Source organism: Mordavella massiliensis (assembly GCF_016902415.1).
Lineage (GTDB): Bacteria > Bacillota > Clostridia > Lachnospirales > Lachnospiraceae > Merdimonas > Merdimonas faecigallinarum.
In genome coordinates, this window is the sequence record NZ_JACJLV010000009.1 from 1 (window position 1) to 57,671 (window position 57,671).

At 49.0% G+C, this 57,671-nt stretch carries 58 protein-coding genes, 1 tRNA gene and 1 other annotated feature (1 of these 60 running past the window's edge); of the genes, 51 read left to right on the forward strand and 8 right to left on the reverse strand.

The window, feature by feature from the left end:
- The first annotated feature begins 112 nt into the window (after nt 1-112).
- The 15 genes from H6A13_RS03990 (at nt 113) to H6A13_RS04060 (ending at nt 19,156) form a co-directional block, all read left to right on the forward strand.
- A complete protein-coding gene (locus H6A13_RS03990) occupies nt 113-679 on the forward strand; it encodes a zinc-ribbon domain-containing protein (protein WP_204908333.1) in 567 nt (188 codons plus the stop codon).
- 46 nt (nt 680-725) lie between these two features.
- Nucleotides 726-862, forward strand: a sequence feature (ribosomal protein L10 leader region).
- 38 nt (nt 863-900) lie between these two features.
- A complete protein-coding gene (gene rplJ / locus H6A13_RS03995) occupies nt 901-1,485 on the forward strand; it encodes a 50S ribosomal protein L10 (protein WP_204908334.1) in 585 nt (194 codons plus the stop codon).
- Between the two features lie 91 nt (nt 1,486-1,576).
- On the forward strand, nt 1,577-1,945 hold the full coding sequence (rplL, locus tag H6A13_RS04000; RefSeq protein WP_204908402.1) for a 50S ribosomal protein L7/L12: 369 nt from the start codon (nt 1,577-1,579) through the stop codon (nt 1,943-1,945).
- Nucleotides 1,946-2,084: 139 nt separating this feature from the next.
- A complete protein-coding gene (locus H6A13_RS04005) occupies nt 2,085-3,866 on the forward strand; it encodes an ABC transporter ATP-binding protein (protein ID WP_204908335.1) in 1,782 nt (593 codons plus the stop codon).
- Complete coding sequence (locus H6A13_RS04010; protein ID WP_204908336.1) at nt 3,859-5,625, forward strand: ABC transporter ATP-binding protein; 1,767 nt, start codon at nt 3,859-3,861, stop codon at nt 5,623-5,625. The genes H6A13_RS04005 and H6A13_RS04010 overlap by 8 nt, the downstream gene beginning before the upstream one ends.
- Nucleotides 5,626-5,816: 191 nt before the next feature.
- The gene (gene rpoB / locus H6A13_RS04015) at nt 5,817-9,686 is read left to right on the forward strand and encodes a DNA-directed RNA polymerase subunit beta (RefSeq protein ID WP_204908337.1); all 3,870 of its coding nucleotides are present in this window, start codon (nt 5,817-5,819) and stop codon (nt 9,684-9,686) included.
- A gap of 14 nt (nt 9,687-9,700) precedes the next feature.
- Nucleotides 9,701-13,417 carry a DNA-directed RNA polymerase subunit beta' gene (gene rpoC / locus H6A13_RS04020; RefSeq protein ID WP_204908338.1) on the forward strand — a complete coding sequence of 1,239 codons (3,717 nt, stop codon included), beginning with the start codon at nt 9,701-9,703 and terminating at the stop codon, nt 13,415-13,417.
- Between the two features lie 82 nt (nt 13,418-13,499).
- A complete protein-coding gene (locus H6A13_RS04025; RefSeq protein ID WP_204908339.1) occupies nt 13,500-13,697 on the forward strand; it encodes a FeoB-associated Cys-rich membrane protein in 198 nt (65 codons plus the stop codon).
- A gap of 93 nt (nt 13,698-13,790) precedes the next feature.
- Nucleotides 13,791-14,876: a M24 family metallopeptidase gene (locus tag H6A13_RS04030; protein WP_204908340.1), complete on the forward strand. Its 1,086-nt coding sequence runs from the start codon at nt 13,791-13,793 to the stop codon at nt 14,874-14,876.
- Nucleotides 14,877-14,993: 117 nt separating this feature from the next.
- The gene (locus H6A13_RS04035) at nt 14,994-15,557 is read left to right on the forward strand and encodes an HD domain-containing protein (RefSeq protein WP_204908341.1); all 564 of its coding nucleotides are present in this window, start codon (nt 14,994-14,996) and stop codon (nt 15,555-15,557) included.
- 58 nt (nt 15,558-15,615) lie between these two features.
- Complete coding sequence (locus H6A13_RS04040; RefSeq protein ID WP_204908342.1) at nt 15,616-16,533, forward strand: nucleotidyltransferase family protein; 918 nt, start codon at nt 15,616-15,618, stop codon at nt 16,531-16,533.
- 263 nt (nt 16,534-16,796) lie between these two features.
- The gene (locus tag H6A13_RS04045) at nt 16,797-17,369 is read left to right on the forward strand and encodes a TlpA family protein disulfide reductase (protein WP_243424723.1); all 573 of its coding nucleotides are present in this window, start codon (nt 16,797-16,799) and stop codon (nt 17,367-17,369) included.
- Nucleotides 17,366-17,539 (forward strand): CD1871A family CXXC motif-containing protein, encoded by a 174-nt coding sequence (locus H6A13_RS04050; protein WP_204908406.1) that lies wholly within the window; start codon nt 17,366-17,368, stop codon nt 17,537-17,539. Before H6A13_RS04045 ends, H6A13_RS04050 begins: the two co-directional genes overlap by 4 nt.
- Nucleotides 17,532-18,383: a 4Fe-4S binding protein gene (locus H6A13_RS04055; protein ID WP_204908344.1), complete on the forward strand. Its 852-nt coding sequence runs from the start codon at nt 17,532-17,534 to the stop codon at nt 18,381-18,383. The genes H6A13_RS04050 and H6A13_RS04055 overlap by 8 nt, the downstream gene beginning before the upstream one ends.
- A 2-nt stretch (nt 18,384-18,385) precedes the next feature.
- Nucleotides 18,386-19,156: an HD domain-containing protein gene (locus tag H6A13_RS04060; protein WP_204908345.1), complete on the forward strand. Its 771-nt coding sequence runs from the start codon at nt 18,386-18,388 to the stop codon at nt 19,154-19,156.
- A 4-nt stretch (nt 19,157-19,160) separates the two neighbouring features.
- Here H6A13_RS04060 and yfcE read toward each other — a convergent pair whose 3' ends face one another.
- The gene (gene yfcE, locus H6A13_RS04065) at nt 19,161-19,691 is read right to left on the reverse strand and encodes a phosphodiesterase (protein ID WP_204908346.1); all 531 of its coding nucleotides are present in this window, start codon (nt 19,689-19,691) and stop codon (nt 19,161-19,163) included.
- Between the two features lie 127 nt (nt 19,692-19,818).
- Between yfcE and H6A13_RS04070 the strand changes: the two genes are divergently transcribed.
- On the forward strand, nt 19,819-19,980 hold the full coding sequence (locus tag H6A13_RS04070; RefSeq protein WP_204908347.1) for a hypothetical protein: 162 nt from the start codon (nt 19,819-19,821) through the stop codon (nt 19,978-19,980).
- Nucleotides 19,981-20,023: 43 nt separating this feature from the next.
- Here the strand turns inward: H6A13_RS04070 and H6A13_RS04075 are convergent, their stop codons facing one another.
- Together H6A13_RS04075 and H6A13_RS04080 are read right to left on the reverse strand one after the other, a co-directional pair.
- A complete protein-coding gene (locus tag H6A13_RS04075; protein ID WP_204908348.1) occupies nt 20,024-20,338 on the reverse strand; it encodes a hypothetical protein in 315 nt (104 codons plus the stop codon).
- Nucleotides 20,339-20,508: 170 nt separating this feature from the next.
- A complete protein-coding gene (locus H6A13_RS04080) occupies nt 20,509-21,366 on the reverse strand; it encodes a class I SAM-dependent methyltransferase (RefSeq protein WP_204908349.1) in 858 nt (285 codons plus the stop codon).
- A 226-nt stretch (nt 21,367-21,592) separates the two neighbouring features.
- Between H6A13_RS04080 and H6A13_RS04085 the strand changes: the two genes are divergently transcribed.
- The 14 genes from H6A13_RS04085 to H6A13_RS04150 all read left to right on the forward strand — a co-directional run bounded on the left by H6A13_RS04085 (nt 21,593) and on the right by H6A13_RS04150 (nt 38,437).
- A complete protein-coding gene (locus H6A13_RS04085) occupies nt 21,593-22,252 on the forward strand; it encodes a PHP domain-containing protein (protein WP_204908403.1) in 660 nt (219 codons plus the stop codon).
- Nucleotides 22,253-22,362: 110 nt separating this feature from the next.
- The gene (gene yedF / locus H6A13_RS04090) at nt 22,363-22,968 is read left to right on the forward strand and encodes a sulfurtransferase-like selenium metabolism protein YedF (protein ID WP_204908350.1); all 606 of its coding nucleotides are present in this window, start codon (nt 22,363-22,365) and stop codon (nt 22,966-22,968) included.
- A 133-nt stretch (nt 22,969-23,101) separates the two neighbouring features.
- Entirely contained in the window at nt 23,102-24,142 is a 1,041-nt protein-coding gene (gene selD / locus H6A13_RS04095; RefSeq protein WP_204908351.1) for a selenide, water dikinase SelD, read from the forward strand.
- Between the two features lie 15 nt (nt 24,143-24,157).
- Nucleotides 24,158-25,549, forward strand: a complete 1,392-nt coding sequence (gene selA, locus H6A13_RS04100) for an L-seryl-tRNA(Sec) selenium transferase (RefSeq protein ID WP_204908352.1) — start codon at nt 24,158-24,160, stop codon at nt 25,547-25,549.
- 1 nt (nt 25,550) lies between these two features.
- Complete coding sequence (gene selB, locus H6A13_RS04105; RefSeq protein WP_204908353.1) at nt 25,551-27,464, forward strand: selenocysteine-specific translation elongation factor; 1,914 nt, start codon at nt 25,551-25,553, stop codon at nt 27,462-27,464.
- Entirely contained in the window at nt 27,464-28,375 is a 912-nt protein-coding gene (locus tag H6A13_RS04110) for a selenium metabolism-associated LysR family transcriptional regulator (protein ID WP_204908354.1), read from the forward strand. The genes selB and H6A13_RS04110 overlap by 1 nt, the downstream gene beginning before the upstream one ends.
- Nucleotides 28,376-28,514: 139 nt before the next feature.
- A complete protein-coding gene (locus H6A13_RS04115) occupies nt 28,515-29,654 on the forward strand; it encodes an aminotransferase class V-fold PLP-dependent enzyme (protein WP_204908355.1) in 1,140 nt (379 codons plus the stop codon).
- Between the two features lie 4 nt (nt 29,655-29,658).
- Nucleotides 29,659-30,753, forward strand: a complete 1,095-nt coding sequence (gene yedE / locus H6A13_RS04120; protein ID WP_204908356.1) for a YedE family putative selenium transporter — start codon at nt 29,659-29,661, stop codon at nt 30,751-30,753.
- Between the two features lie 72 nt (nt 30,754-30,825).
- On the forward strand, nt 30,826-31,029 hold the full coding sequence (locus H6A13_RS04125) for a sulfurtransferase TusA family protein (protein WP_204908357.1): 204 nt from the start codon (nt 30,826-30,828) through the stop codon (nt 31,027-31,029).
- A complete protein-coding gene (locus tag H6A13_RS04130) occupies nt 31,030-31,266 on the forward strand; it encodes a putative Se/S carrier protein (protein WP_204908358.1) in 237 nt (78 codons plus the stop codon).
- Between the two features lie 193 nt (nt 31,267-31,459).
- Nucleotides 31,460-34,285 (forward strand): M64 family metallopeptidase, encoded by a 2,826-nt coding sequence (locus H6A13_RS04135; protein ID WP_243424724.1) that lies wholly within the window; start codon nt 31,460-31,462, stop codon nt 34,283-34,285.
- Between the two features lie 218 nt (nt 34,286-34,503).
- Nucleotides 34,504-35,754: a dicarboxylate/amino acid:cation symporter gene (locus H6A13_RS04140; RefSeq protein ID WP_204908359.1), complete on the forward strand. Its 1,251-nt coding sequence runs from the start codon at nt 34,504-34,506 to the stop codon at nt 35,752-35,754.
- 165 nt (nt 35,755-35,919) lie between these two features.
- Nucleotides 35,920-37,728: a LytS/YhcK type 5TM receptor domain-containing protein gene (locus H6A13_RS04145; RefSeq protein WP_204908360.1), complete on the forward strand. Its 1,809-nt coding sequence runs from the start codon at nt 35,920-35,922 to the stop codon at nt 37,726-37,728.
- Nucleotides 37,709-38,437, forward strand: coding sequence for a response regulator (locus tag H6A13_RS04150; RefSeq protein WP_204908361.1), 729 nt, complete (start codon nt 37,709-37,711; stop codon nt 38,435-38,437). Before H6A13_RS04145 ends, H6A13_RS04150 begins: the two co-directional genes overlap by 20 nt.
- Before the next feature lie 50 nt (nt 38,438-38,487).
- Here H6A13_RS04150 and H6A13_RS04155 read toward each other — a convergent pair whose 3' ends face one another.
- Together H6A13_RS04155 and H6A13_RS04160 are read right to left on the reverse strand one after the other, a co-directional pair.
- Nucleotides 38,488-39,075, reverse strand: a complete 588-nt coding sequence (locus H6A13_RS04155; protein WP_204908362.1) for a TetR/AcrR family transcriptional regulator — start codon at nt 39,073-39,075, stop codon at nt 38,488-38,490.
- 110 nt (nt 39,076-39,185) lie between these two features.
- On the reverse strand, nt 39,186-40,220 hold the full coding sequence (locus H6A13_RS04160; RefSeq protein ID WP_204908363.1) for a proline racemase family protein: 1,035 nt from the start codon (nt 40,218-40,220) through the stop codon (nt 39,186-39,188).
- 297 nt (nt 40,221-40,517) lie between these two features.
- Between H6A13_RS04160 and H6A13_RS04165 the strand changes: the two genes are divergently transcribed.
- The 8 genes from H6A13_RS04165 (at nt 40,518) to H6A13_RS04200 (ending at nt 47,727) form a co-directional block, all read left to right on the forward strand.
- Nucleotides 40,518-40,615 (forward strand) — tRNA-Sec (locus H6A13_RS04165).
- Between the two features lie 137 nt (nt 40,616-40,752).
- Nucleotides 40,753-42,153 (forward strand): proline reductase-associated electron transfer protein PrdC, encoded by a 1,401-nt coding sequence (locus H6A13_RS04170; protein WP_204908364.1) that lies wholly within the window; start codon nt 40,753-40,755, stop codon nt 42,151-42,153.
- 155 nt (nt 42,154-42,308) lie between these two features.
- Complete coding sequence (gene prdA / locus H6A13_RS04175; RefSeq protein ID WP_204908365.1) at nt 42,309-44,165, forward strand: D-proline reductase (dithiol) proprotein PrdA; 1,857 nt, start codon at nt 42,309-42,311, stop codon at nt 44,163-44,165.
- A gap of 16 nt (nt 44,166-44,181) precedes the next feature.
- On the forward strand, nt 44,182-44,478 hold the full coding sequence (locus H6A13_RS04180; RefSeq protein ID WP_204908366.1) for a CBO2463/CBO2479 domain-containing protein: 297 nt from the start codon (nt 44,182-44,184) through the stop codon (nt 44,476-44,478).
- A gap of 2 nt (nt 44,479-44,480) precedes the next feature.
- A complete protein-coding gene (gene prdB, locus H6A13_RS04185; protein ID WP_204908367.1) occupies nt 44,481-45,206 on the forward strand; it encodes a D-proline reductase (dithiol) protein PrdB in 726 nt (241 codons plus the stop codon).
- A 67-nt stretch (nt 45,207-45,273) separates the two neighbouring features.
- Complete coding sequence (gene prdD, locus H6A13_RS04190; protein ID WP_204908368.1) at nt 45,274-46,041, forward strand: proline reductase cluster protein PrdD; 768 nt, start codon at nt 45,274-45,276, stop codon at nt 46,039-46,041.
- 12 nt (nt 46,042-46,053) lie between these two features.
- The gene (locus H6A13_RS04195; protein WP_204908369.1) at nt 46,054-46,536 is read left to right on the forward strand and encodes a glycine/sarcosine/betaine reductase component B subunit; all 483 of its coding nucleotides are present in this window, start codon (nt 46,054-46,056) and stop codon (nt 46,534-46,536) included.
- Between the two features lie 531 nt (nt 46,537-47,067).
- On the forward strand, nt 47,068-47,727 hold the full coding sequence (locus H6A13_RS04200; protein WP_204908370.1) for a YcxB family protein: 660 nt from the start codon (nt 47,068-47,070) through the stop codon (nt 47,725-47,727).
- 63 nt (nt 47,728-47,790) lie between these two features.
- Here the strand turns inward: H6A13_RS04200 and H6A13_RS04205 are convergent, their stop codons facing one another.
- Nucleotides 47,791-48,723, reverse strand: coding sequence for a permease (locus H6A13_RS04205; protein ID WP_243424725.1), 933 nt, complete (start codon nt 48,721-48,723; stop codon nt 47,791-47,793).
- A 343-nt stretch (nt 48,724-49,066) separates the two neighbouring features.
- Between H6A13_RS04205 and H6A13_RS04210 the strand changes: the two genes are divergently transcribed.
- Nucleotides 49,067-49,489 carry a DUF2752 domain-containing protein gene (locus tag H6A13_RS04210; RefSeq protein ID WP_204908371.1) on the forward strand — a complete coding sequence of 141 codons (423 nt, stop codon included), beginning with the start codon at nt 49,067-49,069 and terminating at the stop codon, nt 49,487-49,489.
- On the opposite strand, the gene H6A13_RS04215 is transcribed toward H6A13_RS04210, so the two are convergent.
- Both H6A13_RS04215 and H6A13_RS04220 read right to left on the reverse strand, forming a co-directional pair.
- Nucleotides 49,482-50,864 carry a sodium-dependent transporter gene (locus tag H6A13_RS04215; RefSeq protein ID WP_204908372.1) on the reverse strand — a complete coding sequence of 461 codons (1,383 nt, stop codon included), beginning with the start codon at nt 50,862-50,864 and terminating at the stop codon, nt 49,482-49,484. The two genes, H6A13_RS04210 and H6A13_RS04215, sit on opposite strands and share 8 nt — an antisense overlap.
- A 164-nt stretch (nt 50,865-51,028) precedes the next feature.
- Nucleotides 51,029-51,904, reverse strand: a complete 876-nt coding sequence (locus H6A13_RS04220) for a LysR family transcriptional regulator (RefSeq protein ID WP_204908373.1) — start codon at nt 51,902-51,904, stop codon at nt 51,029-51,031.
- A 429-nt stretch (nt 51,905-52,333) separates the two neighbouring features.
- On the opposite strand from H6A13_RS04220, the gene rpsJ reads away from it, so the two are divergent.
- The 12 genes from rpsJ to rplN all read left to right on the forward strand — a co-directional run.
- Nucleotides 52,334-52,651: a 30S ribosomal protein S10 gene (gene rpsJ, locus H6A13_RS04225; protein ID WP_070087938.1), complete on the forward strand. Its 318-nt coding sequence runs from the start codon at nt 52,334-52,336 to the stop codon at nt 52,649-52,651.
- Nucleotides 52,652-52,726: 75 nt separating this feature from the next.
- The gene (rplC, locus tag H6A13_RS04230; protein ID WP_070087937.1) at nt 52,727-53,407 is read left to right on the forward strand and encodes a 50S ribosomal protein L3; all 681 of its coding nucleotides are present in this window, start codon (nt 52,727-52,729) and stop codon (nt 53,405-53,407) included.
- A gap of 29 nt (nt 53,408-53,436) precedes the next feature.
- Nucleotides 53,437-54,057, forward strand: a complete 621-nt coding sequence (rplD, locus tag H6A13_RS04235; protein ID WP_204908374.1) for a 50S ribosomal protein L4 — start codon at nt 53,437-53,439, stop codon at nt 54,055-54,057.
- Nucleotides 54,057-54,362: a 50S ribosomal protein L23 gene (gene rplW, locus H6A13_RS04240; RefSeq protein ID WP_204908375.1), complete on the forward strand. Its 306-nt coding sequence runs from the start codon at nt 54,057-54,059 to the stop codon at nt 54,360-54,362. The genes rplD and rplW overlap by 1 nt, the downstream gene beginning before the upstream one ends.
- A 65-nt stretch (nt 54,363-54,427) precedes the next feature.
- On the forward strand, nt 54,428-55,270 hold the full coding sequence (rplB, locus tag H6A13_RS04245; RefSeq protein WP_204908376.1) for a 50S ribosomal protein L2: 843 nt from the start codon (nt 54,428-54,430) through the stop codon (nt 55,268-55,270).
- 21 nt (nt 55,271-55,291) lie between these two features.
- Nucleotides 55,292-55,573 carry a 30S ribosomal protein S19 gene (gene rpsS, locus H6A13_RS04250; RefSeq protein WP_204908377.1) on the forward strand — a complete coding sequence of 94 codons (282 nt, stop codon included), beginning with the start codon at nt 55,292-55,294 and terminating at the stop codon, nt 55,571-55,573.
- A gap of 28 nt (nt 55,574-55,601) precedes the next feature.
- Complete coding sequence (rplV, locus tag H6A13_RS04255) at nt 55,602-55,988, forward strand: 50S ribosomal protein L22 (protein ID WP_004607294.1); 387 nt, start codon at nt 55,602-55,604, stop codon at nt 55,986-55,988.
- 11 nt (nt 55,989-55,999) lie between these two features.
- Complete coding sequence (gene rpsC, locus H6A13_RS04260; protein WP_204908378.1) at nt 56,000-56,653, forward strand: 30S ribosomal protein S3; 654 nt, start codon at nt 56,000-56,002, stop codon at nt 56,651-56,653.
- Between the two features lie 2 nt (nt 56,654-56,655).
- A complete protein-coding gene (gene rplP, locus H6A13_RS04265) occupies nt 56,656-57,093 on the forward strand; it encodes a 50S ribosomal protein L16 (protein ID WP_070087931.1) in 438 nt (145 codons plus the stop codon).
- Entirely contained in the window at nt 57,074-57,286 is a 213-nt protein-coding gene (rpmC, locus tag H6A13_RS04270; RefSeq protein WP_476703425.1) for a 50S ribosomal protein L29, read from the forward strand. Before rplP ends, rpmC begins: the two co-directional genes overlap by 20 nt.
- A 34-nt stretch (nt 57,287-57,320) precedes the next feature.
- Complete coding sequence (gene rpsQ / locus H6A13_RS04275) at nt 57,321-57,575, forward strand: 30S ribosomal protein S17 (protein ID WP_204908380.1); 255 nt, start codon at nt 57,321-57,323, stop codon at nt 57,573-57,575.
- Nucleotides 57,576-57,594: 19 nt separating this feature from the next.
- Nucleotides 57,595-57,671 carry the beginning of a 50S ribosomal protein L14 gene (rplN, locus tag H6A13_RS04280; protein WP_204908381.1) on the forward strand. It continues 292 nt past the right edge of the window, so 77 of the gene's 369 nt are visible here — the first part of the coding sequence; its start codon is at nt 57,595-57,597; the stop codon falls past the right edge of the window.

The following is a 57,671-nucleotide window of genomic DNA, read 5'->3' on the forward strand; positions in this document are numbered from 1 at the left end:
GTGTGAAGATCAACCCGATGAAATTGGTTTAATCGGTCACAGATCCATAATAGAATAATAAATGAGGAGTATCGGGTATCCGGTACTCCTTTTGCGAAAAGGAGTAATAATTATGAAAATATGTCAGAATTGCGGGGCAGAAGTAAACGATAACGCTTCTTTCTGCGCAAAATGCGGAAGCAAGATGGAAACAGCAGCAAACCAGGCGGCAAACACAGCGGGAAATACTGCAGGAAACGCAGGCGAGACCGCGGATCAGGGACAGCAGTATCAACAGCAGTATCAGCAGCAGTATCAGCAGCAGTACCAGCAGCAGTATTATCAGCCGGTGGATCCTTATGATCATACTGCACAGTTTGACGCAAAGGACATTTCTGATAACAAGGTGTTCGCGATGGTTGCTTATCTGACCGGAACCATCGGGATCATTATTGCCCTGCTGGCAGGAAGCAAGTCCGAGTATGCCATGTTTCATGTAAGACAGGCTCTGAAGTTTGAGGTTATCACAACGCTGACAGCTATCGTGACGCTGGTCTTTATCTGGACGATCGTGATACCGGTTATCACAGGAATCTTCCTGGTGGTATTGTTCGTGTGCAGGATCATCGCGTTCTTCTCCATCTGCGGAGGAAAGGCGAAGGAGCCGTATATTATCAGAAGTTTCGGATTCCTGAAATAATGCGCGATTCTGGAAAGAAACAGTTGACATACGAAAAAGAGTGTGATATTTTTAATAAAGACTGCCGAAGACAGCAGGTGCGTAAGCGTAAGTAGAGATACGCCTGCCGAGGAGAGTTAGATTCGAGTGATGAATTTACAATGCCTCTGTGTCTTATGGCGCAGAGGCTTATTATATTTCCTTAGAAGCAGTCAAAAATCTTACAAGGAGGTATACCATTCGTGGCAAAAGTGGAATTAAAACAACCAATCGTACAGGCTATTGCAGAAGACGTGAAAGATGCGGCAAGCGTTGTGCTGGTAGACTACCGCGGACTGACTGTTGCGCAGGATACAGAACTGCGTAAGCAGATGAGAGAAGCCGGGATCATCTACAAGGTCTGCAAAAACACCATGATGAAGAGAGCTTTTGAAGGAACAGATTTTGCTGCTCTGGAAGAGCATCTGGAAGGCCCGAGCGCGATCGCTATTTCAAAAGATGACGCAACAGCTCCGGCAAGAATCCTGTGCAAATTTGCAAAAGACGCAAAAGCCCTGGAGTTAAAAGCAGGTGTGGTTGAAGGAACTCTCTATGACGTAAACGGACTGACAGAACTGTCCAAGATCCCGTCCAGAGAAGAACTGCTGTCCAAGCTGCTTGGAAGCCTGCAGTCCCCGATCACAAATCTGGCACGCGTTCTCAACCAGATCGCAGAACAGGGCGGCGCAGAAAACTGCGAAGCAGCTCCTGCAGAAGAAGCACCGGCCGAAGAGGCACCGGCTGCAGAGGAAGCACCTGCAGCAGAAGAAGCACCGGCTGCAGAGTAGCCTGAAGAAAGCTTCTTAAAGCTGTTCCCCGGGCATGAGACAGGGGAGATTCAATGAAAATAATAAAATGGAGGAAAATAAAATGGCAAAAATGACAACAGCAGAATTTATTGATGCTATCAAAGAGTTATCTGTATTAGAGTTAAATGAGCTCGTAAAAGCTTGTGAAGAAGAGTTTGGCGTATCTGCAGCAGCAGGCGTTGTAGTTGCAGCAGCAGCCGGAGACGGAGCTGCAGCAGCAGAAGAGAAGGATGAGTTCGATGTAGAGCTTGTATCCGCTGGAGCATCCAAGGTTAAAGTTATCAAGGTTGTTCGTGAGATCACAGGTCTTGGACTGAAGGAAGCTAAGGCTCTCGTAGACGAGGCTCCGAAGACAGTTAAGGAAGGCGTATCCAAGGCAGAGGCTGAGGAGATCAAGGCTAAACTTGAGGCTGAAGGCGCAGAAGTTAACATGAAATAATTGCAGTCCTTTGTAAGATTGTAATGAAGACCCCCGCGGGATTTCCTGCGGGGGTTTTTGCGTCAGGAGACCTATGGCGTTCCGGGAAAGGATATGTTAAAATAGAATGATTAATTTTTATCTGGAGGAATGTTTGTTTATGAAACGCTTGTTGGGATATTTAAAATATCATCCCGTCATCACTGTGCTGGCGCCGCTTTTTAAAATGCTGGAAGCCACCTTTGAGTTGTTTGTGCCCCTGGTGGTCGCGCAGATGATCGACGTAGGTGTCGCCGGAAATCAGCCGGCGTATCTCTGGAAGATGGGCGCGCTTCTGGTGCTTCTTGGCGTGGTGGGATTCTCCTTTTCCCTGACCGCTCAGTATTTTGCGGCCAAATCGGCCATTTCTACCGGCAAGATGATCCGGCGGGATCTGTTCGCCCATATCAACCGGCTGTCCTATCAGGAGATTGACGCGATCGGAACTTCTACTTTGATCAACCGGATGACAGTGGACATCAATCAGGTGCAGAACGGAGTCAACATGTTTCTGCGTCTCTTCCTTCGTTCTCCCTTTGTGGTGATTGGCGCGATGGTCATGGCGTTTACTGTGGATGTGAAGGCGGCCGTGCCTTTTGCGGTTACGATCCCGGCGCTTCTTGTGGTGGTGTTTGCCATCCTGCTTTTTAGCATGCCGTTATATAAAAAAGTGCAGAAACAGCTGGACAAGATCCTTTTAAGCACCCGGGAAAATCTGCTGGGAATCCGTGTGATCCGGGCTTTTTCCAGACAGGAATCGGAAAAAGACAGGTTCCGTGAGGAAACAAAGGATTTTTATCAGAGACAGGTGTTTGTGGGAAAAATCTCCGCGCTTTTAAATCCGCTTACTTATGTGATCATTAACCTGGGGATCATTGCCATTCTGTATTACGGAGGGCATCAGGTTGACGCCGGAGATCTGTCCCAGGGCCAGCTGATCGCGCTGATCAACTATATGTCCCAGATCCTGACGGAGCTGGTGAAACTTGCGAATCTGATCATCCTGTTGTCCCGGGCCATGGCAAGCCTGTCCCGTGTGAACACCATCTTTGAGGTGAAGCCCTCCATATCGGCGGAAGGAAAAGAACTTTCTGTGCCGGCGCCTGCAGGAGCGGAAGTCCCGGCTGTGGAATTTGATCATGTCAGCTTCTCGTATGCCGGCGCGCAAAGCGAAGTGCTCCATGACCTGACATTTTCTGCCATGCCGGGTGAAACGATCGGCATCATCGGCGGAACCGGCTCGGGCAAGTCCACTCTGGCGAATCTTATTCCCAGATTTTATGATATCGGGAAGGGCTCCATCCGGCTGTTCGGCCAGGAGATCAAGAACTTAAATCCTGCGTCCATCCGGCGGCGCATCGGCATCGTGCCGCAGAAAGCGGCTCTTTTTTCGGGGACTCTCCGGCAAAATATGCAGTGGGGCAAACGAAATGCTTCGGATGAAGAGATTTACCGGGCTCTTGATACGGCCCAGGCCAGAGAGTTTGTAGATGCAAAGGGAAAGGGGCTGGATCTGTCCATCCAGCAGGGAGGCTCCAATCTGTCCGGCGGACAGCGCCAGCGCCTGACCATTGCAAGAGCGCTGGTGGGAAGGCCAAAGATCCTGATCCTGGACGACAGCGCATCTGCCCTTGACTTTGCCACGGACGCAAAGCTTCGGAGCGCGCTGAAAAGAGACACGGGAGCAAGTACGGTCTTTCTGATCTCCCAGCGGGTATCGGCGGTTCAGAACGCAGACAAGATCCTGGTGCTGGAAGACGGAAGACTGGCCGGATGCGGCACCCACACGGAGCTTCTGGGGTCATGCCCGGTCTACCGGGAAATCTGCGCGTCCCAGTCTGCCGGAGACCTGCCGGCGGATCAAGCAGCATCGAAAGGAAAGGAGGAGTCAGCAAATGCCTGATCAGACATCATCTGTAAAATCGCAAAATCAGCAGACGCTTCGGAAGATTTTTCGTTATATCCGTCCATACTGGTATCTGGTGATCCTGTCCCTCCTGCTTGCGGCAGTGACTGTGGCGCTTACCCTGTATGTGCCGATCCTGACCGGACGGGCGGTGGATGCCATTGCCGGAAAAGACCTGGTGAATTTTCACACCTTATTTGCCCTGATCACAAGTATCGCAGTTTCTATTTCCGTTACGGCTGCGGCGCAGTGGATCATGAATCATGTAAACAATCTGATCACCTACCGGGTGGTGCGGTCTCTTCGGACCCGGGCGTTTGAGCATCTCCAGGAGCTCCCATTATCATATGTGGACCGCCATCCCTACGGAGATCTGATGAGTCGGATCGTAACGGATATTGATCAGTTTTCCGACGGTCTGCTTCTTGGATTTACCCAGTTTTTTACCAGTGCGGTTACCATTCTTGGAACCATCGGATTTATGCTGAGTATCAATCCCTGGATCACACTGGTAGTGGTGGTGCTAAGTCCCATGTCTTTCCTGGTGGCGAATTTTATTTCGAAAAAATCATTTACCATGTTTAAGAAACAGTCGGAGACCAGAGGAGAACTGACCGGATTTACCAATGAAATGCTGGGCGGCATTAAAGTGGTCCAGGCGTTTGGCCATCAGGAAGAGGCTATCAGAGAATTTGAGGAGATCAACGAACGCCTTTCGGGATATTCCCTGAAAGCGACGTTCTTTTCCTCTATCACCAATCCGGCCACCCGGTTTATGTATTCCTGTATCTACGCAGGCGTGACCATTGCCGGATGCTTTGGCGTGATCGGCAGTATGCTGACAGTAGGACAGCTTTCCAGTTTCTTAAGTTATACCAATCAGTATACGAAGCCATTTAACGATATTACCAGTGTGCTAACGGAGTTCCAGAATTCCATTGCTTCAGCGGCGCGGGTATTTGCCTTTCTGGAGGAGGCGCCGGAGACGCCGGAACCGGCGGACGCTGCGGAGCTTACGGATCCCCGGGGAGAGATCAGCCTGAATGACGTGGAATTTTCTTATACGCCGGAGGTTCCGCTGATCCGGAATCTGAACCTGCATGTATCGCCGGGACAAAGGATCGCCATCGTCGGCCCTACAGGCTGTGGAAAAACAACGCTGATTAATCTGCTGATGCGGTTCTATGATGTAAATGCCGGCTCCATCCAGGTGGACGGCTGTGATATCCGGAAGATGACCCGGGAATCCCTGCGGAGCAGCTATGGCATGGTGCTGCAGGAAACCTGGCTGAAATCTGCCACGATCCGGGAGAATATTGCATACGGAAAACCGGACGCTACGGAAGAAGAGATCATTGCGGCTGCAAAAGAGGCCTATGCCCACAGCTTTATCATGCGGCTGCCGGAAGGCTATGATACCGTCATCACGGAAGGCGGGGAGAACCTGTCCCAGGGACAGAAACAGCTTCTGTGCATTGCCCGCATTATGCTGTGCTTGCCGCCGATGCTGATCCTGGACGAGGCGACATCGTCCATTGATACCATGACAGAACTCCGGATCCAGAGGGCGTTTGAGCAGCTGATGAAGGGAAGGACCAGTTTCATTGTGGCCCACCGGCTGTCCACCATCCAGACGGCGGATGTGATCCTGGTAATGGACAAAGGACATATCATTGAACAGGGCACGCATGAAGAACTTCTGAAAAAGGGCGGCTTTTATGCGAATCTGTATAACAGCCAGTTTGCTCCGGCGTAAGAAAAGTTTTCTCAGGAAAAATCGTTGACAACTCTTGACAACCTGTGCTATAGTAAAAAATGCGCTATTGTGGAAACTTATGCCATAAAACCCTGTATACACGGGCAAAAACCATAGAAATCCACAGCTTTTGCAACTGTTATGGGCGGCTCGCAGCCCGACAAAAAATAAATGAGGAGTGAAACGTCAATATGGAGAAAAACAGAATTCGTCCCATCAAAAGCGGAAAGAGTTCACGCATGAGCTATTCCAGACAAAAAGAAGTGCTTCAGATGCCGAATTTGATCGAAGTCCAGAAAGATTCCTACCAGTGGTTTCTGGATGAAGGTTTAAAAGAAGTATTTGATGATATTTCTCCGATCGCTGACTACAGCGGACATCTGAGCCTGGAATTTGTTGACTTTACCTTGTGCGAGGATGATGTGAAGTACTCGATCGAAGAGTGCAAGGAGCGGGATGCAACATATGCGGCACCGCTGAAGGTAAGAGTAAGGCTTCATAATAAAGAAACGGATGAGATCAATGAGCATGAGATCTTTATGGGAGATCTTCCGCTGATGACAAGCACCGGTACCTTTGTGATCAATGGGGCTGAGCGAGTGATCGTCAGCCAGCTTGTGCGTTCTCCCGGAATCTATTATGCGATCGCGCACGATAAACTGGGAAAGAAGTTATTTTCCTGTACCGTGATCCCGAACCGCGGCGCATGGCTGGAGTACGAGACTGATTCCAATGACGTTTTTTATGTACGAGTAGATAGAACAAGAAAGGTACCGATCACTGTGCTGATCCGTGCGCTGGGAATCGGGACCAATCCGGAGATCATCGAGCTGTTCGGAGAAGAGCCGAAGATCCTGGCAAGCTTTGAGAAAGACGCGGCCACGAACTATCAGGAAGGGCTTCTGGAACTGTATAAGAAGATCCGTCCCGGCGAGCCGCTGGCTGTGGACAGCGCGGAGAGCCTGATCACCAGCATGTTCTTTGACCCGAGACGTTATGATCTTGCCAAGGTAGGAAGATATAAATTTAATAAGAAGCTGATGCTGAGAAACCGGATCAGCGGCCATGTACTGGCCGAGGATGTGGCAAGTCCGCTGACAGGCGAAGTGATCGCCGAAGCGGGAACTAAAGTGACCAGAGAACTGGCAGACCAGATCCAGAATGCAGCGGTTCCTTATGTATGGATCGCGCGTCCGGATGAGGAGAGAAATATCAAGGTTCTTTCCAATATGATGGTGGACATTACTTCCATCGTGGACGTAGATCCCAAGGAAGTGGGCGTGACAGAACTGGTATACTATCCGGTGCTGGCCGGCATCCTGGAGGAGACGGCAGGGGATGTTGAGGAGCTTAAGAGCGCCATCCGCAGAGATATCCACGATCTGATCCCGAAGCATATTACAAAGGAAGATATTCTTGCTTCCATTAACTATAACATCCATCTGGAGTATGGCCTGGGAAATGATGACGACATCGACCACCTGGGCAACCGCCGGATCCGTTCTGTAGGAGAACTTCTGCAGAATCAGTACCGGATCGGTCTGTCCAGACTGGAAAGAGTGGTACGTGAGCGTATGACCACACAGGATCTGGAGGGAATTTCTCCCCAGTCCCTGATCAATATCAAACCGGTGACAGCGGCTGTGAAGGAGTTCTTCGGATCTTCCCAGCTGTCCCAGTTTATGGACCAGAACAACCCGCTTGGAGAGTTGACACACAAGAGACGTCTCTCCGCCCTGGGACCGGGAGGTCTTTCCAGAGACCGCGCCGGATTCGAGGTGCGTGACGTACATTATTCCCATTACGGAAGAATGTGCCCGATCGAGACGCCTGAAGGACCGAACATCGGTCTGATCAACTCTCTGGCATGCTATGCAAGGATCAACCAGTACGGATTTGTAGAGGCGCCGTACCGCAAGGTCGACAAGTCTGATCCGTCCAATCCGCGCGTAACCGATGAAGTTGTTTACATGACAGCAGATGAAGAAGACAATTACCATGTGGCACAGGCGAATACGCCTCTGGATGCGGAAGGACATTTTGTGCATAAAAATGTATCCGGTCGTTACCGTGAGGAGACTCAGGAGTACGAAAGAAGCATGTTCGATTACATGGACGTATCTCCGAAAATGGTATTCTCTGTTGCGACAGCTCTGATTCCGTTCCTGCAGAACGACGACGCCAACCGTGCGCTGATGGGATCCAACATGCAGCGCCAGGCTGTTCCGCTTCTGATGACAGAAGCTCCGGTCGTGGGAACAGGTATGGAAGAAAAAGCTGCAGTAGACTCCGGCGTGTGCGTAGTGGCTGAAGAAGGCGGTGTGGTAGAGCGCTCTACTTCCGCGGAGATCACCATCCGTCAGGATGACGGCAATCTGAAGAAATACAAGCTGACCAAGTTTATGCGCAGCAACCAGAGCAACTGCTACAATCAGAGACCGATTGTGTTTAAAGGAGACCGGGTTGAGGCCGGCGAAGTGATCGCTGACGGCCCGTCTACCTCTAACGGCGAGATGGCTCTTGGAAAGAACCCGCTGATCGGATTTATGACCTGGGAAGGTTATAACTACGAGGACGCGGTACTGTTAAGTGAAAGACTGGTACAGGATGATGTTTACACATCCGTACACATTGAAGAATATGAGGCGGAGGCCCGCGATACCAAGCTTGGGCCGGAAGAGATCACCCGCGATATCCCGGGCGTAGGCGATGACGCGCTGAAGAACCTGGATGAGAGAGGTATCATCCGCATCGGCGCAGAAGTGCGTGCAGGAGATATCCTTGTAGGTAAGGTAACCCCGAAGGGAGAGACCGAACTGACAGCAGAAGAGCGTCTGCTTCGCGCTATTTTCGGTGAAAAGGCACGTGAAGTCAGAGATACTTCTCTGAAAGTACCGCATGGAGAATACGGTATCGTAGTAGACGCCAAAGTATTTACCAGAGCAAATGGTGATGAACTGTCACCGGGCGTAAACCAGGCTGTCCGCATCTACATTGCCCAGAAGAGAAAGATCTCTGTGGGTGATAAGATGGCAGGACGTCACGGTAATAAGGGTGTCGTTTCCCGTGTCCTTCCTGTGGAGGATATGCCCTTCCTGCCAAACGGACGTCCGCTGGACATCGTGTTAAATCCTCTGGGCGTACCGTCCCGTATGAATATCGGACAGGTGCTGGAGATCCATCTGTCTCTGGCTGCCAAGGCTCTTGGTTTTAACATTGCCACACCGGTATTTGACGGCGCAGATGAGAACGACATTATGGATACGCTTGACCTGGCGAATGATTATGTAAACTTAAGCTGGGAAGAGTTTGAAGCTAAGCATAAAGAAGAGCTGCTTCCGGAAGTGCTCCAGTATCTGTCTGACAACCGTGAGCACAGAAAACTGTGGAAGGGCGTTCCGATCTCCAGAGACGGAAAAGTGCGCCTGCGTGACGGACGGACCGGCGAGTTCTTTGACAGCCCGGTTACCATCGGACACATGCACTATCTGAAGCTGCACCACCTGGTAGACGACAAGATCCACGCACGTTCTACCGGACCATACTCTCTGGTTACCCAGCAGCCTCTGGGAGGAAAAGCCCAGTTCGGCGGACAGCGTTTCGGAGAGATGGAAGTATGGGCGCTGGAAGCATACGGCGCGTCTTATACTCTGCAGGAGATCCTGACTGTGAAGTCCGATGATGTGATCGGCCGTGTGAAGACCTACGAGGCGATCATCAAGGGCGAGAACGTTCCGGAGCCCGGTATTCCGGAGTCCTTCAAGGTACTCTTAAAGGAACTGCAGTCTCTAGGACTGGATGTGCGCGTTCTTCGGGATGACAACACAGAGGTTGAGATCATGGAGACGGTAGACATGGGTGAAACCGATTTCCGTTCCCTGATCGAAGGAGACAGGAAATATCGTCAGGAGGATAACCTTGGCGAACAGGGTTATACAGAGCAGGAATTCCAGGGTGAAGAACTGGTGGATGTAGATCAGGAGCCGGAAGAGGACGACTACCAGATGGAATTCCAGGAAACAGATGATTTTGCATATGATGATCTGTCAGATGATGAATAGGAAGGAGTGCCAGGATGCCAGAAAATAATAAAGAACAAACTTATCAGCCAATGACGTTTGATGCAATTAAGATCGGCTTGGCATCGCCTGAAAAGATCCTTGAATGGTCCAGAGGTGAGGTTACCAAGCCGGAGACCATCAACTACAGAACGCTGAAGCCGGAAAAAGACGGCCTGTTCTGCGAAAGGATCTTCGGACCCAGCAAAGACTGGGAATGCCATTGCGGAAAATACAAGAAGATCCGCTATAAAGGCGTGGTCTGCGACCGTTGCGGCGTAGAAGTTACCAAATCCAGCGTGCGCCGTGAGCGTATGGGACATATTGCCCTGGCCGCTCCGGTATCTCACATCTGGTACTTTAAAGGAATCCCCAGCCGTATGGGACTGATCCTGGATCTGTCCCCGCGGACTCTGGAGAAGGTACTGTATTTTGCTTCTTATATTGTACTGGATAAGGGAGAGACCGACCTTCAGTATAAGCAGGTTCTGTCCGAACAGGAATATCAGGAGGCAAGAGAGAACTGGGGAAATACCTTCCGTGTCGGCATGGGCGCGGAAGCGATCCAGGAGCTCTTACAGGCGATCGACCTGGATAAGGATTACGAGGAACTGCAGGAAGGCTTAAAGGGATCCACAGGACAGAAGCGCGCACGTATTGTGAAGCGTCTGGAAGTGGTAGAAGCATTCCGTGAATCCGGAAACAAGCCGGAGTGGATGATCCTTACCAATATTCCGGTCATCCCGCCGGATCTTCGTCCGATGGTACAGCTGGACGGCGGACGTTTTGCCACCAGCGATCTTAATGACCTGTACCGCCGGATCATTAACAGAAACAATCGTCTGAAACGCCTGCTTGAGCTGGGCGCGCCGGACATTATCGTAAGAAATGAAAAGAGAATGCTGCAGGAGGCGGTAGACGCCCTGATCGACAACGGCCGCAGAGGCCGTCCGGTGACAGGACCCGGAAACCGCGCGCTCAAATCCCTGTCAGACATGCTGAAAGGAAAATCCGGACGTTTCCGTCAGAACCTTCTTGGAAAGCGTGTGGATTATTCCGGACGTTCCGTTATCGTAGTAGGGCCGGAACTGAAGATCTATCAGTGCGGTCTGCCCAAAGAAATGGCGATCGAGCTGTTTAAGCCTTTCGTTATGAAAGAGCTGGTGCAGAACGGAACAGCCCATAACATCAAGAATGCGAAAAAGATGGTTGAGCGTCTGGAACCCCAGGTATGGGATGTTCTGGAAGACGTGATCAAAGAGCATCCTGTGATGCTGAACCGTGCGCCTACACTGCACAGACTGGGTATCCAGGCATTTGAGCCGATCCTGGTAGAAGGCAAGGCCATTAAGCTGCATCCACTGGTATGTACCGCATACAACGCGGACTTTGACGGTGACCAGATGGCGGTTCATCTTCCGCTGTCCGTAGAGGCGCAGGCAGAATGCCGGTTCCTCCTTCTGTCGCCAAACAACCTTCTGAAACCTTCCGATGGAGGACCGGTTGCCGTTCCGTCTCAGGATATGGTACTTGGTATCTATTATCTGACCCAGGAAAGACCTGGTGCAAAAGGAGAGGGCAAAGCCTTCAAGAGCGTGAATGAGGCGCTGCTGGCATACGAGAACCAGGCGATTACCCTGCACTCTAAGATCAAGGTGCGGGTAAGCAAGGAGATGCCGGATGGTACAGTCAAGAGCGGTATCATCGAGTCTACCCTGGGAAGATTCCTGTTTAATGAGATCATTCCGCAGGATCTTGGCTTTGTTGACAGAGAGCAGGAAGGAAATGAGCTGAAGCTGGAGATTGATTTCCATGTAGGAAAGAAACAGTTGAAGCAGATCCTGGAAAAGGTTATCAATACCCATGGATCTACCGCTACCGCAGAAGTGCTGGATGCGGTGAAATCCATTGGTTATAAGTTCTCCACCCGCGCGGCTATGACCGTATCGATTTCTGATATGACCGTTCCGCCGCAGAAGCCGGAGATGATCCAGAAAGCGCAGGATACTGTTGATAAGATCACCAAGAACTTTAAGCGTGGTCTCATTACAGAGGAAGAGCGTTACAAAGAAGTAGTAGAGACCTGGAAGGCTACCGACGACGAACTGACAGAGGCCCTGCTTTCCGGTCTGGACAAATACAATAATATTTATATGATGGCAGATTCCGGAGCCCGTGGTTCTGACAAGCAGATCAAACAGCTTGCCGGTATGCGTGGTCTGATGGCCGATACAACCGGACGTACCATCGAGCTGCCGATCAAGTCCAACTTCCGTGAAGGTCTGGACGTACTGGAATATTTCATGTCTGCCCATGGCGCACGTAAGGGTCTGTCTGATACGGCTCTTCGTACCGCCGACTCTGGTTATCTGACCAGACGTCTGGTAGACGTATCTCAGGAACTGATCATCCATGATGTAGACTGTGTGGGTGAAGGACAGGAGATCCCGGGCATGTATGTGAGAGCATTCATGGACGGAAACGAAGAGATCGAAAGCCTGCAGGAGCGTATTACAGGACGTTACCTCTGCGAGGATATTAAAGACATCGACGGAAATGTTCTGGTAAAAGCCAACCATATGGTTACACCGAAGCGCGCCGAACTGATCATCAAAAAAGGTGTGGATGAAAACGGCGAGCCGCTTAAGAAGATTAAGATCCGTACCATCCTTACCTGCCGTTCCCACAGAGGCGTATGTGCGAAGTGCTACGGCGCCAACATGGCTACCGGCGAGCCGGTACAGGTGGGCGAGGCTGTCGGCATCATCGCGGCACAGTCCATCGGAGAGCCTGGTACACAGCTTACCATGCGTACCTTCCATACCGGTGGTGTGGCCGGAGACGATATTACACAGGGTCTTCCCCGTGTAGAAGAGTTGTTTGAGGCCAGAAAGCCGAAGGGACTTGCGATCATCACAGAGTTTGCAGGAACCGCAACGATCAACGATACAAAGAAGAGACGCGAGATCATCGTTACCAATCATGAGACCGGAGAGTCCAAGGCTTACCTGATCCCCTACGGATCCAGGATCAAGATCCAGGACGGCGCAGAGCTTGAGGCCGGCGATGAGCTGACCGAAGGTAGCGTTAATCCGCATGATATCCTGAAGATCAAAGGACTTCGCGCCGTACAGGATTATATGATCCAGGAAGTACAGCGTGTATACCGTCTCCAGGGTGTTGATATCAACGACAAGCATATCGAGGTGATCGTGCGTCAGATGCTGAAGAAAGTCCGCGTAGAAGAGGCGGGAGACACGGAATTCCTGCCGGGAACCAACGTAGACCGTCTGGTATTTGAGGACGTGAACGAAGAGATGGAAAAAGAAGGAAAGACTCCGGCAACCGGAGAGCAGATCATGCTTGGTATCACCAAGGCATCTCTTGCAACCAATTCCTTCCTGTCTGCCGCGTCCTTCCAGGAGACAACCAAGGTTCTGACCGAGGCTGCGATCAAAGGAAAGATTGATCCGCTGGTAGGTCTGAAGGAAAATGTCATCATTGGTAAGCACATCCCGGCTGGTACCGGAATGCACAAATACCGTGACATCCGACTGGATACAGGCATTGTTCCGGAAGAGGAAGAAGAACTGGAACTGTCTCTTACCGGTGAAATGGAAGACATGCCGGAAGACGGCGTGATAGAGGATGTGGAAGAAGCAGTTGTGGAAGAAGCAGCTGCGGAAGCATCTGAAGAACCGGAAGCAGAAGAACTGGTAACAGCAGAAGAATAAAAAAGAGATCCCGCAGCGGAAGAACGGAGCAAAAGCCCGGGCTTCCCTGCGGGGTTTTTCGCATGAAATGACAGGAGTAAGTATGAGATATGAGATGGCGCTACTTGCCGCAGAGGGACTCTTTTCTACTGCCATAGTGGGAGGGATCCTGGTGGCGGCCTTGCTTTTTGCGGCGCGCAGATTATGGAAGAAAAGAAGAGAACAGGGACCCGGCTGCGGCTGCGGCGGGTGTACGGACTGTAAAGGATGCAGTTTCCGGAAACCGGAGGATAAAAATTGACATTTTCTGGGGATAAGACTATAATAAATTTGGAAAAAATGACAGGGAAAGCGGTCGCTTTTCCACGTCTATTTAAGAAAGGTTGGGGAAAAAATGGACCAGAACAAAGTATCAAGAGTATTAAAGTCAATGGAAGAAAAAGGCGTTCCACAGATGATCGTATCCGACCCGGTAGCGATTTCCTACCTGACAGGAAAGTGGATCTTCCCGGGAGAAAGACTCCTGGCGCTGTACCTGAATGTGAATGGAAACCACAAGATGATCATCAACAAACTGTTCCCGCAGGAGACGGATCTTGGCGTAGATATCATTTACTATGATGATATTGAGGACGGCGTAGAGATTTTAAGCAGATATGTGGACAAAGATAAGGTTATGGGAATCGACAAAACCTGGCCGTCTAAATTCCTGATCCGTCTGCAGGAACTGGGCGGAGGCAGCAAGTTTGTAAACGGTTCTCCGATCGTTGACTATATCCGTATGGTCAAAGATGAAAAAGAGCAGGAACTGATGAGAGAATCCTCCAGAATCAATGATATCGCTATGGAGCGGATCATTCCCTGGGTAGTAAAGGGACTGACAGAGAAAGAACTGAACGCCAAGATGCGTGAGATCTACAAAGAACTGGGATGCGAGGATGTATCCTTTGATCCGATCACAGCATATGGACACGGCGCTGCAGACCCGCATCACGTAACAGATGACTCCAAGGGAAAACGTGGCGACTGCGTTATCCTGGATATCGGAGCATTCAAGGACAACTATGCATCTGATATGACCAGAACCGTATTCATCGGCGAGGTTTCCGACCGTGCAAGAGAGATCTACGATATCGTATGCGAAGCCAACAGACGCGGTATTGAGGCCGCTAAACCGGGCAACCGTATGTGTGATGTAGACCTGGCTGCAAGAAATTACATCGAAGAGAAGGGATACGGACAGTATTTCACTCACAGAACCGGACACTCTATCGGTCTGGAAGACCATGAGTTCGGGGATGTATCTTCTGTAAATGAGGATATCATCCAGGTAGGACAGTGCTTCTCTGTTGAGCCTGGTATCTATCTGCCGGATGAGAATATCGGTGTTCGTATTGAGGACCTGGTAATCATTACAGAAGATGGATGTGAAGTTCTGAACCACTTTACAAAAGATCTGATCGTAGTTCCAGAAGAGTAATCCTTACCTGAAGGAATCACGCCAAAAATTCCAGGGAGCAGAGATTCTATCTGTAGAATTTCTGCTCCTTTTATGTTACAATGGGTGCAGTCGAAAGGAACAAAGGAGGCATTGGAAATGAACCGTGAACAGGCACATGAGATACTGATGAAATATATGCAGGGAGAGAATTATATCACACATTCCTATGCAGTAGAAGCCATCATGCGAGGTCTGGCAAAGAGACTGGCTCCCGACGAGGTGGAATACTGGGGGATCGTTGGTCTTCTGCATGATCTGGATGAGGAGCAGTGCGACTGGCGTAATGATATGAGCACCCACGGACCGACATCCGTAGAGATCCTGAAAAAGGAAGGGATCGATGATAAGGTGCTGTTTGACGCCATCTGCGCCCACAATCCCAAGAGCGGCGTGAAGGCGAAGACAAAACTGCAGTATGCTGTTCTGGCGGCAGATCCGATGAGTGGATTTGTAAAAGCGGTAGCACAGATTTATCCGGATAAAAAGATCGCGAGCGTAAAGCATAAATCTGTAATGAAGCGGTTCAATGAGCATCGTTTTGCGGCGGGCGCAAACCGGGATTACATGGAAGCAATTGAATTTACAGGATTAAGCCTGGATGACCTGATCGATGTAGCACTGGAGGAGATGGGCGCGATCGCCGATGTTCTGGGCTTATAATGCAGCCAGGGTCATCTGACCTCAATATTACTGTAATGTATCGTGAGAGGAAAATAGTATGAAAACAACACTGATTATCATGGCGGCCGGGATCGGTTCCCGTTATGGCGGCGGGATCAAGCAGCTTGCAAAAATGGGGAAGCACGGCGAGATCATCATGGATTATTCCATATATGACGCAAAAGAGGCGGGATTTGATAAAGTCGTTTTCATTATCCGCAAGGATATTGAAAAGGAGTTTAAGGAAGCCATCGGAGACCGCATCCGGGAACAGATTGAAGTAGAATATGTGTTCCAGGAACTTTCCGATATCCCGGAAGGATTCCGGGTTCCGGAAGGCCGCGTAAAGCCCTGGGGAACCGGACAGGCGATTCTCTGCTGTAAAGATGTGGTAAAAGAGCCGTTTGTCATTATCAATGCGGATGACTACTATGGAAAAGAAGCGTTCCGTAAGCTGCATGATTTCCTGATCCGTGAAAAGGACTGCGGCGCCAGGTACTGTATGGGAATGGCCGGCTTTGTGCTGAAAAATACGCTGAGTGATAACGGGACTGTTACCCGCGGGATCTGCAAAGCAGATGAGAATGATATGCTGACGCACGTGGTAGAGACGACAGGGATCGGAAGAGACGCAGATGGACGTCTGGTCTGCGATGATCCGGAGGTACAGAAGTGGTTTTCCGAGCAGGAACGGGTCTCCATGAATATGTGGGCCGGTGAACCTGTATTTATTGAGTATCTGGAAGAGGGATTCCGGGAATTCCTTGCGGATGATTCCGGTGATCCTCTGAAAAAAGAATACCTTTTGCCTACGATCGTAGATCAGCTGATCCGGAAGGGAGAGGCAAAGGTAAAGGTGCTGGAAACCCAGGATAAGTGGTTTGGAATTACTTATAAAGAGGACAAGCCTGCCGTGGAAGCTGCTTTTGCAAAGCTGATTGAAGACGGGGTTTATCCGGAAAAACTGTGGGGATAAAAAGAAAAGAACAGCCTGTTCTGTATAGAATGGGCTGTTGCTTTTTTACAAATGTAGTTCTTTTAAAAGCTGCTCCTGATAAACAGGATCCGCGCGGCCTCCAGGATATCATCTGTTCTTCCCAGTTCTGATAGCTTCAGGATCAGGCGGTTGATCTCGCTTTAATAAGAGCTTTTGGTGGAAGGGAGCAGGATTCTATGCTATACTGGACGCAATCTATGGATGATGATCATGTACGAAAAAGGTTGGTAAGGAGGAGATCCATGAAGAAAAAACGGTTGAGCGCGATATTGCTGACGGCTGTGCTTGTGGCAGCACTTTGTTCCTGCGGAAAAGAAGAGGAACCAAGGGATACGAAGGTTTCTGAAAGTACACAGGAGCCGGCGGATACTTCCGGGGAAGCGCTGTTTGGGGAATTTGAGGCAGAAACAATAGATGGAGAGAGCGTGACACAGGACATTTTTGGTCAGTCGAAGCTTACGATGGTAAATATCTGGGGGACTTTTTGCGGACCCTGTATCCAGGAGATGCCGGAACTGGGCGAGATCAGCCGTTCCTATGACACTGGTGAATTTCAGATGATCGGGCTGATCAGCGACGTTATGGAACCGCAGGATGCGGACGCAAAAGAGATTATTGATTCCACACAGGCAGATTATGTGCATCTGATTGCTTCTCCTGATCTGCAGAGAAATATTTTAAGCAGGGTCAGTGTGGTGCCGACCACAGTATTTGTGGATGCCGACGGCAATCAGGTCGGGGAGGCTTATGCCGGAAGCCGGTCTAAGGAAGACTGGACGGAAATCATTGAAGAATTGAGAGGCGAGGTACAGTGAACAAGGGCAGAAAGACAAACATGGCCGGGGCAGGATACCGCAGATGGCTGTGGGCGCTGTTGCTGGCTGCGGGGATTTGCTTTTTAGGCATCGGGATCTGGCGCGGGGAGGCGCAGACCGTGTGGATCAAAGCGATTTATATATGTCTGGAGTGTATTGGAATTGGGTAAACGAATAAGATTTTGGGTGCAGATTGCTTTTACTGCGCTGACCAACGGGTATATCTTTGGCTTTCTTACAGGGAAAATCTATACAGGTCCCACAAAGACCATCTGTGTGCCGGGGCTGAATTGCTACTCCTGCCCGGGAGCGCTTGGCTCCTGCCCCATCGGAGCTTTGCAGGCAGTTCTGACCGGCGGCTCCAGATTTTCCTTCTATGCAGTGGGATTTTTGTTGCTGTTCGGTTCTTTGTTTGGCCGTTTTATCTGCGGATGGCTGTGTCCGTTCGGACTGGCGCAGGATCTGCTTTATAAGATCCTGTTTCCCCGGAAGAGGAAGAATCTGCCTGGGCATCAGTGGCTGGTAAGAGTGAAGTATCTGGTCCTGGTGATTCTGGTAATTTTACTGCCAATGGTTGTGACAGGGGAATTTGGACAGAGATCACCCTGGTTTTGCCAGTATCTCTGCCCCAGCGGGACTTTGATGGCGGGACTGCCGCTGGTGGCGTCTTCTCCGGCGCTGCAGGAGGCCGCAGGATTCCTGTTTGACTGGAAGGTTGCGCTTCTGCTACTGTTACTTTTGCTGGCAATCGGAGTATACCGCCCATTTTGTAAATATCTTTGTCCGCTGGGGGCGGTGTACAGTTTTTTTAATTCCGTAGCCTGCTACCAGTATCGGGTAGAGGATACCTGTATCCAGTGCGGGAAATGCCAGGAGGCCTGCAAGATGGACATCCGGACCTGGAAACAGCCAAACAGCCCGGAATGTATCCGGTGCGGCGACTGTATCCGGGCCTGTCCGGTACAGGCGATCCAAAAAGAGCCCTTGTTTCGGGGGAGAAAGAAGGAGGAATAAAAATGGATCTTACACATGCGATCCGCAGATTTGAGGAATATCTGGACGACTATGACAGGGAGGACGATAAGATCCGTCTGAAGATCACTCATACCTACGGGGTGATGGAATATAGTAAAAAAATAGCGGAAAGGATGGAACTTTCCACGGAAGATCAGACACTGGCGCAGATTATCGGTCTGCTCCATGATATCGGAAGATTTGAGCAGGTAAAACGCTATGACAGCTTTGAGCCGGGCACCATGGATCATGCCGGATTCGGGGTGGAGATCCTGTTTGGAGAAGGCCTGATCCGGGAATTTGTAGAAGAAGATACCTGGGATCCGGTCATCCGGACGGCAATTGCAAAACACAGTGATTTCCGGCTGGAAGGAATCCCGGATGAGAGGGAACTTCTCCATGCGAAGATCATCCGGGATGCAGACAAGCTGGATAACTGCCGGGTGAAACTTTACGATCCCGTAGAAACCTTTATGGGAGCCTCGGCTGAAGAGGTGGGAAGAGACCAGATAAGCGAGGAAGTCATGAATGAGTTTCGTAAGAAAGAATCCATCTTCTCCCCGCTTCGAAAAACGAAGATGGATTACTGGCTTTCGTATCTGGCCTACTTTTTTGACATCAATTTTCCGGCCTCATTTGCCATGATCGTAGAAGAAAATTATCTTTCCAGGCTGGAGAAGCGGATTCCCTATACAAATCCAAAGACAGCAGAGGAGATGCGGGAGGTTTTTGAGACCCTGGACCGGTTTATCCGGGAAGGGGCGGCCCGGTAGTTTCTTACAGGTCCAGAGTGGTTCCGTCCAGATCTTTCCAGACAAAATTACCGTCAAAGATCATATATCCGTGGGCAGAGCCTTTTTTGGGGATTGATACAGAGCCCGGGTTCATATAAGTATAGGCGCCCATATTCTGATTGGCCGGGATGTGGGTATGCCCATTTAAAAGGATGTCCCCTTCTTTCAGCATAGGAGGATTCTGGGGATTGAAATGATGGCCGTGGGTGGCGAAAATAGTCTGCCCGTTGATTTCCAACAGGCAATAATCTGCCAGAATGGGAAATTCCAGTACCATCTGATCCACCTCTGTATCGCAGTTGCCTCTGACACAGAGAAGTTCCTGCTTCAAGGGATTCAGCATAGCAATTACCGCTTTGGGATCGTAACCTTCCGGCAGATCATTTCTTGGGCCGTGGTAGAGGATGTCTCCCAGCAGAAGAAGGCGGTCGGCCTGCTCACGCTGATAGGCTTCAATCATTTTCTTGCAGTAATATGCGGAACCATGGATATCCGATGCGATCATTAGTTTCATAAATAAATACCTCCTGAGTTAAAGGATTTTTAAAATCTTAAGATTCATTGTATCATAAAAATACAGTGCCGTAAAAGCAGAGAATATGGTATACTAAATACAAGTACACAGGACAGGGGGTTATCTTATGACAGAAGATCTGATCAAAGAAGTAAAACACATCCAGCAGTGCCTGATCAACGTGGACATGGAAGGCGAAGATTGGGAAGAAAAAATGGAGGCAGTGCATAAACTGGAAGATGTGGCCACATATCTGAAGGACGCACTGGGGAAAGGAATTGAGTTTTAAGTAAAAGGGAACGTACAGGTGCTTTCGTACGTTCCCTTTTGTGTTAAAGATGTAATTCTTTCAAAAGCTGCTCCTGATAGGCAGGATCCTGCGCAGCCTTCAGGATATCATCTGTTCTTCCCAGTTCTGATAGCTTCAGGATCAGGCGGTTGATCTCGCTTCTTCCTTTTTGAAGTCCTTCCTGGCGTCCTTCTTGAAGCCCTTCCTGGCGGTTTTCTTTAAATTCATCCGCAAATAATTCTCTTAATGCATCGCACATTTCTTTCGCCTCCTCGAACATTTCGTGGTTTGCTCTTACAATAATATCCATGACGGACTGATATAATTTATCTTTTGTATGTTTTTGATACTCCTCCATACGTCAAACCTCCTTATACGATTGAGTCAGGAGATTCGCTCTTCAGAGAAAACTCCATATGCTTTTCCTTATCTTATCATATTTTTTCTGAGCTGGGCAATAAAAAAGTAAAGTGATTCCGACTTTGGCGGATACCACTTTACTTATATCAAATCATAGGTTTCTTACAGTCAGGCTTCCCATCTTCCGGATGCTCCGCAGGGCAGCACCAGGCCGGAGCTGGTGACAGGAAGTCCGATCTCCTGTGACTCCACATGGCCGTGGAAAGGCTTTAGTTCCGTGCCGATCATGTAAGTGAGAACGGCGGGGGCAAGGCCTGTGGTATAAGAATTTACCAGGAAAAATAAGGGCTTGTCCGACAGGATCCGGGTACACAGCCGGATCAGGGGATGGATAGCGTCTTCGATCTTCCAGATCTCACCCTTGGGTCCGCGGCCATAGGAAGGCGGATCCATAATGATGGCATCGTAATGATTGCCCCTGCGGATCTCCCGCTCTACGAATTTCATACAGTCATCCACCAGCCAGCGGATCGGCCTGTCGGACAGACCGGATGAGACAGCGTTTTCTTTTGCCCAGTTGACCATACCTTTGGAAGCGTCAACGTGAGTAACGCTGGCCCCTGCGGCCGCTGCGGCCAAAGTGGCGCCGCCGGTGTAGGCAAAGAGATTGAGCACTTTGACGGGCCGTCCGGCCAGACGGATCTTTTCCGAGAACCAGTCCCAGTTGGCGGCCTGCTCCGGGAAAAGGCCGGTATGCTTAAAACTAAAAGGCTTCAGGTTAAAGGTCAGGTCCTTGTAGTGGATCTGCCATTCTCCCGGCAGATCGAAAAACTCCCATTCACCGCCGCCTTTTTTGCTGCGGTGGTAGTGGCCGTTTTTCTTTCTCCAGCGGTTGTCCTGTCTGGGCGTGTCCCAGATCACCTGAGGGTCCGGGCGCACCAGGATATAATCGCCCCAGCGTTCCAGCTTTTCTCCTTTGCTGCAGTCTATGACTTCATAATCTTTCCATTGATCAGCAATCCACATATTCAAAATCCTCTCATATATTGGTAATCATTATGCCACATGCACATGGGCGGAAAGGCATTACATGCGACTATTATAGCATGGGGAGAGAGAAAAGAAAATATATAGATACAATCAATAAATAAGCGCATTTATAAAAAAACTCGATTTGAATCCGGCCATTTACCTTCTTATAATAAGAATAGTGGCAGTAGTGAGTCTTTTAAGAAAGTGAAAGGTGTTAGAGATGCTGATCGACCTGCATATGCATGAGATGACATATTCCAAAGACAGTTTCCTTGCCCTGCCCCGGATGGTAGAGATTGCCAGAGAAAAGGGGCTTGACGGGATCTGCATTACAGATCATGACAGTATGGGCCTGAAGGATTTTGCAGAGGAGTATTCCAGGAAGACAGGCTTTCCGATCTTTACCGGGATTGAATATTATTCCCTGCAGGGAGACATCGTGGCTTTTGGGATAGAAGATTATCCCAGAGAACGGATTCCTGCCCAGGAGTTTATTAACCTGGTGAAAGCCCAGGGAGGCGTCTGCTTTGCGGCACATCCTTTCCGCAATAACAGACGGGGACTGGAAGAGCATCTGTGCGAGGTGACGGGCCTGGACGGCCTGGAGGTTTTAAATGGCAGCACGTCGCCTGCGGCCTGCCGGAAGGCGGCCAGATATGCGGCAAGACTCGGACTTCGCACCATTGGCGCAAGTGACTGCCATGTACCGGAAAAAGTGGGCGTGTGCGCCACCTGGTTTCCGGAGGAAGTACGGACCCTCGATGAGTTTATCAAAGTCTTTCAAAGAGGCGGGCTCAAGCCGGCCTGCTGGTCGGAGGGACAGTATAAGATCCTCCAGATGCGGGAGTACGAAAGCCCCCGGAAAGTAAACATTGCCTGAAAATATATTTTTTCATAAATCAAGGAAAAGCCATTTACCTTTCAGGAGCATAATGATAGAATGTGTCTATAAGTGTTGAAGGTAATGGCAGAAAGGAAAGGCGAGAAATCATGATTACAGTCAACGCTATGGGAGATAATTGCCCGATCCCGGTTATTAAGACCAAAAAGGCAATGCAGGCGCTTACAGGACCTGAGACGATCGAAGTGCTGGTAGACAATGAGATTGCTGTCCAGAATGTGACCAAGATGGCGGCTTCTTCAGGAGGACAGGTGTCTTCCGAAAAGCTGGGTGATGCAGAATATAAGATCACGATCCAGATGGACGGGGCGCCGGCGGCAGAAGATACACAGGAAGTATCCTGCGCACCGGACGCAAGAGGCAATCTGGTCGTAGCCATTGCTTCCGACCGTATGGGAAGTGGAAATGATGAGCTTGGCAAAGTCCTGATCAAAAGCTTTATCTTTGCTGTGACACAGCTGGATGAGCTGCCGAAAACCATGCTGTTCTACAACGGCGGCGCGACTCTGACCACCGAAGGATCAGATTCCCTGGAGGATCTGAAGTCTCTGGAAGCTTTGGGAGTAGAGATCATGACATGTGGTACCTGTCTTGATTACTACGGACTGAAAGAGAAACTGGCTGTCGGATCTGTGACCAATATGTACAGCATTGTTGAGACACTGGCAGGAGCATCTAAGATCATCAAACCATAACAGGAAATGTTATGAGAGAAAATCGTGTTTGAAAGAATCCACAGGGAACGCCGCAATAGGGAAGGGGAGTTCCCTGTGCTTTTTTATGCGGCCCGGCGCGTCTGCAGGGAAAAGAAAAGGAGGGCATGCTGTTATGAAGACAGATGTAAAATTAACAAGCTTAAGCAAAACTTCCGGCTGAGCGGCCAAGATAGGTCCTGAGACCCTTGCCCAGGTTCTGGGTAAGCTGCCGAAGTTTCATGATGATAACCTTATCGTCGGCATTGAGACGTCCGATGATGCGGCTATTTATAAAGTAACTGACGAGATCGCGATGATCCAGACTGTGGATTTTTTCACCCCCATCGTAGATGATCCTTATATGTTTGGACAGATTGCCGCTGCCAATTCCTTAAGCGATGTGTGGGCGATGGGAGGAGAACCGGTAGTCGCTCTGAATATTGTGGGATTTCCCAACTGCCTGGATCCGGCCATTTTAGGCGATATCCTGGCAGGAGGAGCAGACAAGGTAAAAGAAGCGGGAGCGGTTCTCGTAGGCGGACATTCGGTACAGGATGATGAACCGAAGTATGGACTGTGTGTATCAGGGTTTGTACATCCGGATAAAATATTCAAGAATTACGGATGCAGGCCCGGGGATGTGCTGGTACTGACCAAGCAGATCGGAAGCGGGATCATCAATACGGCCGTGAAGGCCGAGATGGCGTCGCCTTCCGCGATCCGGGAAGCACAGACGGTTATGGCATCCCTGAATAAAAAGGCCAAGCAGGTGGTGGAAAAGTATGATGTATCTGCATGTACGGACGTCACCGGATTCGGCCTTCTCGGTCACGGTGTAGAGATGGCTGAGGCCAGTGAAGTGACGCTGGAACTGAAGGTAAAAGATGTTCCGTATCTTGCGGACGCGATCGATTATGCCAAAATGGGGCTGGTGCCGGCAGGCGCCTATAAGAACCGGGGATATTCCATTGGCAAGGTGGAGACTGAGGGTATAGAGGAACATTACCTGGATCTATTGTATGATCCCCAGACCTCCGGCGGCCTTCTGATCAGCGTGTCTGCGAAAGAACTGCCGCAGATGATGGCGGATTTTGCAGCGGCCGGCATGGAGACCAAGACCGCGGTGATCGGAGAAGTAAAAGAAAAAAGTGATAAATTGATTCGCTTGATATAAGAGAGGAAACAAAGAATGAACAAAAATGTGTTTTACCGGAAAATACCCAAAGTAGACATTCTCCTGGAGGAGGAACGGATCCGGCAGTTGATCTGCCGCTACAGCAAGGAAACGGTCATGGAGTCGATCCGGAAGGAGACGGACCGCCTGCGGGCTTTTATTGGGAAATGCGAGGATGAGAAGGAGATCGAGGCGGCCATCGGCGGGCTCACAGACGCCATTGGACAGACTGTGGAGGAAATGCATACCCCCAACATGCGGCCGGTGATCAACGGAACAGGGACCATCCTTCATACCAATCTGGGCCGGGCGCCTATCAGTCCGGAGCATATGAAACGGATTGCAGAAGTGGCATGCGGCTATTCCAATCTGGAGTATAATCTGGAAGCCGGAAGAAGAGGGGAACGGTATTCGCATTTTGAAGAACTTCTGTGCAAACTGACCGGAGCAGAGGCGGCTATGGCCGTGAATAATAACGCGTCTTCTGTGATGCTGATCTTAAGTTCCCTGGCAAAGGGCGGCGAGGTCGTGGTATCCAGAGGAGAACTGGTGGAGATCGGAGGAAAATTCCGTATTCCTGATGTGATGGAGCAAAGCGGCGCCACGCTGGTGGAAGTGGGAACCACCAACAAGACCCACTATGACGATTATAAAAACGCGATTACAGAAGAGACGAAAGCGCTTCTGAAGGTTCACACCAGTAATTACCGGATCGTAGGCTTTACAGAATCTGTAGAGATCGACGAGCTGATCGGCCTGGCAGGCGAGCATGAGCTGCCCATCATTGAAGACCTGGGAAGCGGCGTGCTGATCGACCTGGCAAAATACGGACTGACGCATGAGCCTATGGTACAGGAGTCCATTGCAAAAGGAGCGGACGTGGTCTGCTTCAGCGGAGACAAGCTGCTGGGAGGACCGCAGGCCGGCATTATCATTGGCAAGAAGAAATACATTGACAAGATGAAGAAGAACCAGCTGACCCGGGCGCTCAGGATCGATAAGTTTACTGCCACGGCGCTGGAACTGGTGCTGCAGGAATATCTGTCAGAGGAGAAAGCGGTGAAAAACATCCCGGTTCTGCGGATGATCACGGAACCTAAGGAAGAGATGGAGAAAAAGGCAAAGAACCTGGTGCGGATGCTCCGGAGAACCGGATTTGCGGCGCGGTTCCAGGTGATGCCCTGTGAATCCCAGATTGGCGGCGGTTCGCTGCCCCTGGAGCGGATCCCAAGTTATGCGGCGGCCATTTCTCCGGAAGAGATGAGCGTGCCGGAACTGGAGGAAAAGATGCGACATCTTCCGGTGCCGATCATCCCAAGGACGGCGAACGACACCATCCTTCTGGACGTCCGGACCATAGACAGCCGGCAGTTTAAAGTGATAGCAGATCAATTTAGGAGCATGTAGCATGAAGAATATCATCATAGGAACGGCAGGGCATATTGATCACGGGAAGACGACCCTGATCAAGGCTCTGACCGGAAGAAATACAGACCGCTGGGAAGAGGAGCAGAGAAGAGGGATCACGATCGACCTTGGATTTACGTATTTTGATCTTCCCGGAGGAGACCGGGCAGGTATCATTGATGTGCCCGGACACGAGAAATTTATCAACAATATGGTGGCTGGAGTCGTGGGGATGGATCTGGTGCTGCTGGTGATCGCGGCGGACGAAGGGATCATGCCTCAGACCAGAGAGCATATGGATATCCTGGGCCTTCTGGGGATTGAGAAGAGTATCATTGTTCTCAATAAATGTGACCTGGTGGATGAAGAATGGATCGAGCTGGTAGAGGAAGAGATCCGGGAGGAACTCTCCGGGACATTTCTTGAGAAAGCGCCTGTGGTCAGGGTATCGGCTGCCACAGGAGAGGGGCTTGACCATCTGATCGAGGTGATCGGACATATGTCAAGCGATGAGGTGATCGAAAAAGACATCCATACGATCCCGAGACTGCCCATAGACCGTGCATTTACCATGTCGGGATTTGGAACCATCATTACCGGAACGCTGGTGTCCGGCACGATCCGCAAGGAAGATACACTGGAAATGTATCCCATCGGCAAGGAATGTAAGATCCGCAGCATCCAGGTTCACGGACAGGACAAAAAGGAATGCTATGCCGGACAGCGGGTGGCCATCAATCTGTCCAACGTAAAGAAAAAAGAGATTAAGAGAGGATGCGTGCTGGCTCCTCCTGACAGTATGAAAAATACAGATCTTCTGGATGTGAAGCTGAATGTGCTGGACTCTTCCATGCGGGTACTGACCAATCATACCAGACTTCATTTTTTTACCGGGACCAGCGAGATCCTGTGCCGCGCGGTTCTTCTCGATAAGGAGGAGATCGGGCCGGGAGAGAGCGGATACGTGCAGCTTCGGCTGGAGGAGGAGATTGCCGTGCGAAGAGGAGATAAATTCGTTGTGCGGTTTTATTCTCCCATGGAAACCATTGGCGGCGGCGTGATCCTGGAACCAAACCCGGGAGTAAAGAAACGATTCCAGGAGAGTGTGATCGAAGAACTTAAGCGCAAGGAGTCCGGCTCCTCTGCGGATGTGATCGAACTGCATGCAAAGAAACACGGTGATACGCTGATCACAGTGGCAGAACTTGCCAGGCTGACGGCGCTTTCTCTGGAAGAGGTGCAGGAAGATGTAAGAGAACTGGAAGAACAGGGACTGTTGACGGTATTTGAGATGCGCAAAGACACGTATGTGTGGCATGCGGATTCCATCCGGGAAGCCAGGACGGTTCTGACAGATGCGCTGAAAAAATACGAAGAAACATACCCCTATCGTTATGGAATGAAAAAGGCGGAGGTTCAGACCACCTATTTTCAGAAGATCCGGCCCAATGTATTCGACCGGATCGTAGAATATTTTGTCAGCCAGGGCGATATCAGGCGGGTGGAGGAATTCCTGTGCACGCCGGAATACGAAGTGAGAAAAGATGGCGTTTATCAGAAAGTATCCGCTTATTTTCTGGATACCTTTGAGAAGGCAGGATTCGACTTTGTCCGTTATTCGGAGATCGATATGAGAGGCACTCCCAAAGAGACGGCGGATGATATCCTGAATATCCTGATCACCGAGGGAGAGGTGGTGCGTGTAACGGAAGAAATGTACACGCTGGCTGGATATATGGAAGAGGCGAAGGAGAAGATTAAGGCCCATCTGGCAGAAGATCCGCTGATCACCATCGCGCAGGTCCGGGATATGTTCCAGACCAGCAGGAAAAGCGCCAAGCCGATCCTGGAATACATGGACGCCCTGAAGATTACAAAGAAGATGGGCGCGGAAAGTGAGAGGGTAGCATACTAATGAATTTGAAACAATTAGAAGCATTTGTCCAGGTGGCGGAAGGGGGCAGCTTCTCCAGAGCAGCGAAAGAGTTATATCTGACGCAGCCCACCATCAGCGCTCACATCGCGTCTCTGGAAAAAGAATTAAACGTCAGATTATTTATCCGCAACACCAAAGAGGTCAGCCTGTCGGAAGACGGAAAGGAACTCTATAAATATGCCAAGCCGATGATGGATCTGGAACACAAGATCGAAGAGAGGTTCGGCAGCGGGGAGGAGCCGGGCAAACACTGTATCACCATTGCGGCGTCTACTGTGCCGGCCCAGTATCTTCTGCCTGCGATCCTGAAGCGGTATAATGAGAAATATCCGGAAGAGCAGCTGAAGATCCTGGAGATGGACAGCGCCAAGGTGGTGCTGCGCGTCATTGACCACATGGTGGATGTAGGGCTGACCGGCACGACGCTGGAGAAGAAGCACTGCCGGTATGTGCCGTTTTACAAAGACCAGCTGGTGGTGATCACTCCCAATACTGAAAAATACCGGAAGCTGCAGGCGGAATCTGCGGACGATATCTCCTGGATCTGCCAGGAATCCTTTATTATGAGGGAAGAAGGGTCCGGGACAAGAAAAGAAGCGGAAAAACAGTTTGCCCGCGCCGGGATCAGCGTGGAGAAACTGGATGTGATCGCCAGCATTGAGAACCAGGAGACCATCAAAAAATCGGTGTCCCAGGGACTGGGGATCTCGGTATTGTCCGCCCTTGCGTCAAAGGATGAGGTGGAAGAAGGACACATCCTGGCATTTCCGATCCCGGGAGCGGACAGCGGAAGAGATATTAATCTGGTGTATAACAAAAACTATCAGCTTTCCCGGTCTGCGGAGCGCTTTATCCGGATCGTGAAAGACGTATACCAGGTAGATAAATAGGAACAGGAGGGCCTGATATAGATGGTTTCTATAACAGGCCCTTTTTATAGGTGTTTTCAGTTAGACGAAACAGGAAAATCAGAATATACTAGTAAGAGGAGGCGGACAGGCCTCTGAAAAAGAAAGGATGGAATCAGAAATGATTTATATGGATAATGCGGCGACAACCATGCATAAGCCGCAGGAAGTGATCGATGCAGTGGTAATGGCCATGAGTTCTATGGGCAATGCAGGAAGAGGAGTGAACGAGGCTTCACTCAGCGCATCCCGGATCATTTACGATACCAGGGAAAAGCTTTGCCGGCTGTTTGGCGCAGAGGATCCCAGACAGATCGTCTTTACGCCGAATTCCACGGAGAGTCTGAATATTGCCATCAAGGGAATCCTGAATCCTGGGGATCATGTGATCGCGACCATGCTGGAACACAATTCCGTCCTTCGTCCGCTGTATGAGATGGAGAAAAAGGGCGTCCGGCTCACGATCGTAAAGAGCGATCAGAACGGACGTTTTAACCTGAAGGATATTGAGGACGCGATCGCGGAGGATACGAAGATGATCGTCTGCACCAACGGCTCCAATCTGACAGGTAATTACGTAGATCCCGAACCGGTGGGGACACTGGCAAGAGAACGGGGGATCGTATTTGTAGTGGATGCATCCCAGACAGCAGGCGTATTTCCGATTGACGTGCAGAAAATGAAGATAGATGTGCTTTGCTTTACAGGACACAAGGGGATGCTGGCGCCCCAGGGGACCGGCGGAATGTATGTGAGAAAAGGACTTGTGATCCGGCCTTTGAAATCAGGCGGAAGCGGAGTGCAGACCTACAGTAAAACGCATCCGATCGAGATGCCCACCGCTCTGGAGGCGGGTACGCTCAATGGACACGGCATCGCAGGCCTTCATGCAGCCGTGGAATACCTGGAAAAAACGGGCGTGGACAACATCCGCGCCCGTGAACAGGATCTGATGTGGCGTTTTTACGAGGGAGTAAAAGATATTCCGGGCGTAAAGGTATACGGAGACTTCAGTTCGAAGAACCGCTGCCCGATCGTGACGCTGAATATCGGCGACTATGATTCTTCCGAAGTGAGCGACGAGCTCCTTACAGAATATGGAATATCCACCAGAGCCGGCGGCCACTGCGCCCCCCTGATGCATGAGGCGCTGGGGACGGTGGAACAGGGGGCTGTAAGATTCAGCTTCTCTCACTACAATACGGAGGAAGAAGTGGATACTGCCATAGAGGCGATCCGCGAACTATCTAAGGAGGAGTAGCAGCATGAATTTATCAGATTCAAAAAAGAAACTGGCACTGGCCGGTGTGGTATGCGGTATCGTAGCGGCGCTTCTTGCATACTTTGGAAACCCGGCAAACATGGCATTTTGTATTGCCTGCTTTATCCGTGATACAGCAGGAGCGCTGGGCATGCACCAGGCAGAGGCGGTACAGTATGCAAGACCGGAGATCATCGGCCTGATCCTGGGATCTTTCCTGATCTCCGTGGCAACCAAAGAGTATCGTTCTACCGCGGGTTCATCTCCGATGATCCGTTTCATCCTCGGTATGATCATTATGATCGGCGCCCTGGTATTCCTGGGATGCCCGCTTCGTATGGTGATCCGTATGTCAGCCGGCGACCTGAACGCATGGGTGGCTCTGATCGGATTTATCCTGGGTATTGCAACCGGCGTATTTGCATTAAAGAAAGGATTCAGCCTGGGACGTTCTTATGTGTCCAACAAAGAAAGCGGCGTTGTGATCTCTGTGATCGCAGTGGGCATTTTGATCCTGGCTGTATTTACCACGCTTCTTAAGAGCAGCGAGACCGGCCCCGGCAGCATGCATGCGCCGGTGATCCTGGCTCTGATCGGCGGACTGGTATTTGGAGCATTTGCCCAGAAGTCCAGAATGTGCTTTGCAGGAAGCATCCGCGATATCATCCTGATGAAAAATTTCGACCTGTTCTGTGTGATCGCAGGACTGTTCGTTGTAATGCTGGTGTTCAATCTTGCGACAGGACGTTTCGTTCTTGGATTTGACACACCGGGTATCATCGCTCATTCCGATCATCTGTGGAATATCCTCGGAATGTACACAGTCGGCTTTGCGGCAGTGCTTGCAGGCGGATGCCCGCTTCGCCAGCTGATTCTGGCGGGCCAGGGCTCTTCTGACGCGGCCATGACGGTTGTCGGAATGTTCGTGGCAGCAGCGCTTTGCCACAATCTGGGACTGGCAGCCAGCGGAACCGCTCTGGACGCCGAGACGCAGGAAGTCGTTGCAGGCGCCGTACCGTTAAACGGAAAAGTGGCATGCGTGATCTGTATTGTGGTTCTGTTTATCATCGCATTTACCAACAAACGCGAGTCGAAATAAGCAGGACGGCAGAGGATTTTTGTTGAAAAATGATAGGAACCGTAGTATTCTAGGAAAGAAGGTAACAGATCAATGAAAGAAGTAGATGCAAGAGGATTATCCTGTCCGGAACCGCTGATGCTGACTGCGGAAGCGCTCAAAAGCGCGGACGGCCCGGTAAAGGTTCTGGTTACAGAGCCCCATCAGAAGACAAATGTGGAGAAATACGCCAAAGATCACGGCAAAAAGACCACATCTGCCGAGAAGGATGGATACATCGAAGTGGTGATTGAGTAAATGAGAAAAAAAGAATTGAAACTGGTCATAACATTTCATACGACTGCGGATGCCATGGCTATGGAAAAGGTCTGCAAGGAACAAAATGTTCCAGGGCGGATCATCCCTGTGCCAAGAGCGATTTCAGCGGGCTGCGGACTGGCCTGGTGCGCACAGCTGGAAGAGCGGGAAGAGATCGCAGCGGCGATGAAGGCGGCCGGGATCGAAGAAGAAGCCATGCACGAGTGCATGGTGTAAATGTAACACAGGAAAATATTTTTTTGCCAGCAGGAAAACTGCTGGCTTTTTTATTAACAGGAAATTGCAAAGTTAAAAAATAAATATTCTGAAATGTAAATATTTGCATTGAAATAGTCGAATAATATGATATTCTGAATATAGAGATTTTTCTTTGTTGCGTCAAAGAATGAAAAGGAGGGAGAATATAGCGATGAAGAAAATGAGATTCGGAAAATCAAAAAAACATTCCGTGATTGTATTTGTTATGGTATTCTCGTTGTGTTTTGTCCCGTTTTTTGGGAACGTGGCTTATGCAGAAAATTCTGCGCCGGCGGAAGAACAAATTGAGGAACCTGCAGAGGATCAACCGGAAGAAAAAACAGAGGATGGTTCTGGTGAAGAGATACCGGAAAGCACAGAGGCTATAAAGGAGGAAGGCCCCCAAAATTCTACAGAAGGATCACAAGGGGAAGTGATCGGATCGATGAATGATGCAAATAAGCAAGAGATAAAAGCGTTTAGTGAAGAAACAGGGAGACAAAAGCAGGAAGAGAAGATGAAAACAAATGAGGGTGTTATGGATCCTGTGCCGGATAAAACTCCTCATCTGGTCTATGGAAATTCAGAATTGCGGGATGAAGATGCCTTTGTGCTTTTGATGTTCGGAGATGGGTTTACAGCAAATGAACAGGAAACATTCTACTCGGAATCGAAGCGAATTGCTGAATATGTAATGGATACATCGCCCTGGGATGAATTTACAGACACTATTAAAATTTATGCTTTGGGTGTAATTTCGAATGAATCGGGAGCAAAGGGTGATAATGCAATCAATCAGGAACAGGCTGATGCTGATACCAGAGACACCTATTTTGGGGCTTCTTTCTGGAGCGGTGGAATGCAGAGGTTGGTGTCGGTTGATCAGGAAGGAATGGAAAAGGCGAGAGCCTTATCGGCGGAATATCTTCCTTCGGCAGATTATAATGTGATCGTGGTAAACTCTGAGACTTATGGAGGGAGCGGCGGAAGTATTTGTGTGGCTTCTTTAAATAATGAATCATTAGAGATGATGCTTCATGAATTGGGACATACGGTTGCGGATTTGGCTGATGAATACTTTGCAGGAGCCAGCTATGCCCGTGAATATGCAAACATGACAGCTGAATCAGACCCTGAAAAAGTAAGATGGTCCCGGTTTATTGGAAAGAACGGTGTGGGTGTTTATGAATATGATAATGGAGGCGATGGATGGTATCGCCCGCATGAAAATTGCAAGATGCGATTTTTAGGAAAGCAGTATGAATATTGTGAAGTATGTAAAGAGGAATTAAGGAAAGCATTTTGCAGTGATTCTGATGTTACAAAACTATTCTTTCAGCCTTATGCGGATATGTTTTACGAGGATGATAGCGGAAAGGATATGAAGGAATATTTTATTCTGCGCCGTGGTGAGAACGAAATTACAGGAGATAAACTTGGAGATGCACTGCAATTGACGTATAAAGACGGTGACGGGCAGATTGTAGAAGGCATTCCAGCGAAAGCGGGTACGTATACAATTGAAGCGAAGTTTCTGGGAAATGAAACGTATAGTGCATGTCAACAGACGGCAGAATACACAATAGAACTTCCGGATTTGATCACTCTTTCTGTCGAATCTAAAGTTTATGATGGACAGCCTGCAACTGTTAGTTATGATGTGGATTATGACGGTTCCTATAGTGTAGAGACACATTATACCGGTACGGTTCCTTACGCGGCAGAGATCACCAGTGTATATGATAGTGATGAAGCTCCTATTAAACCGGGACGGTATAAGTTGACTTTAACGGTAAGGGATGAAGAAGGAACCCCTATCAGCAGAAAAGCCCAGGATTTTGAGATTTCTTTTAAGTCTACTACAATATCAAATCATGATACGAATGATTACCCGGGAGCAATGCCTTATTATAATAATAAAACGATTGTTTTTACCGGAGAGGGATTTACAGCTGATGAGCAGGAAGAATTTGAAACATTGGCTAAACAGTATATTGATTACTTCCGAAATACAGAGCCATATAAAGAAGCAGATCTGTATTTTAATTATCATACAGTGGAAGCGGTTTCTGATCAGTCGGGAATAGGAAAGGTACCCTCAGAGAACAGTTATTTCCGTCTTTCTTATGACAAGAATGGAAAAATAGTTTCAGAAGATGGAGACTATCCGACTCAGGGGGCAATGTATATAGGAAATAATGTGATCACTTCATATTACAAAGCGACTATAGTGATTGTAAATGATAAAAATGTGAAGGAAGGGGCAACCGTTACAAATAAACGTTTTACTGTGTATGCAACACCCGATGAAGCAGGAATGGAGTATGCGGCAAGCGAGTTGTTGAATTACTTTACTTCACAGCCGGAAGGATACAGAGCTTCTACAGAGGAAGAAAAAGAGGCACAGAGACTGGAATTTTTAAAAGCGCTGTACTATACCTGGTATGGGACAGATTATGCGCCGATATTGAGTCGGGCTTATGATGAAACATTCATAGAAACCGGAGAACCGATTGATTTATCATCTTATTTCCATGCTTATGTATTAGATAAGGAAATACCCAATATTGCATTTCAAATGACTTATTATGCGGATGATAACGGACAACCAGGCGAACAACTAAAAGAGGCGCCTTCAAAGGCTGGCACATATTATGCTCAGGCTGAATTTATTCCGGAAGGAGGAGCCTGGACACAGGAAGTTACGGTAGAAGGAGCAACGTATAATATTCCACTTTCCAGAGGGTGGACAACATACGTGATTCAGCCAGAAAAAACTGAAGAGGGATCGGGGGGATCGGCGGAAGGAGATCCCGGAGATGCAGATGATCAGCAAAATATAAATAAACCTGTTTCAGATAAAAATATCGTTTCAGATAAGAATAACGTGAACAGGGTAAAAACAGGAGATTCCAATCATTTGGCTCTTTACTCGATACTTTTTGTTGGATCAATGTTAGTTGTTGGAACAGTGCTTTTGAAAAAGCGTAAAAGATAAGATAAAAATATTTTTAATAGAAAATTTCCAAATGTTTTAAAAACGGAGAGGCGAATAATATTATTTGTCTCTCCGTTTTTTGCACATAGAAAACAACATTTCCCTCATGTAAAACTCCCTTTTATGCAAAAACTGTTGATTTTCAAATTGAAATAGATAAAATAAAGCATAGCTTAAAGGAACGGCAAAGAAAAGTAAAAAGAAAGAAGGAATGAGAGATGGAAAAGAAAAAGAAATTTTCAATATCTCTGACCACGCAGATTCTGATCGCAACAGTCGGAGGTATCGTATTCGGCGCACTGATAGGACCCTGGGCGGAGAATCTTAAGTTTATCGGAGATATTTTCTTAAGACTGATCCAGATGTCCGTTGTGCTTCTGGTTATGTCTTCTGTAGCAGCTGCAGTAGGCGGCGGCGACGGAAAAGACGTCGGAAAAATGGGCGTGCATACGATCAAATGGATCGTGTTCTTTACAGCGATTGCCGCTGTGCTGGGTGTGGTTTTGTCCATGCTGGTAAAACCGGGACTTGGCATTGACCTCTCCGGAGCAGAAGAAGTAACAGAGACGGCAGTAGAGGCCGCGTCCCTTCAGGATACCCTTTTGAACTTTGTTCCTACAAACGTAGTGGAATCTATGGCTGATGGATCCATGGTGCCGTGTATCGTATTTGCGATCTTCTTTGGCGTGGCCATGGGAGCCTACACCCGCCAGAGCGGAAACCGCAACATGGCAGACTGGGTGATCGGCTTAAATAAAGTCATTACCAATATCATCAAAACAGTTATGTACATTGCCCCGATCGGTATCTTCTGCCTGCTGGCAGACGTAGCCGGATCCACAGGATTTGCAGTGATCATCCCGATGGCTAAATTCCTGGGAGTGCTCCTGATCGGCGATGTGATCCAGTTTTTGATCTACGGACCGATCACAGCGGTACTTTGCGGCGTCAATCCATTTAAGATGCCGAAGAAATTCGGCAAAATGTCCCTGATGGCAGTCACCACCACATCCGGCGCGATCTGCCTTCAGACAAAAATGGAAGACGCAGTCACCAAATTCGGCGTCAGCCGTAAAGTGGCAGACTTTACAGGACCCATTACCATGTCCATGAACAGCTGCGGCGCAGCTATGTGCTATGTAACCGCCATCTTCTTCATGGCACAGTCCACAGGAATCGAAATGACGGTATACCAGATGGGTATGGCAATCCTTCTGTCCTGCCTGATGTGCATGGGAACCATTTCCGTACCGGGCGGCTCCGTGATCGTGTACACCTTCCTGGCATCCTCGCTGGGACTTCCGATGGACAGCATCGCAGTCCTGATCGGAATCGACTGGTTCGCAGGAATGTTCCGTACACTGATGAACGTAGACGTAGATGTCATGGTAGGCATGCTGGTAGCCAAGAAGCTTGGCGAACTGGATCTGGATGTCTACAACGACAAAAAAACCGTCGCTTACGAATAAGCCAACCATTTCCTAACAAATCATACATAAATGGGGGACGGGGGATTTCTGGAAATCCCCCGTCCCCCATTTATGTTTTCCACATTTTATCCACAGGTATTATCCACATCCTGGGGATTTGTGGTATGATAATTCCAGGTATGTGTGTCCGGGAGGGTGGAAAGTATGAGGATTCACATGGAGAGTTTGCTTTTTGAGGTGATTTTGAATATTGCGCTGCTTGTGCTGGTGGCGACTCTGCTGTCGAAGGTGCAGCTGATCCAGACGATTATCTCGCAGGAGCGGCGAAGCGGCGCGGGCCAGGTGTTTCTGTCGGTGGTTTTTGGCGCGGTGATCGTTCTGTCTGTGTACACAGGGATCGATATGGACGGCTACAATATGAACACCCGCGTGATCGCCGCGATTGCGGCCGGGATCCTTGGCGGTCCGCTGGTGGGGATGTATGCCTCCATGATCGGGGCGGTCTATATCTATTTTTTTGCGGGGCCGGCGGCTTTTGCGATGGCGTCCGCCTTCTCCACGGTTCTGTTCGGGCTTCTGGGAGGGGGATTCTACCCGTATTTTCAGCGTGGAAAATGGAAATACAGAGACCTGTTTTTCCTGACCTGCTTTGCGGAGATCTGCGATCTTGTGATTATTCTGCGGATGGTCAGTCCTTTTTCCCTGGCTCTTGCCACCGTGCAAAAGGCCGGAATCCTGATGACGTTGATGAATGCGGCGGGTATTCTCCTTTTCATCTCCAGTTTCAACAATATTTTTATCCGGCAGGATATTGAGAGCAGCCGTCAGCTGCAGATGGCGTCGGAACTTGGCCGGCGCTGCATCCCGCTTCTTGGCAACGGTCTTGAGGATGAAGCGAATATGAAGGAACTGGTGTCGGTGCTTCTGGAAGCCAGCGGCTGGACAGGCGTGATCCTGACGGACCGGGAGCGGATCCTGGCATGGAAGCAGCAGCCGGATGACAGCGGCGGGGAGGAAACCATCTGGCCGGGAGAACTTCCGGGAAGAAAAGGAAAATCCCCGGGCAGAGCGCAGGAAGAAGGCCTGCCGGAGCTTCCGGATCTGGACGGTATCCCGGAGATCGGGCTTGCCGCCATGAAGAAGGGGGAACTGGAAATCGCCTACAAGGTGCCAAAATCCAGCGCCTGGTACGAATGGATGCGGGAGTATTCCATGATCGCGGCGCCCTTTATGATTGAAAAGGAGGCCATCGGCTGTCTGATCGTGTGGACGAAAAGACAGTGGGTTTTCCGCCAGAGCGATGTGGAACTTCTGCAGAACCTGGTACAGATCGCCTCCGCCCAGATTGCCATGTCGGAGCTGGAGCGGCAGAGGCTTCTCCGCCAGCAGGCAGAGTTCAAGGCACTGCAGTTCCAGGTGAACCCGCATTTTCTTTTCAACGCCCTCAACACGATTTCCTACGTGTGCAGGGAAAATGCGGACAGAGCCCGGGAGCTTCTGATCACCCTTGCAAATTATTTCCGCTACAATCTGAATGAAGGAAAATATATGGTGCCTATGGCAGGAGAGCTGGAGCATGTCCGCAATTATCTGGAGATTGAAAAAGCCCGCTTTGAAGATAAGCTGGAGGTTTCCTATGATCTGCCGGAGCAGATGGATATCAGGATCCCGACCCTGATCCTGCAGCCACTGGTAGAAAATGCGGTCCGCTACGGGATCAGCCCGGACGGGAGGCGCAGGGTTCATATCAGCGTGCAGGAAACAGAGGAAGCGTATCAGGTATCCATCCGGGATCAGGGCAGAGGATTTCCTCAGGAGGTGCTGGACAAATTTAAGAAAAATGAGCCTTTTGGGAGAAGTATCGGTCTTCGGAATGTAAACCAGAGGATGAAGAAGGCTTACGGGGAATCCTTTGGGCTTGATATTGTAAGTTCCCCGGAAGGAAGTTGTGTTACGTTAAGGTTTTTAAAGGAAAAGGAAGAGGAGAAAGAACGTGAGAATAGCGGTAATTGATGATGAGAGGCCGGCCAGAGGCGAATTGATCTGGCAGCTGCGGGAGCTGCTGGGAGACGTGGACTTTGCAGAAGGCGATTCCGGCGCCGCGGCGCTCGGACTTGCAGGAGAAGGAAAATATGACCTGTTTTTCCTGGACATCAATCTGGGAGATATCAGCGGGACGGATCTGGTGCAGGCCATCCGGTCGATGCAGCCCGAGGCGGGTATTATCTTCGTGACGGCCTATTCCGAGTATGCAGTGACGGCATTTGAACTGGGAGTGGACGACTATGTGCTTAAACCTTACGAAAAAGAGAGGATCCGGAAAGTTCTTTCCCGCTGCCTGGCCTCCGATACTCCGGACGAAAAGAGAGAGAAGCCGCATCCAAAGAAGATCGCCATTAACACGGAAGGAAAAACCATCTTTGAAAATGCGAAGGATCTGGTATTTCTGGAGACCTGCCGCCGGGGATGCCTCATTCATGCGGCCGGCAGGGAATATTATGACAGCCGGGGGATCGGCGATTTTGAGAAACGTCTGGAGAGCCTGGAAAATGTCTCCTTTTTCCGCTGCCATAAAAGCTATCTGATCAATCTGGAAAAAGTCAAGGAAGTATTTCCCTGGGGAAATAACAGTCTGGGACTGAAAATGGAAGGCTATGAAGGGACGGTCATCCCTGTCGGACGGGAAAAGACGAAGATACTGAGAAGCCGAATGGGCTGGTAAGTGAATAAAATAGAAAACGCTGTATGCCGGTTTTTCGGGATACAGCGTTTTTATATGCCGTTTACAAAGGTATCGAGGACATGAGGCAAAAGCCTGTCGCTATATTCGCAGAGGGAATATTTTCCCCGGTACAGCGCCCAGTCGTAGAGGATGGCCCGCTCATACATGGCGTAGATCTTCATCAGTTCTTTCGCAGTACTGGTGTTTTTAAACTCACCGCTTTTTAAGCCGCCTTCCAGGATCTCGGTGATCCATTTGAAATAAAAACGCTTACTGTCGGCCAGCGATTTCTTGTCCTTTGTCACCAGCTGGGAAGAATAGAGAAATGCCAGAAGGCTGATGTCCACACTGGTTTCGATCATGTAAAACAACTCGTGGTTCAGGTAGAGAAGCTTGTCATAGGCGGACATATCCGGATCAATAGAAGCGGAGAGCTCCTCGTACTTTTCGTCAAACAAGTAGGACAACGAGTTCAGCAGGGATTCTTTTCCTTTAAAATAGTGGTAAAAGGTTCCCTTGGAGGTCCTGGATGCATTGATGATGTCTTCCACGGTTGTCTGTTCGTATCCTTTTTTATAGAAAAGATTCCATGCAGCCTTTACGATCCTGCTCTTGGTAGAGATTCTTTTTCTCGGCATCCCGGTCGTCACCTCTTTCGGATAAAAATAAAAAGCAGGGGCGGATCAGTAGTCCTGATCCGCTCCTGTTTCTAAGCTGTTTTATACAAGTCTGTGTGCTGATCAGAAGATTAGCCTACCTGGAAACCATATTTCAACGGATCGGTCGGATCGATCAGGTAGGTAGCAACACCTGTCAGGTAAGCGCTTCCTGTGATCATCGGGATTACTGCGTCATAGTCAGCAACCTTTGTGGTCTCTTTGATCACACCTTTGAAGATGCTTCCCATAAAGCTCTCATAACGGAACTCTTCGCCAACTTTGATCTCTCCCCAGTGATGCAGGGTAGCAAGTTTTGCGCTGGTACCGGTTCCGCACGGAGAACGGTCAGCCATAGCGTCGCCGAAGATAACTACGTTTCTAAGATCTGCCTTGTCCGGGTTCGGAGTCGGTCCGTAGAACTCAACAAGGTCTACGCTGTCAATGTCAAGCAGCGGATGTTTTACCGGGATCTCTTTGCTGATAGCGTCCAGGATCTGCATACCAAGTTTCTGGTAAGCCGGAACACTCTTGGCGTTGATCTCGCCGATGTCAAGCTGTGTGGTGTCTACCAGTGCGAAGAAGCTTCCGCCGAAGGAAATGGTGAATTTGATCTCTTTTCCGTCGATGGTCACGCTCTGGTTCTCTTTGTATACGAATGCCGGTACATTGGTAAGAGTTACGCTTTCAACCTTGCCGTCTTTTACGATAGCCTTGGTGCGGATCAGTCCTGCAGGAGCGTCAAGAACTACTTCGTTCTCTCCTTCATGAGACTCTACCAGACCAGCCTCGATCGCAACGGTAACAGCACCGATGGTGCAGTGTCCGCACATGTTCAGGTATCCGCCTGTGTCCATGAACATTACGCCGAAGTCTGCTTCCTTATTAACAGGCTCGCAGAGAAAAGCGCCGAACATATCGTGATGTCCTCTTGGCTCAAACATCAGAGCGGTACGAACATTGTCGTAGTTTTTCTCCATCCATTTTTTCTTCTCGATCATGGTGCTTCCTTCTGGCTCCGGGAAACCTCCGATGACCATACGGCAGAACTCGCCTTCAGTATGTGCGTCAACAACCTGAAGAGCTGCCTCAAAGCGGTCAAAATTAACCTTTGCTTCTAACTTCATAATAATGTCCCTCCTTAAATATTTTTCATGAAGTTACTTATAGAAAAAAACTATAAGGTTTTATAAAAACACGTAAAAAACCTCCCCTGGTTTTTCTTGTGTCTTTTTCCTTTGTGGATTTTAAAGGGCCAGAACGATAGTTTTTTAACAAATAGACTGCGTTCTAGTACCGCGTTCAGTTCTTTAATTTTATTATGGGGGAAAGAGGTTGAAAAGTCAATGCTTTTTTGCTATTATAAAAATGAACAAAAGTGTTGAAATCTGCGAGAATTTGTGTTATGGTATTTGGGCATAGATGGGGGTAGATGGGTGACTGGTGTGCCTCCTAGTCTTCAAAACTAGTGTGGGGCGTTAAGAGCGTCCCGGGTGGGTTCGATTCCCACATGCCCTCGCCAGAAAAGACCTTTTTGCTGTTAAAAAAATAGCAAGATGTTCCTATAGATAATTTTTATAAAACAAGATGTTGTGGAATAAGTAAGGAGACTGTGAAGTTTCGTTTTTACTTATAAAAAAGAAAAAGGAGATATGTGTCATGGGAAATGTACAAATTTTATTGCGTCAGCACGTTGGTGCGCCATGTGCACCCTGTGTTGAGGTTGGGGCGGACGTAAAAAAAGGTACACTCATCGCGACCCCCACAGGACTTGGAGCAAATATTTTCTCCAGTGTCTATGGCAAGGTCACAGAGATCACCGACGACAGGATCATCATTGAGCCTGCTGCAGAGCAGCCGGATGAATTTGTTCCGATCGATGTTCCGGAAGATGCCAGCAAGCTGGACATGGTGAAGGCTGCAGGTATCGTCGGCATGGGCGGAGCAGGATTCCCCACCGGTGTAAAGCTTAACATCAACCTTGCGGAGACACCGCTTGCAGAGCTGGATCCGGAGATCAACCCGGAACTGCCGGCTGATTTCAAACTGGAGCACAGCTATATCCTGGTAAATGCAGCTGAGTGCGAGCCGGGACTGGAGCATAACATCAAGCAGCTGGTTGAACAGACGGATAAAGTGATCCGCGGCGTGAAATACTGTATGGAGATGACTCATGCAGACAAAGCGATCTTTGCTATTAAGAAGAAACATCACGACGCGATCAAGCATCTGGAGGCAGCGCTGAAAGACGAGGCAGACATCTCCATGCACTTCCTGGCAGACATCTACCCGATGGGCGAGGAGCGTGCGGTAGTAAGAGAATGTCTGGGTGTAAACCTTCTGCCGACACAGCTTCCTTCTGCAGCAAGATCTGTAGTTGTGAATCTGGAGACCGCAGCCAAGGTAGCAGAGGCGATCGATGAGAAGAAGCCCTGCATCACCAAGAACCTGACAGTACGCGGAAAATTAAACGGCGGAAATGCAGCACATGTATTCATGGACGTGCCGGTAGGCGTAAGCGTCGGCGAACTGATTGAAAAGGCCGGCGGCATTGATGGAAAATACGGCGAGATCGTAATGGGCGGAGCCTTTACAGGCAAGTCCACTACAGTAGAAGAGCCGATCACCAAGACGACAGGCGGTATCCTGGTGAGCGTAGAGTTCCCGGATCTTCACGGCGCAAACGTAGGACTCTTAGTCTGTGCATGCGGCGGAAGCGAAGACCGTATGCGCGAGATCGCAGAGAAGATGAACGGCAAGGTCGTATCTGTATGCAGATGTAAACAGGCGATCGAGAGCAAGCCGGGCGCACCGCTCAAGTGCCTGCGTCCTGGAAACTGTCCGGGACAGGTAAAGAACAACCTGCAGTTTAAGAAAGATAAATGTGAATACATCATTATCGGAAACTGCTCAGACTGCTCCAACACAGTTATGGCATCCGGTCCGAAGATGGGACTGAAGGTATTCCATCAGACAGACCACGTTATGAGAGCAGTGGGACATCCTCTTTACAGAACACTGAAGATTTCCAAAGAGGTTAGTCAGGACATCGATTTCTAATATCGGTATTGCTGTCGCGGGCAGCCAGGATGAAAGGCCCCCGATTCTTTTGTCCAGGGAGAAAGAGAGGACTCCCCGGCGGTCCTGCGGCTGTTATATACAAACAAAGCCCGGAAGGGTGGACTTAAGCAAACCTAACAAGGAGGGAAAACAATATGTCAATCACAGCTGAAACAGCGAAAGCTCATGCACATGATCCTGCGGTTCTTTGCTGCAGAGCCGAAGCTGGCATCACAATTGAACCTGCGAATCTGGAAGATCCGGCGATCTTTGATGATTTGGTAGATTCAGGATTATTAAGCCTCGATGGATGCCTTACCATCGAAGAAGTTTTGGGAGCAAAGCTTACAAAAACTTGTGATTCTCTTTGCCCGTTAACAGCAGATGTACTGGACGGAGTAAAAGCACCGAGCGCACCGGCAGAGGAAGAAGAGGAAGCAGCTCCGGAGGCTCCTGCAGCACCGGCACCGGTTGCACCGGCAGCACCGGCAGCAGGCGGAGTTCTTAAGATCCACATCGGAGAAGGAAAGGACATCGACCTTGAGATCCCGGTTGGAGCACTTGGAGCAGGCGGCGCAGCAGCAGTTCCGGTACCGGCAGGCGCTGAAGTTGCAGCAGGCGCAGCAGCACCGGCAGCAGAAGCTGGCGAGGAGAAAGTCGTAAGAAGCCTGACAAGAAAGCACTTCAACATTACAGAAGTTAAGAGAGGACCGGAGACCAAGATCGAGGGAACTACTCTTTACATCCGTGAAGGCATTGAGCAGGAAGTTATCGACAATCAGGAACTGGTTAAAGATTTCCACCTGGAGATCATCACTCCTGACAAATATCACACCTATTCTGAGACCATCATGGACGTTCAGCCGATCGCTACAAAGGAAGGCGACGCTGACCTTGGTACAGGTGTAACAAGAGTTCTGGACGGCGTTGTAATGATGCTGACCGGTACAGATGAAGGCGGAGTTCAGATCGGTGAGTTCGGTTCTTCCGAAGGATACCTGGATGAGAACATTATGTGGAACCGTCCGAGCTGCCCGGATAAAGGAGAGATCTTTATCAAAGGTAACATCGTGATCCAGGAGAAGACCAACATGGAGCGTCGTGGACCTATGGCTGCCCACACTGCTTTTGATGTGATCACTCAGGAGATCCGTGAAGTGATGAAAGAACTGGATGAGAGCCTGGTAGTTGATACAGAGGAACTGAAACAGGTTCGTCGTCCTGGCAAGAAGAAAGTCGTTATCGTTAAGGAGATCATGGGACAGGGAGCTATGCATGATAATTTCATCCTTCCTGTAGAGCCTGTAGGAATCCTTGGCGCAAGAGCAAACGTAGACTTAGGAAATGTTCCGGTATGCGTATCTCCGCTGGAGGTTCTGGATGGATGTATCCATGCTCTGACCTGTATCGGACCTGCTTCCAAGGAAATGTCCAGACATTACTGGAGAGAGCCTCTGGTTCTGGAAGCTCTGCATGATCCGGAAGTTGACCTTTGCGGCGTTGTATTCGTAGGAAGCCCGCAGATCAACGCTGAGAAATTCTATGTATCCAAACGTGTCGGACACACTGTAGAGATGATGGACGTAGACGGAGCTTTCGTTACAACAGAAGGTTTCGGAAACAACCACATCGACTTCGCAAGCCATATCGAGCAGATCGGTATGAGAGGCGTTCCGGTAGTAGGTATGTCCTACTGTGCAGTACAGGGCGCGCTGGTTGTTGGTAACAAGTACATGACCTACATGGTTGACAACAACAAGTCCGAGTCCGGTATCGAGAACGAGGTTCTTGGCTGCAACACCCTTTGCGAAGAGGATGCGATCCGTGCACTGGCTATGCTGAAGACAGCTATGGCTGGAGAAGAAGTAAAGGCTGCTGAGAAGAAGTGGAATCCGAACGTAAAATCTACAAACGTAGAGCTGATCGAAGCTGCTTACGGCAAGAAGGTTGAGCTTGTTGAGAACGAGCAGTCTCTGCCGATGAGCCAGAAGCGTAAGGAAAAATACGACTAATTAAGAAGGCAGTTACATGAATAACGAACGATTGCATTATGGTGACAAGATCATTTATATGGAAGGTGTTGTAGTAGATGTTGACGACTGCAGTATCAGCGTCGACCTGAAAGGACGCCTGGGGTTCTTCAAAGCGCCGAAGCGGATGTTCATCTGTGACACTGAGCCGAAAGTAGGCCAGGAGATCGGATGGAACATGAGCTTTCCGGAGCAGCTAGGACCGGAAATAAATGATAAATATGTCAGCAATATCGAAAAAGAACGGCGCAAACAAGAAGAAATGCGCACTCGTTTGGATAATAAGGAGGTCTAAAAATGAGTTTAACGGTTGTTAAAGGTTTACAATCAGAAATCTTCGTACCTATTACTCCACCGGCAGTATGGACTCCTGTAACAAAAGAGCTGAAAGATATGTCTATCGCTCTTGCGACAGCAGCAGGTGTTCATAAGAAATCCCAGGAAAGATTCAATCTTGCTGGTGACTGGACATGGAGAAAAATCGAGAACACCACACCATCCAGTGATCTGATGGTATCCCATGGTGGATATGACAACAGTGATGTTAACAAAGACATCAATTGCATGTTCCCCATCGACAGAATCCATGAGCTGGCAGCAGAAGGCTTCATCAGAGCCTGCGCTCCGGTACACGCCGGATTCATGGGCGGCGGCGGAAACCAGGAGAAATTCAAACACGAGACTGGTCCGGCCATCGCGCAGATGTTCAAAGAAGAGGATGTTGACGCAGTAATCCTCACCGCTGGCTGAGGTACCTGCCACCGCTCTGCAGTATTGGTGCAGAGAGCGATTGAAGAAGCTGGAATTCCTACAATCATTATTGCAGCTCTTCCGCCGGTTGTTCGTCAGACCGGTACTCCTCGTGCAGTTGCTCCGCTGGTTCCTATGGGAGCTAACGCTGGTGGACCGCACAATGTTGAACAGCAGACACAGATCGTAAAAGCAACTCTTGAGCAGCTGATCAAGATCCAGACTCCTGGAACTATCGTACCGCTGCCGTATGAGTATGTAGCTAAGATCTAAGGAAACGTATGGAAAGGGCAGATGATCTTCATCTGCCCTTCTTTTATAAAAGCAGGAGGTGAACGATTTGGCAGAAAAAGAAATCGATTTGAGACGTCTCGTGATCAAGGCTTTCCATATGACAGATGTGGAATTTGGCGAGCATAATGATATTACTGTGGACGGACATATGACAGTCAGCAAAGAAATGCTGGATGAGCTTGTTGCCAAAGAAGAACATATTGAAAAGATCGATATTCAGATCATTAAACCAGGCGACCATGACCGGTGGACCAATACCATCATGGATATCATCCCGATCTCCACAAAGGTGCTGGGTAAACTGGGCGAGGGCATCACACATACGATCACAGGCGTGTACGTCATGCTGACAGGCGTGGACGTAAACGGAAAACAGTGCCATGAATTTGGCTCCTCTGAAGGGAATCTGAAGGATCAGCTGTATCTGAACCGCGCGGGAACACCGGGGGACAATGATTATATCATTTCCTTTGACGTGACACTGGCGGCGGGTATGGGACAGGAACGGCCGGGTCCCACAGCGGCACACCGCGTCTGCGATGAATTTATCCAGACCTACCGTGAGAAACTGAAAAAATTCAAAGGCGAAAAGTGTACGGAGCGTCATGAATATCATGATATCGTAAGACCTGGAAAGAAACGTGTCCTGATCGTAAGACAGGTGGCCGGACAGGGTGCGATGTATGACACCCACCTGTTCTCAAATGAGCCGTCTGGTGTTGAAGGAGGACGTTCAATCATAGATATGGGCAATATGCCGATCCTGATCACTCCGAATGAGTACAGAGACGGTATTATCCGCTCTATGCAGTAGGAGGTGTAAGATATGGGTATTGGACCATCGACAAAAGAAACGACATTGCATCATTTCCGGGATCCACTGCTGGAAGTAGTGGCTGCTGATACGGACCTGGACCTGATGGGTATTATCATTGTGGGAACGCCGGATGATAATAAAGATAAGCTACTGGTAGGCACCAGAACCGCCGTATGGGCAGAAGCTATGCGTGCGGACGGTGTGATCCTTTCCTCTGACGGATGGGGCAACAGCGACGTGGATTACACAAATACCTGCGAACAGCTGGGGATCCGCGGGATTCCGGTGACAGGCCTGAATTTCAGCGGTACGGTGGCACAGTTTGTGGTAGTCAACGATTATCTGGACGGCATCATCGACATCAACAAGAGCGAGGACGGTACAGAGACCAATGTCGTAGGAGAAAATAACATGGTAGAACTGGACTGCCTGAAGGCAAAAGCCCTTCTGAAGCTGAAGATGCGCCAGATGGAACAGAAGAGAAATCAGTAGATCACAGATCAGATAAAGAAAAGGCACGACATCCGAAATGTCGTGCCCTTTCTTTTTGGTATGTCATTGAGAGGTTTTCCTCGTTGCATTGCAGTTTTGTTTCATATACAAAGCTGGGGAATGCTTCTCTTGGATTAAGAGATGTATATATCAATTGGAGTTTACCCTTGCAGGATCACTTTTGGGGGAAATGATCGGCTCGGGCTAAACTGCAAATACAACCGAAATCATATCTTAAACGGGTGTGCTGTTTAAGATGGTATAAATATACCACCCGCTTTTTTTACTGTCAAGGCAATGAACGGAGAAAAAATAATTTTGTATATATTGGGCAGTAAAATTACATATTTATGCAAAAAACTGTACACTTTAACGAAGCGGACTGGTAGCAGTTTAACGTAGTAACGTATACAAGGGCTGTTTTTGAATTAATAGTAGGAAAAAAGAGGAAGATATGGTACAATAACCATGATATGCACCGGCAGATCTGTGAAAGGTGCAATACTAGAGACGGAGGATAATGAGAGGCAGATGGACAATCAACAAATACAGGAAACGGCGGATCCGCGCAGAAATTATTACCGGGTGCATGTGCGAAGAGATACGTCGCTGATGATGACATTTATCAAATTCCAGAACCGTGTCAGCCATCCGAGGGTCACGTTTAATCTGGTGGTTACCGGAATCCTTCTGGCGCTGGTTCCGACGCTGGTGGAAAAACTGGCGATGCCGGGAGTGATCGTCAGCTACGGGGTGGGCGCCCTGCTGATCCTGACCGGGCTGTTCCGCCAGTACCTGACGCTTTCCATGATGAGAAATAATCCGGAGGTCAAAGAAAACGAAGAGATCACCTATTATTTCGGAAATGCCGGCATCCGGGCAGTCAGGGACGGACAGGAAGAGAACATGGGCTTCTACAAGGCTGTGTACAGGATCTGGGAAGACGAGAAGACCTTTTATGTGGGGATGAATGAAGACGATCTTCTGATCCTGCCGAAAGACCGGTTTGAGGAAGGAAGCGCAGAAGACTTCCGGGAGTTCCTGGTGGATAAGAGCGGAGCGGATTACCGGTGGAAGCCGCTGGGGCTTGTGAACCGGTGGAAGGATTTCCTGACACAGACAAAGAACCGGATCACCTACCTGCAGATGGAAGCGCGTGAACGGGACCGGAATCAGAAAGGTAAAAAGTAAGGGAGTTCGTATGATACGAACTCCCTTGATTCATTTCTGTATTTTATTATGTGTGCTGTAGGATTAAGCAGCAGACCCTTTCTTGATCGCATCGTGCAGATACAGGAAAGCGGTGATGTAAACGATGACTGCGATAACCTTTGTAAGGGTCTCCAGCGGTAAGCTGGAAACGAAAGCGTATGCACAGTAAACACCGATTGCTCCGAAGATTGCCTGTGTCCAGCATGCAACCATGTCGTATCTTCCCTGAGCGATGAATTTCGGGCCATTACCAAATGCCATCAGGTATGCACAGGATCCCATCATAGCCGGGAATGCACATCCGGCATCCATACCAAGTGCAAGAACCATAGCCATACAAGGAGCGTAAAGACCTACACCGATACTCATCAGAGCGCCGAATACAAAGTTGCCGACAACAGCGATCACGAGTTTCACGCCGCGAAGTCCAAGCTCTGTACCAACTGTACCGAACGGTCCGATGGCCATAACCTTCATCAGGATTACGGTAGCCAGGATAAAGAGACCTACGAACAGCGCGTAACGAACTTTCTTACGGTCGAACTTGGTTACGATGTCAGCCATTACAAAAGATCCAACTACAGAAGCTACGATCATCAGTACCAGTGTCAGGATATCCATATCTACGAAACCGAAGAACAGGAACGCCTCAACACATACAGGAACGGTATCACCTACGTTCAGAGTACCAGGAACCAGGATATCGTCTACAGACTTCGTCAGCTTAAAGGAAGCAGATGACGGAGCGAAAGAACCGATTCCCAGAGTATCCAGGAAGTTCGCTACGAATCCGGTGATTGATGTTGCTACCAGGTTCTTTGGCTGTTTGCCTTTCTGCCACAGTTCTTCACCGGTCATGCCAGTTCCAGGGTCTTTTTCCGGATTAGCGCGAAGCTCTTTGTTCTTGCGGATCATCAGGATCACATTCAGAAGAATACCGATCACGCATAATCCCTTCATGATGTACATTGCCATAAAACATCCCTCCAGATTATAAATTATAACAGTGAATCTGTCCTAGCAGCTATCCCCGATTATAGCAGATGACAGGTTCGATTATCACGCTAATTATATCATTAAAAATTTAACGAGTCAACGTGTTCCAGACATGAAGGAATAAATTTTGTGAAAGTTGAATAAAAAAACAGAATTTAATAAACTTAAGAAAAATATGCTTGACACTGGTCTTTGCCGTGTAGAATTGATACAATGATTTTATCATAGAAGAAAAGACGGAAGATATCAGAATCAGAAAGACGGAAAAGTTATGCATAATCACGAAGAAACGCAGAGAAAAAACAGGAGAAATACAGGGAGAGTGATTCTGCTGCACGCGGGAGTCCTGGCCGTGTTTTTTGTAATGGCCGCATGGATATGGCATTGTCCCATACGGCTGTTGTTCGGCGTCCCCTGTCCGGGGTGCGGAACGACCAGGGCCTGCTTAAGCGTGCTGAAGCTGAAGATACCGGAAGCATTTGCCTATCAGCCGGTGTTCTTTTTGAATGTGCTTCTGTTCCTGTATGGGATCCACCGCAATATAATAAGAAGAAACGCCGTGAAAAAAGGACTGCGCTGGAGCGATAAAGCTGAAACGGCAGTCCTTGTGCTGGTCATAGCAGTGATCCTGACCGTGTATGTCATCCGCCTGATCCGGCAGGATTCTCCGGTGATGGAACTCTCACCGGAGAAGGGCCTGGTATTTCGCGTGGCAGAACTGATCAGGGAAATGCTTTCTACTTAATAAAGCCAAAGACGGTCAGCAGGATGACGATCATGAAGAAGGGCACCAGAAATACGGTGCGGATCTTGTCAAACAGGGTGACCCGCCCGAATTTTCCGTCATTGGTAACTTCTTTTTCGTAGTTTTTGAAGCCCCAGACTTTTGCGATGAAGATGCAGACCAGGATACAGCCAATGGGCATCAGGATATAGGCGGTAAACATGTCAAGCCAGTCGTAAAGCCCGTAAGAGGCAAATCCATTTGCGTCGATCCAGGGGAGTTTCAGGCTGCTTAATTTTCCAAAGCCCAGAGATACGATGATATTTCCGGCGCCGATGATGACGGCGGTCAGGATGGTGGCGTTCCGGCGGCCCATGTGGCAGTTGTCCTCGAAGGTCCGGATGGCGATCTCAAAGAAGCTGAACAGCGATGAGATCACGGCGAAGAGGATCGCCAGGAAAAAGCAGGCGCCGATGAACCGTCCTCCTGCCAGCCGGTCGAATATGTCGGTCATTACATTGAATACCAGGCTGGGGCCGGCGGATTCGATGTCCACACCGCCGGAGAAGGCGGAAGGAACTACGACGAATCCTGCCAGGATTGCCGCGGCGGTATCGAAGACAGACACCATGATGGCGTCGCTTTTTAAGTTGTTTTCTCTGGAAATGTTTGCGCCCAGCGTCTCATAAAGCCCCCAGCCGATCCCGATGGAGAAGAGTACCTGGGTGGCCGCCTGGGCAAAGGTGGTAAAGCTGAATTTGCTGAAATCCGGGAGCAGATAATACTTTACGCCCTCGATGGCGTTATCATTGACAAACAGCGCCCAGATCCCGCAGATGATCAGCAGGGCGAACAGCAGGGGAAGCATCACTTTGGATATCTTTTCCACCGTGTTGGTGATGCCAAAATACAAAAGGAAAGATACCAGCGCCAGCAAAAGCAGGGTCCAGATGATCGGCTCCACCGCCGATGAAGTAAACTGGTCGTAATAGGCCTGTTTATCCGAACCAAAATCACCGCTTACAATATACTGGAACGCGTACTTGGCCACCCAGCCGCCTACCACCACATAGTACATACACAGCAGGGTGGTACAGACCACAGCCATCCATCCGGCAAATCCCCATTTCTTGTGGATCCGCTGAAAACAGGTGACCGTGTCTTTGCCGGTATAGCGGCCAATGGCGGTTTCCATCTCTACCATAGGATGGCCCATCAGGATCACGACGATGATGTATACCACCAGAAATACACCGCCGCCGCCCTCATATGCCAGGTAGGGGAACCGCCAGATATTGCCAAGACCGATAGCGGCGCCGGCGGCAACCATGAGATAGCCGAAGCGTGAGCCCCATTGACGAGTTACATTGTTGTTCTGGTTACTCTGATTACTCATAATATCCCCTTCCTTTCTGGCTAAAAAAGCACCCCCACGGATCGTGAGAGTGCTTTCTTGATTTTATAAAAAAGATTACCTCTATTTCAGTATATTCCTTTCCGAGAAGAGTGTCAATAAATATATTAGATAAACTAATGCAAATATTAGAAAAACTAATAAAATTACTCGTCGTCCAGCAGAAAATCCTTTGCGTATTCCAGAAAAATACGGGCGGCAGGGGATAACTCTTCCTGGGAGGCGTAGGCAAGTCCCAGCTGCCGGTAGAGCCTGGGGCTGGTGCTGCGCCGGACAAAGTTCCCGGACAGCTTCCTGAGAAGGAGGCCCGGAAGAAGAGAGACGCCCAGTCCCTGCTCCACCATGGAAAGGACGGAAAATTCATTGATGGAGATAAAACGGATGTCCGGGGAGAGGTTGTGCTCTTTTAATACCCGGTGGACGTCGCTTCCGGGAACATAGGCGGTGGTCACAAAGGGCGCGCCTTCAAAGCTTGTAAGGGGGACGGTCTCCTGCCCTGCCAGCGGATGGTCGGAAGGGAGAACTGCATAGATCTCGTCTTCCATCACCGGGAGAAACTGATAGCGCTGTCCCTCCTGGCGGCTGATGAATCCGATATCCACCCGGCGTTCCTGGATCCAGTCTGCAAGTTCGCCTTCGTCTCCCTCGATCACATGGAAATGGATCCCCGGGTGGTCGGCATGGAATTTTTTGAGAATACCGGGGATCCAGTGAATGGAACAGCTTAAGTAGGTCCCGATGCGGATCGTACCGGTCTGAACGCCGTTTAACGAGGCAATTTCCTGGCGGACAACCTCGTCGGCGCTTAAAAGTGCGCGTACAGAAGGGAGAAGGGATTGGGCCTCGGGGGTGGGTCTCATGCCCCGTCCGCTTTTTACGAATAAGGAAAACCCGATCTCCTTTTCCAGAGCCTTCATCATCTGGGTGACGGCGGACTGGGTGAGCCCCAGTTCTTCGGCCGCGCGGGTGTAGCTGCCTGCGTCGCTGACCGCAAGCATGACTTTCCATCTTCTGATATCCATAAAATCGCCTCTCTTCCTATTATAAAGGAACAGTTTTGTTCCCTGTACATTTGTCAGTGTTTCTGATAAAATGGTAACGGAATCCGCGGAAAAAAACAAGAAAAACGGAGATATTTGTAAAAAAATGAGATTGTACCTGAAAAAATACAATATTTCCGATAAAGGGGTTGAAAAACCGGGGATATTCCGATATACTATAAAAGCTGTGACATTGATAGCTGTGAAGCGTGAGGTTGCTGCCCTTAAGTGGCAGGTTTTCCGTGGAGCGAATGTCAAGTTAGGAAACTGGCGACAAGTCACTGTACGAAACTATAACAGCCACTGAGATGTGGCAACAACCCGTGAGTAGCTCACGACACACACGGGAGAGTGTACAGTCACCGCTTGTCGTACTGAAGTAAGAAGTACGAAAAGGAGGCGACTTTTTTTATGGCAAGTCAAGTAATGAGAATCACACTGAAAGCGTATGATCACCAGCTGGTAGATGCATCCGCAAAGAAAATCATCGAAACTGTGAAAAAGAACGGATCAAAGGTGAGCGGACCGGTGCCGCTTCCGACAAAGAAGGAAGTAGTTACCATCCTGCGTGCCGTACACAAGTACAAAGATTCCAGAGAGCAGTTCGAGCAGAGAACTCATAAAAGACTGATCGATATCATCACACCGACCCAGAAGACGGTAGATGCACTTTCCAGACTGGAAATGCCGGCTGGCGTGTACATTGATATCAAAATGAAAAACAAGTAAAAAAACGCAGTAGTTCCTAACATTTAGGATGAACGCCGATGTGCGTTCCGCTGTAAATCACAGGAGGTAATCATAATGAAGAAGGCTATCTTAGCTACAAAGGTCGGCATGACCCAGATCTTTAACGAAGATGGAACACTGACACCTGTAACTGTGCTTCAGGCAGGTCCCTGTGTAGTAACACAGATCAAGACTGCAGAGAACGACGGTTACGATGCGGTTCAGGTTGGCTTCGTTGACAAGAAAGACAAGATCGTAAACAAAGACAAGAGCGGTAAGAAAGAGATCGTTCACCGTCACGGACTTACAAAGGCTGAGCAGGGACATTTCGCAAAAGCCGGCGTATCCGGAAAGAGATATGTAAAAGAGTTCAGATTTGAGAACGCAGGCGAGTATGAGCTGGCACAGGAGATCAAGGCTGATATCTTTGAGGCCGGAGAGAAGATCGACGCAACTGCGATTTCCAAAGGAAAAGGATTCCAGGGTGCGGTAAAGAGACACAACCAGCACAGAGGACCTATGACTCATGGTTCCAAATTCCATCGTCATGCAGGTTCCAACGGTGCGGCATCTGACCCGAGCAAGGTATTCAAAGGAAAGAAGATGCCCGGACAGATGGGACACAAGAAGATCACCATCCAGAACCTTGAGGTTGTACGCGTAGATGCAGAGAACAACCTGCTTCTGGTTAAGGGATCCGTACCGGGACCGAAGAAGTGCCTGGTAACAATCAGAGAAGCGGTAAAAGCTAACTAGGTTTTGGCGAAGAAAGGAGGACGCTTAGAATGGCAAACGTATCTGTTTATAATATCGAAGGTAAAGAAGTTGGTACGATGGAATTAAACGATGCGGTATTCGGTGTGGAAGTAAATGACCACCTGGTACACATGGCTGTCGTAAACCAGCTTGCAAATAATCGTCAGGGAACACAGAAAGCAAAAACACGTTCTGAAGTTTCCGGCGGCGGAAGAAAACCGTGGAGACAGAAGGGAACCGGTCACGCAAGACAGGGATCCACAAGAGCTCCCCAGTGGACAGGCGGCGGAGTGGTATTCGCTCCGGTACCGAGAGATTACAGCTTCAAGATGAACAAGAAAGAGAAGAGAGCAGCTCTTAAGTCTGCCCTGACTTCCAGAGTAGAAGAGAAGAAGTTCATCGTGATCGACGAGATCAGCTTTGCTGATATGAAGACAAAGAACATGGCAAACATGCTGAAGAACCTGGAGGTTTCCAAAGCATTAGTTGTATTGGAAGATGGCAATACTAACGCAGAAGTTTCCGCAAGAAACATCGCTGACGTTAAGACTGCAAAGACAAATACGATCAACGTATACGACATCTTGAAGTACAACACAGTGATCGCAACAAAAGCGGCTGTTGCTAGTATCGAGGAGGTGTACGCATAATGGCAGATATCAAGTATTATGATGTAATCCTGAAACCGGTAGTAACCGAGAAGAGCATGAACCTGATGGGAGAAAAGAAATACACATTCTTAGTACACCCGGAAGCAACAAAGTCTCAGGTAAAAGAAGCAGTGGAAAAGATGTTTGCAGGAACAAAGGTTGAGAGTGTAAACACCATGAACTGTGAAGGAAAGAAAAAGAGAGTCCGCGGAACATTTAAGTTCGGTACAACCGCCAAGACCAAGAAGGCAGTTGTAAAACTGACAGCGGACAGCGCCGACATCGAGATCTTCGCAGGCCTGTAGGCCGAAAGCGGCGCACAGCATACGGACAGAAACCGTGATAATAAACATTTGAAAGGAGAACAACAATGGGAATTAAGACATACCGCCCATATACGCCTTCCAGAAGGCAGATGACCGGATCTGATTTTTCAGAGATCACAAAGACAACTCCGGAAAAGTCTCTGCTGGCTTCCAAAAGCAGACAGGCAGGACGTAACAATCAGGGAAAGATTACAGTAAGACACCGCGGAGGCGGAGCTAAGAAGAAATACAGAATCATCGACTTCAAGAGAAGAAAAGATGGTATTCACGCAACTGTTCTTGGTATCGAGTATGATCCGAACAGAACAGCAAATATCGCGCTGATCTGTTATGAAGACGGAGAAAAGGCATACATCCTTGCTCCGGAAGGACTGACAGACGGCATGCAGGTTATGAACGGACCGGAAGCAGAAGTAAGAGTAGGAAACTGCCTGCCTCTTTCCGAGATCCCGGTAGGTACACAGATCCACAACATTGAGCTGCATCCTGGCAAGGGCGGACAGATGGTACGTTCCGCAGGAAACAGCGCGCAGCTGATGGCAAAAGAGGGAAGATACGCAACTCTTCGTCTTCCTTCCGGAGAGATGAGAATGGTGCTCAGCGAGTGCCGTGCTTCCATCGGTGTTGTAGGAAACGGTGACCACAACCTGATCAACATTGGTAAAGCAGGACGGAAACGTCACATGGGTATCAGACCGACTGTTCGTGGTTCTGTTATGAACCCGAATGACCATCCGCACGGTGGTGGTGAAGGCAAGACTGGAATCGGACGTCCGGGTCCGTGCACACCTTGGGGCAAGCCAGCACTTGGTCTTAAGACAAGAAAGAAAAACAAAGCTTCTAACAAGATGATTGTAAGAAGAAGAGATGGTAAAGCGATCAAATAGTATTTAAGGAGGTTAGAACCTATGGCACGTTCAATTAAAAAAGGACCATTCGCAGATGCAAGCCTGCTCAAAAAGATTGACGCCATGAACGAAAAGGGAGAGAAGTCTGTTATCAAGACATGGTCCCGTCGTTCCACAATCTTCCCGAGCATGGTTGGACATACAATCGCCGTACATGACGGAAGAAAACACGTTCCGGTATATGTGACAGAAGACATGGTAGGACACAAACTCGGTGAGTTCGTAGCTACCAGAACATATAGAGGACACGGAAAAGACGAAAAGAAATCAAAGGTTAGATAATATTAGATTTTGAAAGGAGGGTTCATCCATGGCAAAAGGACATAGATCCCAGATTAAGAGAGAAAGAAATGCTAACAAGGACACAAGACCTTCAGCTAAGTTATCTTACGCTAGGGTTTCTGTTCAGAAGGCATGCTTCGTACTGGATGCCATCAGAGGTAAGGATGTAACAACAGCACTTGGTATTCTGACATACAATCCAAGATATGCTTCTAGCTTAATAAAGAAATTATTAGAGTCTGCAATTGCAAATGCCGAGAACAACAACGGTATGAACGCTGAGAACCTTTATATTGCAGAGGCTTATGCAAACAAAGGACCAACAATGAAGAGAATCAGACCTAGAGCACAGGGCAGAGCTTACAGAATCGAGAAGAGAATGAGCCACATTACACTTGTGCTTGATGAAAGATAAGGAGGGCAAACATGGGACAGAAAGTTAATCCTCATGGCTTGAGAGTCGGTGTTATCAAAGACTGGGACTCTAAATGGTATGCAGAAAAAGAGTTTGCAGACTACTTAGTAGAAGACCATGAAATCAGAACGTATCTTAAGAAAAGATTATACAGCGCTGGTATCTCCAAGATCGAGATCGAGAGAGCATCTGACCGCGTAAAAATCGCTATCTACACAGCTAAGCCGGGTGTTGTTATCGGTAAAGGCGGTTCTGAGATCGAGAAAGTAAAAGGTGAGCTTAAGCAGTTCACAGACAAGAAGCTGATCGTAGACATCAGAGAGATCAAGAGACCGGATAAGGATGCACAGCTTGTAGCAGAAAATATCGCACAGCAGCTTGAGAACCGTATTTCCTTCAGACGTGCAATGAAATCCTGCATGTCCAGAACCATGAAGGCAGGAGCCCTTGGTGTGAAGACTTCCGTATCCGGACGTCTTGGCGGAGCTGATATGGCGCGTACCGAGTTCTACAGCGAAGGCACCATTCCTCTTCAGACACTGAGAGCAGACATTGATTACGGATTCGCTGAGGCAGATACCACCTATGGAAAAGTAGGCGTTAAGGTATGGGTCTACAAAGGCGAAGTTCTTCCGGAGAAAGCAGATAAGGAAGGAGAGAAATAAACATGTTAATGCCAAAAAGAGTAAAACGTCGTAAACAGTTCCGTGGCACTATGAAGGGCAAAGCTCTCCGCGGAAACAAGATTACAAATGGTGAATATGGTATTGTTGCAATGGAACCCTGCTGGATCCGTTCCAACCAGATCGAGGCTGCCCGTGTTGCCATGACTCGTTACATCAAGCGTGGCGGTAAAGTCTGGATCAAAATATTCCCGGATAAACCTGTAACTACGAAACCAGCCGAGACACGTATGGGTTCCGGTAAAGGAACTCTGGAATACTGGGTAGCAGTTGTAAAGCCTGGCCGTGTAATGTTCGAGATCGCGGGCGTATCAGAAGAAGTTGCAAGAGAAGCTCTTCGTCTGGCAACCCACAAGCTGCCATGTAAATGTAAAATAGTTTCTCGCGCAGACTTAGAAGGCGGTGATAACAGTGAAAATTAATGCATTTGTAGAAGATTTAAAGACAAAATCAGCTGCAGAGCTGAACGAAGAATTAGTAGCTGCTAAAAAGGAACTTTTCAACCTGAGATTCCAGAACGCGACCAATCAGTTAGACAACACCAGCAGAATCAAAGAAGTGAGAAGAAATATTGCCAGAATTCAGACCATCATCACTGAAAAGAGCGCAAAATAGCAGAACATCCTATACAATGAAAGGAGTATAGACTGTGGAAAGAAATCTTAGAAAAACACGTGTTGGTAAAGTTATCAGCAATAAAATGGATAAGACCATCGTTGTTGCAGTAGAAGATCATGTAAAACATCCACTGTATAAGAAGATTGTTAAGAAAACTTATAAGCTGAAAGCACATGATGAAAATAACGAGTGTAACATCGGCGACACAGTAAAAGTTATGGAGACAAGACCGCTGTCCAAAGATAAGAGATGGAGACTTGTCGAAGTTATGGAAAAAGTGAAATAGTATAAGGAGGGAAACCTGCATGATACAGCAAGAAAGCAGACTGAAAGTAGCAGATAACACAGGTGCGAAAGAATTACTGTGTATCCGTGTACTTGG

Coding starts and splice junctions, on each gene's coding strand:
- H6A13_RS03990 (WP_204908333.1), top strand. CDS start 113: ATGAAAATATGTCAGAATTGCGGGGCAGAAGTAAACGATAACGCTTCT.
- rplL (WP_204908402.1), top strand. CDS start 1,577: ATGACAACAGCAGAATTTATTGATGCTATCAAAGAGTTATCTGTATTA.
- H6A13_RS04005 (WP_204908335.1), top strand. CDS start 2,085: ATGAAACGCTTGTTGGGATATTTAAAATATCATCCCGTCATCACTGTG.
- H6A13_RS04010 (WP_204908336.1), top strand. CDS start 3,859: ATGCCTGATCAGACATCATCTGTAAAATCGCAAAATCAGCAGACGCTT.
- rpoB (WP_204908337.1), top strand. CDS start 5,817: ATGGAGAAAAACAGAATTCGTCCCATCAAAAGCGGAAAGAGTTCACGC.
- rpoC (WP_204908338.1), top strand. CDS start 9,701: ATGCCAGAAAATAATAAAGAACAAACTTATCAGCCAATGACGTTTGAT.
- H6A13_RS04025 (WP_204908339.1), top strand. CDS start 13,500: ATGAGATATGAGATGGCGCTACTTGCCGCAGAGGGACTCTTTTCTACT.
- H6A13_RS04030 (WP_204908340.1), top strand. CDS start 13,791: ATGGACCAGAACAAAGTATCAAGAGTATTAAAGTCAATGGAAGAAAAA.
- H6A13_RS04035 (WP_204908341.1), top strand. CDS start 14,994: ATGAACCGTGAACAGGCACATGAGATACTGATGAAATATATGCAGGGA.
- H6A13_RS04040 (WP_204908342.1), top strand. CDS start 15,616: ATGAAAACAACACTGATTATCATGGCGGCCGGGATCGGTTCCCGTTAT.
- H6A13_RS04045 (WP_243424723.1), top strand. CDS start 16,797: ATGAAGAAAAAACGGTTGAGCGCGATATTGCTGACGGCTGTGCTTGTG.
- H6A13_RS04060 (WP_204908345.1), top strand. CDS start 18,386: ATGGATCTTACACATGCGATCCGCAGATTTGAGGAATATCTGGACGAC.
- yfcE (WP_204908346.1), bottom strand. CDS start 19,691: ATGAAACTAATGATCGCATCGGATATCCATGGTTCCGCATATTACTGC.
- H6A13_RS04070 (WP_204908347.1), top strand. CDS start 19,819: ATGACAGAAGATCTGATCAAAGAAGTAAAACACATCCAGCAGTGCCTG.
- H6A13_RS04075 (WP_204908348.1), bottom strand. CDS start 20,338: ATGGAGGAGTATCAAAAACATACAAAAGATAAATTATATCAGTCCGTC.
- H6A13_RS04080 (WP_204908349.1), bottom strand. CDS start 21,366: ATGTGGATTGCTGATCAATGGAAAGATTATGAAGTCATAGACTGCAGC.
- H6A13_RS04085 (WP_204908403.1), top strand. CDS start 21,593: ATGCTGATCGACCTGCATATGCATGAGATGACATATTCCAAAGACAGT.
- yedF (WP_204908350.1), top strand. CDS start 22,363: ATGATTACAGTCAACGCTATGGGAGATAATTGCCCGATCCCGGTTATT.
- selA (WP_204908352.1), top strand. CDS start 24,158: ATGAACAAAAATGTGTTTTACCGGAAAATACCCAAAGTAGACATTCTC.
- selB (WP_204908353.1), top strand. CDS start 25,551: ATGAAGAATATCATCATAGGAACGGCAGGGCATATTGATCACGGGAAG.
- H6A13_RS04110 (WP_204908354.1), top strand. CDS start 27,464: ATGAATTTGAAACAATTAGAAGCATTTGTCCAGGTGGCGGAAGGGGGC.
- H6A13_RS04115 (WP_204908355.1), top strand. CDS start 28,515: ATGATTTATATGGATAATGCGGCGACAACCATGCATAAGCCGCAGGAA.
- yedE (WP_204908356.1), top strand. CDS start 29,659: ATGAATTTATCAGATTCAAAAAAGAAACTGGCACTGGCCGGTGTGGTA.
- H6A13_RS04125 (WP_204908357.1), top strand. CDS start 30,826: ATGAAAGAAGTAGATGCAAGAGGATTATCCTGTCCGGAACCGCTGATG.
- H6A13_RS04130 (WP_204908358.1), top strand. CDS start 31,030: ATGAGAAAAAAAGAATTGAAACTGGTCATAACATTTCATACGACTGCG.
- H6A13_RS04135 (WP_243424724.1), top strand. CDS start 31,460: ATGAAGAAAATGAGATTCGGAAAATCAAAAAAACATTCCGTGATTGTA.
- H6A13_RS04140 (WP_204908359.1), top strand. CDS start 34,504: ATGGAAAAGAAAAAGAAATTTTCAATATCTCTGACCACGCAGATTCTG.
- H6A13_RS04145 (WP_204908360.1), top strand. CDS start 35,920: ATGAGGATTCACATGGAGAGTTTGCTTTTTGAGGTGATTTTGAATATT.
- H6A13_RS04155 (WP_204908362.1), bottom strand. CDS start 39,075: ATGCCGAGAAAAAGAATCTCTACCAAGAGCAGGATCGTAAAGGCTGCA.
- H6A13_RS04160 (WP_204908363.1), bottom strand. CDS start 40,220: ATGAAGTTAGAAGCAAAGGTTAATTTTGACCGCTTTGAGGCAGCTCTT.
- H6A13_RS04170 (WP_204908364.1), top strand. CDS start 40,753: ATGGGAAATGTACAAATTTTATTGCGTCAGCACGTTGGTGCGCCATGT.
- prdA (WP_204908365.1), top strand. CDS start 42,309: ATGTCAATCACAGCTGAAACAGCGAAAGCTCATGCACATGATCCTGCG.
- H6A13_RS04180 (WP_204908366.1), top strand. CDS start 44,182: ATGAATAACGAACGATTGCATTATGGTGACAAGATCATTTATATGGAA.
- H6A13_RS04195 (WP_204908369.1), top strand. CDS start 46,054: ATGGGTATTGGACCATCGACAAAAGAAACGACATTGCATCATTTCCGG.
- H6A13_RS04200 (WP_204908370.1), top strand. CDS start 47,068: ATGGACAATCAACAAATACAGGAAACGGCGGATCCGCGCAGAAATTAT.
- H6A13_RS04205 (WP_243424725.1), bottom strand. CDS start 48,723: ATGGCAATGTACATCATGAAGGGATTATGCGTGATCGGTATTCTTCTG.
- H6A13_RS04215 (WP_204908372.1), bottom strand. CDS start 50,864: ATGAGTAATCAGAGTAACCAGAACAACAATGTAACTCGTCAATGGGGC.
- H6A13_RS04220 (WP_204908373.1), bottom strand. CDS start 51,904: ATGGATATCAGAAGATGGAAAGTCATGCTTGCGGTCAGCGACGCAGGC.
- rpsJ (WP_070087938.1), top strand. CDS start 52,334: ATGGCAAGTCAAGTAATGAGAATCACACTGAAAGCGTATGATCACCAG.
- rplC (WP_070087937.1), top strand. CDS start 52,727: ATGAAGAAGGCTATCTTAGCTACAAAGGTCGGCATGACCCAGATCTTT.
- rplD (WP_204908374.1), top strand. CDS start 53,437: ATGGCAAACGTATCTGTTTATAATATCGAAGGTAAAGAAGTTGGTACG.
- rplW (WP_204908375.1), top strand. CDS start 54,057: ATGGCAGATATCAAGTATTATGATGTAATCCTGAAACCGGTAGTAACC.
- rplB (WP_204908376.1), top strand. CDS start 54,428: ATGGGAATTAAGACATACCGCCCATATACGCCTTCCAGAAGGCAGATG.
- rpsS (WP_204908377.1), top strand. CDS start 55,292: ATGGCACGTTCAATTAAAAAAGGACCATTCGCAGATGCAAGCCTGCTC.
- rplV (WP_004607294.1), top strand. CDS start 55,602: ATGGCAAAAGGACATAGATCCCAGATTAAGAGAGAAAGAAATGCTAAC.
- rpsC (WP_204908378.1), top strand. CDS start 56,000: ATGGGACAGAAAGTTAATCCTCATGGCTTGAGAGTCGGTGTTATCAAA.
- rplP (WP_070087931.1), top strand. CDS start 56,656: ATGTTAATGCCAAAAAGAGTAAAACGTCGTAAACAGTTCCGTGGCACT.